The organism is Streptomyces sp. AK010 (assembly GCF_014207295.1).
Lineage (GTDB): Bacteria > Actinomycetota > Actinomycetes > Streptomycetales > Streptomycetaceae > Streptomyces > Streptomyces massasporeus.
Window position 1 is genome coordinate 1 of the sequence record NZ_JACHCX010000001.1, and the last position, 55,105, is coordinate 55,105.

A 55,105-nucleotide genomic window follows, 5' to 3' on the forward strand; every position below is an offset into this window, starting at 1 on the left:
GCGCAGACGCCACCAGGCAACAGCCCGACGCAGCCACTACCAACGACGGTCCACCGACGAACCCGCTGGATAGATCACGAAACCGCACTGGAGTACTAAGCCGATTCCGCCTGCGGCGACACGGATGCTCAACCCGACCGGGTGTCCTTTTACCACCCCGTGCAGGACGTACTCGTCGACCACCATCTCTCTGTCTACTGAACCCTCTCTGTCTACTGAACCCCGACCGACCGCGCGCTGATCGCTCTGTCGAGGGCTAGGCCGATACCTCCGTTCCTTCCGGGGTGGAGACGACCGATCCTGGTCTGAGCCCCAAGGCCACCCAAGTCCTCGGGCGTAGTCACCGTGCGATGGTCCACAGCGGGTTAGCGCGGACCTGCACCTGCGCTGTCCGGTACAGGTCCGCCCGGCGCAGCTTGCCAACATCCAGGATGCCTGGTCACGATGCGACAACAAACTCGACTAGGCAACGAAGCGGATCGAACCCGGCCGAGGGCCGACGCGTCGCAGGAACGGCGAGACCTCCGCTGCTCCACTACGTAGCTTGCCCCCTCAGCCCTTGGGAGACCCATGCGTACGAACTCCATGCGTACCGCCCCTTTCATCGCCGCACTCGCTCTGTGCGCCGTGGGAGCCACTGCCATCGTCGGCTGTGACAACGAGCAGGCCGACAGCCGCAGTGCGCAGGCACGCGTCACGGAATCGGCGCCGCAGATGGGGGCACGCGCCCGCCAGGTCGCAGACGCCTGGGACGGCTCCGAGGCCGCCGAGAAGTGGCATAGGGGCTACTACCCGATGGGGGAAGTGGTCCAACTGCCGGAGAACGGCCTCCGCAACGAAACCGACAAGCGAGCCTACGAAACCGGGAACTTCGACCTGCATGGAGATCTTCCCGCCGCCCCACACAAGGACGGCAAGGTGACGTGGGAGAGCGGCGGCTCGCTCACCATGCACCTCATGGAAGCCCAGAAGGCGTACAAGGCTCTGGACCGCGACAGCAGCCCCGGACCGCGCCTGACGGTGACCGGAGCGAGGCTGGGAGAAATGACCGTGCTCACCAGCCGCGGCCCGGCGACGGTACCGGCCTGGTTGTTCGCCCTGGAGGGCTACGACACACCGCTCAAGCGGGCCGCCGTCAGCCCGTCAAAGCTCCCCCAGCCGCCGATCAAGCCGGTGGGGCAGGAGGTACCCACCGACGTGCTCACGCAGCTTGGCGGGCTGGTCAAGGTGGCGGAGGATGGCCGCTCCGTTACCGTCGTAGCCACCCACGGGTCCTGCGACGACGGCCCCGCCGTGAACGCGCTCGAGTCGAGCGGGAGCGTGGTGCTGTCCGCATCCGCCGCCGGAGCCAAGGACAGTAACTGCACTGGCGAGATGCGCGGAGAAAGGGTGACGGTGAAGCTGAACCGGGCGGTCGGCAACCGCATTCTCCTGGACGCGTTCACGGGCCGCCCGGTGCCTTACAGCCAGTGGCCCAGGATCTCACAGAGCTGGAGCTGAATCGTCCGTTCCGGAAGGCGACGCCCTCCAAGCATCAGGAAGCCAGGGCCACCGACCAAGTCGCATGGCCCCGCAGCTTGCCCGGCACGAGGGGCCGCCACGCGGGCCCGGTATTTGACCTCGGTAACGTAGCGCACGAGGCCAGTGGACGCTGCTGCTGGCGGACAGCAAATGAAACTCCTCATGCACGAGCGGTTCGCTTCCTGAACCGGTCGGCGACCCCGTGCGGCCCCGTCTCACTCACGTCAATCGTCGGTGATTCTGCAACGGAGGATTTCGGGTGACAGCCCACGTGAGGCGCCGGTGAGCCTGTCGGTGCCGACGATGACGACGGTTCCGCGGAGGTTGAACGGGACGCTGTACTCGCGGGCGACCAGTGTGGCTGTCTGATGGAGGGGCTGGGGTAGCCGAGGAGCCCTGCCCCAGCCAGACGGTCCACCGGTCGGCGGTGGCAATGCCTTCGACGCAGTCGGCGCCGATTGCGCCCCAGGGAGTCCAAGAACCGAGGGCCGTGGTCGTCGTCCAGGTCCACCACCGTGGCCGGACCGTTCACGGGGATGCGCAGCGCCCGCACCGGTGTCACTGTCCGTCTGCGAGCTGGCGGCGCAGGACGAGGAGCTCGCCGTGGGCGGTCTCCAGCGCGGTTCGCAGCTCGGCGATCTGCTCGCGGTGTTCCTTGCGGACCTGGGCCAGTGGCTGGGTGAGGCGTCGGATGAGAGTGCTCTCGGCCGCGTCGGCATCGGCCGGTTGATCGGGGGCCGCGGCTGTACCTGCTCGTGACCGGCGCAGGGCCTCGATCTGGGGGCGGACTACGGTGTGTTTGTGGATGAAGTCGGTGGATACGCCTGCGTCGGCGGCGATCCCGGCGATGGTCACCGGCCCCGTGGTGGAACGTGCGCGGCGAAGGGCTTGCTCAACTGCCTTCTCCGCTCGCTCTCTTCGGTTCCGGGTCGCGGCGGCGAGGGCCTGGACGCGGCGGTCAGGCATCATCGTCTCCTTCTCGCTGCTGCGGGGCGCCGGCGCCGCGAACGGGGGTGAACGTGCCGTCGTTGTGGCGGACGTGGTCGATGGCCAGCAGGACTGCGTCGAGGGCGGCGGCCTCTTCGCAGCGGCCGCGCAGCCATACGTTGTCGTCGCCCATCGGCTCGCCGTAGCGGGCGAGGTGGGCCTGCTGCCGACGTTCGATGAGCTCGCGGGTCTCCTGGCGCTGCTGAACCAGCGTCGCCTCATGAGACTCATCGGTGACGAACTTCGTGCAGGTCAGGCAGGCGTTTCCCTTCTGGCAGTGCTGGCGGGGCGGCAACAGGCACCAGCCGTGGGGAAGAACCGGGTCGGTGCGTTTGTCCAGGGCGATCGACTCGAACATCTCGCGCGGGTCCTGGGTGTGGTCGCGTCCATCGGCGGTGATCTTCCTGTAGCGCAGGAACTCGCGCTCCGCGGTCTGGGCGAGGGTTCGTGCGTAGTGGAGGAACATCTGCGGGGACTTGTGTCCCATGTAACGCATGGCGACGTGGAGCGGGACGCCCGCGTTGAGCAGGTTGGTCGCCTTGGTGTGACGGAAGGTATGGGTGCGGGAGATGACGACCGGTTTGCCCCCCTCGTCGCGCAGGTCGATCGTCCTCGCGAACTTGGTCAACCGCGGCCGGCCGGTTCGGTCGCTGTAGGGGCGGTCCCCGTTGCGGTTCTGCTTCTTGGCGAGGAACAGGTACTTCGGTTCGACGCCCGTGCGGCCCTGCTCGACCATGAACTTCCGTGCGTACTCCTGCTGTTGACGGATCAGGTCGACGACCTCCTGGTCGACGAGAATCGTCGCGTCCCCGGTGTCGATCTTTGTCTGCTGGTAGCGGAGCCGGGCGACGTGCCCGTCGGGGTCGGCGAACGGGATGGCGATGAGGGGATCGAAGTCGAGCATGGCGACCTCGTTGAGCCGTCGGCCGGTGCGGATGAGCAGGCCGAGGATGCGCAGGAGTTGCTCGTCTCCGATCCCTCCTTCGTCGACCGGGGCGGGCGATCAGCTCGCTGTGCTCGGCGATGCGGCTGATCACGGCATCGCTGAGGATCAGCTCGGGCGCCGGGGCCTTGGGACCCACCGGCTTCTCGCCGTAGCGGAAGAGCACGGCGTGCTGCGGGCCGAGCCGCCGCTTGAAGCCGTCGATCCAGTCGTAGACGCTCTCCGGCCGCAGGGCCGCCCGACTTCGCCGCGGTAGAGGTTGATGAAGACCGGGTCATCATCGCCGAACTCGATGCCCTGCTCGGCCAGTTGGAAGAGATACTCGCCGTAGAGGCCGTCGAGTTGATCGCTGACGTAGAGTCGTCGGTACTGCTGGTTCTTCACCCGCAGCCGCCGGCGCTGATCCTCACGGGGCTGAACCTCGACGAAGGCGGTGGTGCCGGTGCCCGGCTGCCAGTCGCGGTGCCAGAGCAGAAGGGCCTCGGCAAGCCGCAGGCCGGTTTCCTCCAGCAGGGTCCACAGAAGCCGGAAGCGTACGTCACCGCACCAGATGCCGTCGTCGAGCCGGGCCGCGTCGTTCTTGATGACGGTGATCTGCCGTGGGGTCAGGAACGGCGGCGGTGTGTGCGGGCCCCGGCGGCGGCCGACCACCCGCCGCTCGTGGCCTCCACCGAGGTGGCCGAGGAAGGACGCGTACTGGCCGCGGGCCTCCATCGTGCCGCCCTTGACGTGCACGTAGAACGAGCGGGCCGCCGGGACATCGCTGACGATCGCGTGGTAGCGGTAGAAGCTCATCACCGCCGTCAGGACGGTGCCGACAGTACTGGCCGGCACCGGCTTGTCCGGCCTGAGCGCGACGACCGTCGGATCGGTACCCCGATTACGCAGACGCTGCACCAAGCGCACCAGGTCATCGACGCCGACCTGCCGCCAGTCCTGGCTGCGAGCCTCCAACAGCGTCCACCACACCGCCAGACCACCGGCGTAGCTGCGGACCGTGTGTGGCGAATACCGCTCCTGCCGCAGGTACTCCAGAAACTGTTCGACCGGCTCGATCACCCGCCAGTGCTGGTCGAGGACGATGTGAGTGATTTCCTCACCTGCCACCACCCGTTGCCGTGCTGCCATACCGGGACCATTGGCGCATTCATCGCTCATTGAACATCACCGTCAGCGACGTCACCGGCATGAGCGAACTACACCGGAAACGGGACCGTTCTGACCCCCGCCGTCGTGTATGCAGGCATCGTCAACAACGTCAGCGACATGCTGAGGCGTACCCCAGATGTCATCTCGACGGCGTCCTGTACCGGGACCGCTCCCAGCCGCGTTCCCTGTCGTCCAATCTGGCGATGGCGGAGCGCTGGACCCAGCCGACACCGCAGGAGGCGGCGCGGGCGCTCGGCTTCGGGCTGCCGTAGCGAGCGGAGCCGCCCCGCCGAAATTCGGAGGCGCCCGCGGCGGCGCGTCCGTTACCGTGACCGCATGTCTACGCCCCGAATTTCCTAGCCGAGGACCCACTCCCACGCCACCCGTGCGTCCTCCACCCGGCCGCCGTCGCGGCGTGTCCTGCCGACGGCTACCGGGAACTGGTGGCGCCCGCGCACCGGTGATCCCGGCCGGGGCCGTGCGGCGCGGGGCGCCGGACGAGCCTCGGGTCAGGCGTCGCGGTAGGCCTCCAGCAGCCGCAGCCACACCTCGCTGATCGTGGGGTACGAGGGGACGGCGTGCCACAGACGGCTGATCGGGACCTGGCCGGCCACCGCGATGGTCGCGGAGTGGATGAGTTCGCCGACTCCGGGCCCGACGAGGGTGACACCGCGCAGGATCTCGGCCTCGAGGTCGACGATCATGCGGGCGCGGCCCTGGTAGCCGTCGGCGTACAGCCCGGCCCCGGAGACGGTGGACAGGTCCACGTCGACGGCCTTCACCCGGTGCCCCGCGTGTTCCGCCTCGGCCAGGGACAGGCCCACGGCCGCGGCTTCCGGGTCGGTGAAGACGACCTGCGGGACGGCGGCGTGGTCGGCGGTCGCGGCGTGGGCGCCCCAGGGCTCGGACACGAGGTTCTCCCCGTTGGCGCGGGCGGCGATGGCGGCTCCCGCGATGCGGGCCTGGTACTTGCCCTGGTGGGTGAGGAGGGCACGGTGGTTGACGTCGCCGACCGCGTACAGCCAGTCGTGGCCGTCCACTCGGAGGCTGTCGTCGACCGGCAGCCAGGAGCCGGGGTCGAGGCCGATCGTCTCCAGCCCGATGTCGTCGGTGCGCGGGGCGCGGCCGGTGGCGAAGAGGATCTCGTCGGCCTCGATGCGGTCGCCCGCGCCGGTGACGGCCACGACCGTCCCGTTCTGGCGGGTCACCGATCCCACCGAGGTGCCCGTACGGACGTCCGCGCCGGCCTCCGTGAGCGCCTCGGCGATCAGTTCCCCGGCGAACGGCTCCATGCGGGGCAGCAGGCCCTTGCCGCGGACGAGCAGGGTGACCTGCGAGCCGAGGGCCTGCCAGACCGTTGCCATCTCGGTGGCGACCACTCCGCCGCCGATCACGATCAGCCGGCCGGGCACGGTCTTGGAGCTGGTGGCCTCCCGGCTGGTCCACGGCTTGACGGCGTCGAGCCCGGGCAGGCCGGGCAGGGCGGCGCGGCTGCCGGTGCAGACGGCGACCGCCTGGCGAGCGGTCAGAACGCGTTCGCCGCCGTCCGGACCGGTGACCGTCACGGTGCGGGGGCCGGTGAGGCGCCCGTGGCCGCGGTACAGGTCGGCGCCGATGGAGTCGAGCCAGCCGACCTGACCGTCGTCCTTCCAGTCCGAGGTGTAGTAGTCCCGGTGGGCGAGGACCGCCGAGGCGTCGAGGGGGCCCTGCACGGACTGGCGCAGGCCGGGGACGCGGCGGGCGTCCGCGCGGGCGATGACCGGCCGCAGCAGGGCCTTGCTGGGCATGCACGCCCAGTAGGAGCACTCGCCTCCGACCAGTTCGCTCTCCACGACCGCGGTGGTCAGTCCGGCGGCGCGGGTGCGGTCGGCGACGTTCTCCCCCACGGGCCCGGCACCGAGCACCACGACGTCGTACGTGTTGGTTTCCGTTTCCGTCATGGGGTCAGTCTGGTGGGTGGTGTGCGCCCTGGCCACATGGGTAGGGGCGCGGAATACGTGTCCGGTCGGCCGTGTTGTGCCGACGGCTCGACCCCACACCAGGAAGAGGGATTTACGCCATGAGCAGCACCGTGGAGCTCACCAAGGAGAACTTCGACCAGACGGTCACGGACAACGAGTTCGTCCTGATCGACTTCTGGGCCGACTGGTGCGGGCCGTGCAAGCAGTTCGCCCCGGTGTACGAGAAGGCGGCCGGGGAGAACCCGGACCTGGTGTTCGGCAAGGTGGACACCGAGGCGCAGCCCGAGCTGGCCGCGGCCTTCGGTATCCAGTCCATTCCCACGCTGATGATCGTCCGTGACCAGGTCGCCGTGTTCGCCCAGCCCGGCGCCCTGCCCGAGGCCGCCCTGACGGACGTCATCGGGCAGGCCCGCAACCTCGACATGGACGAGGTGCGCAAGTCGATCGCCGAGCAGCAGGCCCAGCAGCCGACCGAGTGACGGGTCCCGGGACCCCGGGCCCGTCGGGCCGGGTCCTAGAAGGGGTACGGAGCGACGTCTCCGCGTACCGTCGTCCAGCGCAGCTCGGTGAAGGCCTCCAGATTGGCCTCACCGCCGAAGCGGGCGCCGGTGCCGGAGGCGGCGACTCCGCCGAAGGGTGCCACGGCCTCGTCGTTGACCGTCTGGTCGTTGATGTGGACGATGCCGGTCGGGATGCGGTCGGCGAGGTCCAGACCGCGCGCCGGGTCCCTGGTGACGATGCCCAGGGAGAGGCCGTACGGGCTCTGTGCGGCCAGCGCCGCCGCCTCGTCGGTGGTGGTGAAGGGGCGGACGGGCGCCACCGGGCCGAAGACCTCCTCCGTGTACGCGGGGGTGCGGTCGTCCACGTGGGCGAGGACCGTCGGCCGGTAGAAGAGCCGGTCATGAGTGCCGCCGGCGGCGAGCTTGGCACCCGCGGCCGTGCTGGCCTCGACCAGACCGCTGATCTTGCCGAGTTGGCCCGAGTCGATGATGGGGCCCAGGTGGACCTGGTCGCGGTGCGGGTCGCCGACGGCGAGTGAGTCCGCCTTGGCGGCCAGCCGCTCGACGTACTCGTCGTAGAGGGACGCGTGCACGAGATGGCGTCCGGTGGTCATGCAGATCTGGCCCTGGTGGAAGAACGAGCCCCAGGCGGCCGTGGAGATGACCGCGTCGAGGTCGGCGTCCTCCAGCACGATCATGGCCGAGTTGCCGCCCAGTTCCAGGTGGGCGCGCTTGAGGTGACGGCCCGCGGCCTCGCCCACGGCCCGTCCGGCGGCAGTGGAGCCGGTGAAGGAGATGACGGGCACGCGCGGGTCGGCGACCAGGGCCTGTCCGGCGTCGGCGCCGCCGGGGAGCACGTGCAGCAGGTCCTCCGGCAGGCCCGCGGCGGCGAAGACCGCGGCTAGGGACAGCCCTCCGCAGACGGCCGTGCGCGGATCCGGCTTGAGCAGGACCGCGTTGCCCAGCGCCAGCGCCGGAGCGACGGAGCGGATCGACAGGATCAGCGGGGCGTTGAACGGCGCGATCACGCCGACCACACCGGCCGGGACGCGGCGCGTGTACGACAGGCGCGGCGCCTCGCTGGGCAGGACCTGGCCGGCCGGGCGGGAGGCGAGCGCGGCGGCCTCGTAGCACTCCTGGGCGGCGACGTGCAGTTCGAAGTCGGCCTTGCCGGGGACGGAGCCCGATTCACGGACGAGCCATTCGCGCAGTTCGGCGGCGTGCTCGGTGAACAGGTCGCCGGCCTTGCGGAGCACTGCGGCTCGGGCGAAGTGCGGGGTGCGTGCCCAGTCGCGCTGGGCGGCGGCGGCCCGCCCCGAGGCGGCGCCGACATCCTCGGGGGTGGCGAGGGCGAGGGTGCCGAGTTGCTGGCCGGTGGCGGGCTCGGTGACGGTGTACCCGGCCCCCGCGAGGCGGCGGGGCTGCCAGGTCCTGGTGTCGAGCAACGGCATGACGGCTCTCCGATCGATCGGTCACCGGCTGACGGGTTGGGCACAATTGCCGTACGTGCGCGGCCGGTTCGGCGGTCACATGGCGGGACCCGCCGCGCGGGCGCGGCGGTGCGCCGCGGCCCGCGCGAGACGCGTCCCCGTTTTGTTGAGCATGCAACATCCTAGCCATGCCTCGGCACGAAAGCGGGGCCGCCGGGCTGCCTGTCGGCCCGGTCGTGCCGACCGATCGTGCGCGGCCGGACGTTCCGACCGATCATGCGTGGCCGGTGGTGCGCTGCCGGTCGTGCCGCGCCGGGTCAGCTCGATTCGCGGTGCAGCACCGTCGCCCCCAGCACCTTGTGCGTCTCGGGCTCGGAGGCGGGCTTGCGCACCGCGCGGTCGACCAGTTCGGCGAGTTCACGGCCGCAGGGCAGCTCCAGGTGGACCGTGCTCAGCCGGGGCCGCAGCAGCCGCCCGAGCATCAGGTCGTCGGCGCCGACCACGGCGGTCTCCTCGGGGATGCGGATGCCCTCGTCCAGCAGCGCCCGCATCAACAGCATCGCGTACTCGTCGTTGTAGGTGAACACGGCGTCCAGGCCGAGGGTGCGCCAGCGGGCGGCCAGGCGCGCCGCGGCCTGCTCGTCGTAGGCGAGGGGCAGTTCGGTCACCGTGGCGTCCGTGCCGCGCACCGACTGGCACACACCGTCGAGGCGGGGTGCGGAGAACGCCTCGAGGCCGGGTTCCTGCGGGACGACGACACCGATCCGGCGCCGGCCGCGGTCGTAGAGGTGGGCGCCCGCGCTGTGGCCGACGACGTCATGGTCCATGAGCAGCGCGTGCGCGCCCTCGATGGTCTCGGGGCCGAGGGTGACCACGGCCCGGGCTCCCGAGCGCTTGAGCACCGCCACTCCGCGCGGGCCGAGACCGGAGCCGGGCACGAGCACGGCCACGGGCCTCAACTCGGCCCAGGCGCGAGCCGCTTCGTCGCCGTGCGGGCCGCCGGTGCCGTACTGCACGACCGTGTAGTCCAGGCTGCCGAGCGATCCCTGGAGGTCATTGAGGAACCGGTTGTAGAGCGGGCCGACGGGGAAGGTCGGCGCCGGGATGAGGACCATCCGGCTGTGCCCGGCGCGCAGACTGCGGGCCGCGGCGTGCGGTACGTATCCGAGTTCCCTCGCGGCCTCGTGCACACGGCGGCGGGTGGGTTCGCTGATGCGTACGGCGCTGGTGTTGTTGAGGACGTAGGAGACGGTCGCGCGCGAGACGCCGGCCAGGCGGGCCACATCGGCGCTCGTGGGCACGGAGCGCGACGGTGCGGGGGACGGGGGCGCGGGCGTTTTCGGTATCTGCACCATGACGTACGGCATCTTGGCAGAAGCCCCAATGCGCCCTTGCGGCGGGGGAGTTGTGACGAACCCATGAGCGCTCACGAGGTGCAGGGGGAATCTTTCAGCGGGCGGCGCTCGCGCCCGCCACCCGGTCGACCAGGTCGGTCCACGCGACCTCGAGGCGGGACAGCGGTATGCCGCACTGCCTGGTCAGGTGGTGCACGAGGGCGGGGTCGAGCTGTCCCATCAGGGCGTGGGAGAGGAGCTCGCAGTCCGCTTCGGGGACCGCCTGCCGCAACAGCATCTCGATGTGGTGCCGCAGCACACGCCGGGCGGGGGTGACGTAGCGGCGGCTCGCGCCGGGCTCGGCGGCCAGCTGCAGCTCGAGTTCGTCGGTCGAGCGGCGCAGCATCGCGCAGCCGAACGCCCGCAGCCGCTCAACGGGCGGCGCTCCAGGTCCGAGCGGCGGCGGGCCGCCGAGGAACGCGGCCTGGAACTTCTTCTCGGAGTGGTCGAGCAGCGCCGTCAGCAGGCCGGTGCGGTCACCGAACCTGCGGAAGACCGTGCCCTTGCCGACACAGGCCTCGGCGGCCACCGCCTCCATCGTGACGGCCTCCGCGCCGCGCTCCGCCACCAGCCGCCCGGCGGCCTCCAGCAGCCGGGCACGATTGCGCGCGGCGTCGGCCCGCAGGCACGGCTCGTCCTCCTCCAGCAAGGTGCCGAGCTGGAGCAGCTCAGGGTGGTCGACGGGCTCCTGGGGCGTCGGGACGGGGGGCGGGGCGGCGGACATGAAGCCAGCGTAAAGCATCGGGAACAAAACTGGACCGCGGTCCGGTTATGGTGCTAGAACGTTAAACGGACCCCGGTCCGTATCGTCACCACTGTTATCAGAGCAGTGCCTCAGATGTGGGAGTCAGCATGTCCGTTCGTATCCTCGCCCTCGTCGGCAGCCTTCGCGCCGGTTCGCACAACCGCCAGCTCGCCGAGGCGGCCGTCAAGCTCGCCCCAGAAGGGGCCGAGGTGGACCTGTTCGAGGGTCTGGCCGAGATTCCCTTCTACAACGAGGACATCGACGTGGAGGGCAGCCTCCCGGCCGCCGCCGCCCGGCTGCGTGAGGCCGCGAACGCCGCCGACGGCCTGATCCTCTTCACCCCCGAGTACAACGGCACCATTCCGGCCGTCCTGAAGAACGCCATCGACTGGCTGTCCCGCCCGTACGGCGCCGGTGCCCTCAACGGCAAGCCGGTCGCCGTGGTCGGCACCGCGTTCGGCCAGTACGGCGGTGTCTGGGCGCACGACGAGACCCGCAAGTCCGTGGGTGTGGCCGGCGGCAAGGTCCTGGAGGACGTCAAGCTGTCCATCCCCGGCTCGATGACCCGCTTCGCCGAGACGCACCCGGCCGACGACGCCGAGGTCGCCGAGCAGCTGACCGAGGTCATCGCCCGCCTGCACGGCCACGCGTCGGAGCCCGCCGCGGCCTGACCGCGTCATTTCGTACCCGTGGAGGGGCCGGGGCCGATGGCGCGATGGCGGCCCCGGCCTCTTCGGCATTCCGGCGGAGGTCTCCGCCGACCGGGCCGAGAGCCGGGTCGGCGCTTGCCCGGGGCGACCTGCGGCGGCCCCGGCAAGCGCCGGACGGGCTGAGTCAGGCGGGCGGCAACGCGCCGGGCACTGGCCGGCCTCAAGGATCGAGCAACCCCCCGCGCCAGACCGGCACCGGCCCCGAGGCGGACACGCGGCTCTCCACCCGGCACCCGACCGCCCCCAGGCGTCCGGGCAGCACCCCGGGAAAGCACCCGACCGGCTCGGGACGGTCGTCAGGCCGGTTGCGGATGCGCCTGTCGGGCGGCCCTGTGGATCGGTGTGGCCGAACCCGTGAGCGGCGCCCCCGTGCCGCCGTGCCGGGCTGCGATGATCTCCGCCGCGATCGAAACGGCCGTCTCCTCGGGCGTACGGGCTCCCAGGTCGAGGCCGATCGGCGATCTCAGCCTGGCCAGGTCGCGCTCGCTCACGCCCGCTTCCCGCAGCCGTCGGTTGCGGTCCTCGTGGGTGCGGCGGGAGCCCATCGCGCCGATGTAGGCGACGGGCAGCCGCAGCGCCTCCGTCAGCAGAGGGATGTCGAACTTCGCGTCGTGGGTGAGCACGCACAGCACCGTGCGCCCGTCGGTCTCCGTGCGCCGGAGGTAGCGGTCGGGCCAGTCGACGACGATCTCGTCGGCCTGCGGGAAACGGGCCCGGGTCGCGAAGACGGGGCGCGCGTCGCACACGGTGACGTGGTAGCCGAGGAACGCACCCGCCCGTACCAGGGCCGCCGCGAAGTCGATCGCACCGAAGACGATCATGCGGGGCGGCGGCACGGCCGATTCGACGAGCAGGGTGAGGCCGCCCGGGCAGTGCGACCCGTCCTCGGAGAGCTCCACCGTGCCGGTGCGGCCGGTGTCCAGCAGGGCCCCGGCCCGGTCGAGCGCCGCGCGGTCCAGCTGCGGGCCGCCGCCGAGGCCACCGTCGGACGAGCCGTCGGGGCGGACCAGCAGGGCCTGCCCCAGGAGGCCGGACGGGCCCCGCACCACCCGGGCCAGCGCCACCGGCTCGGCCCGGGCGGCGGCCGCCAGCGCCGCCCTCTCGGCCGGGCGCCCGCCCGCGAACGGGGTGATCATGACGTCGATCGTCCCGCCGCAGGTCAGCCCCACCGCGAAGGCGTCCTCGTCGCTGTAGCCGAACCGCTCGACGACCGTCTCGCCGTCCTGGAGGGCCTGAAGACAGAGGTCGTACACCGCTCCCTCCACACAGCCGCCGGAGACCGAGCCGACGGCCGTGCCGTCCGCGGAGACGGCGAGCGCGGCGCCGGGAGGACGCGGGGCGCTGCCGCCCACGGCGACGACCGTGGCGACGGCGAAGTCCCGGCCCCCCTCGATCCACTCGTGCAGAGGTCCTGCGAGATCAAGCATCGCCGCCCGCCAGCAGCACACGGTCGGGGCGGATCGGCAGGTCCCGGTGGCGCACGCCGGTCGCGTGCCACACCGCGTTGGCGACCGCCGCGGCCGCGCCCACGATGCCGACCTCGCCGATGCCCTTGATGCCGACCGGGTCGTCCGGGTCGGGGTCGTCGACCCAGTCGGCCTCGATGTGCGGGATGTCGGCGTGCGCGGCGACGTGGTAGCCGGCGAGGTCGGCGCCGTAGATGCCGCCGCTCGCCCGGTCCCGGACGGCTTCCTCGTGCAGGGCCATGGAGATGCCCCAGATCATGGCGCCGACGAACTGGTTGCGGGCGGTGAGCGGGTTGACGATCCGGCCCGCCGCGAAGATGCCCAGCATGCGGCGCACCCGGACCTCTCCGGTGGCAGGGTCGACGGCGACCTCGGCGAACTGCGCGCCGAAGGCGTGCCGCTCCTTCTGGGCGAGGGCGCCGAGTGCTTCGGCCGTGTCCGACCGTACGGTGACGCCCTCCGGCGGGATGTCCGCGCCCGGCGGGAGGCTCCGGCGCAGTTGCTGGGCGGCGGCCGTGACGGCCCAGCCCCAGGAGCGGGTGCCGGCCGAGCCGCCGGCGATCGACGCGGCGCCGAGGTCGCTGTCACCGATCCGCACCCGGACACGGTCCGCGGGCACCTTGAGGACGTCGGCGGCGATCAGCGTGAGCGCGGTGCGGGCGCCGGTGCCGATGTCCGCGGCGTTGATCCGCACGGTGAAGGTGCCGTCGGCCTCCGCGGTCAGGGCCGCCGTGGACGGCATGGCCAGGGTGGGGAAAGAGGCGGCGGCGGTGCCCGTGCCGAGGAGCCAGCGGCCGTCCCGGCGCACGCCGGGCCGCGGGTCCCGCCCGTCCCAGCCGAACCTGCGGGCGCCTTCCCGGAAGCAGGGGATGAGGTTGCGGCTGCCGAACGGCAGCCCGGACACGGGGCCCACCTCGGGTTCGTTGCGGACCCGCAGCTCGATCGGGTCGATGCCGCACCGCTCCGCGAGCTCGTCGAGTGCCGACTCCAGCGCGAACGAGCCCGACGCCTCGCCCGGGGCGCGCATCCAGGTCGGGGTGGGGACGTCGAGTTTCACGAGCCGGCTGGCCGTGTGATGGGCGTCGGCGGCGTACATCGACCGGCTCGACGCCGCGCTCGGCTCGACGAAGTCGTGGACGGTCGAGGTCTGGTTCAGTGACCGGTGCTCCAGCGCGAGCAGCCGTCCGTCCGCGTCGGCGCCGAGCCTGACCCGCTGGGCGGTGGGGCTGCGGTGACCGGCGAGGGAGAACATCTGCCGGCGGGTCATGACGACCCGGACCGGGCGCTGCAGCACGGTCGCCGCCATCACCGCGGCCACCTGGTGCACGCGAACGCCCTTGCTGCCGAAGCCGCCGCCCACGTGCTCGGACCGGACCCGCACCGAAGCCGGGTCGAGGGAGAACAGGCTCGCGAGCTCGCCGGCGACCCAGCCGGTGCCCTGGTTGGAGTCGACGACCTCCAGGCGGCCGCCGTCCCACCGGGCCGCCGCCGCGTGCGGCTCCATCGGGTTGTGGTGCTCCTCCGGGGTGGTGTACTCGGCGTCCACCACCACGGCGGACGCGGCGAGTCCGGCCTCCAGGTCGCCCTTCTCCACCACGGCCGGCATGTGCCCGTCGAGCGCGTACGCCTCGGCCTCGCGCCCGGCGGAGAACGCGACGTCGTGCGGCTCCCGGTCGTAGTGCACCACGAGGGCTTCGGCGGCCTCCCTGGCCTGCTCGGAGGTCTCGGCGACGACCAGGGCCACCGGCCAGCCCATGTGGGGCACGCGGTCGTGCTGGAAGAGGCCGACGGTGGGGTCCGGTGGGGTGCCCATCATGCCGGTGTAATCGGTGTCGACACGCGGGGCGTTGTGGTGGTGGAGCACGGTGAGCACTCCGGGCATGGCGAGCACGGCGTCGGTGTCCAGGGCGCGGATGCGTCCGCGGGCGACGGTGGACAGCACCAGCCAGCCGTGGGCGAGTTCCGCGAAGGGGATCTCGCCGGCGTAGCGGGCCGCTCCGGTGACCTTGTCGCGGCCTTCCACGCGCGGGTGCGCGGTGCCGACGGCTCCCCTGGTGGCGGTGGTCATCGGGCGGCCTCCTCGGCGAGTTCGCTCAGCACGGCCACGACGAGGTTGCGCATCAGGGTCACCTTGTATCCGTTGTGGGGCAGGGGCCTGGCGGCCGCCAGTTCGGCGTCCGCGGCGGCCGCGAAGTGTTCGGCGTCGGCCGGGCCGCCGGTCAGGGCGCCTTCGGCCGCGCGGGCGCGCCAGGGGCGGGAGGCGACCGCGCCGAAGGCGAGGCGCACGTCGTGGACGAGGCCGTCCCGGACGTCGAGCGCGGCGGCGACGGAGCCGATGGCGAAGGCGTACGAGGCCCGCTCGCGCACCTTGCGGTAGCGGGAGTTGGCCGCTGTGGCGGTGGGCGGCAGGGTGACGCCGGTGATGAGCGCACCCGGCGGCAGGGCGGTCTCCAGATGCGGGGTCTCCCCCACCGGCAGGTAGAAGTCGGCGAGCGGCAGCTCCCCCGCCCCGTCGGCCGTTTCGTACGACACGCTCGCGTCGAAGGCGGCCAGTGCCACGCCCATGTCGGAGGGATGGGTGGCCACGCAGTGGTCGGAGGCGCCCAGGACGGCGTGGTTGTGGTGCTCTCCGGTGATGGCGGGGCAGCCGCTGCCGGGATCACGCTTGTTGCAGGGGGAGGTGACGTCGGCGAAGTAGCCGCAGCGGGTGCGCTGGAGGAGGTTGCCGCCGACGGTGGCCATGTTGCGCAGTTGCCCGGAGGCTCCGGCCAGCACGGCCTGCGCGAGTGCCGGGTAGCGGCGCCGGACCTCGGGGTGAGCGGCCAGGTCGCTGTTGGTGACGGTGGCGCCGATGCGCAGCCCGCCGTCCTCGGCCGGCTCGACGCGGTTCAGGGGCAGTTCGCGTACGTCGACGAGCCGGGCGGGCCGTTCGACGCCGGTCTTCATCAGGTCGACGAGGTTCGTGCCGCCGCACAGGAAGCGGGCTTCGCCGTCGCCGTCGAGCAGTGCCACGGCGCCGGAGACGTCGTACGCCCGCTGGTAGCCGAACTCCCTCATGCCGCAGCTCCCTTGTTGCTCTCCTCGGCGGCCCGGGCCACGGCCTGGACGATCGACACGTACGCGCCGCAGCGGCACAGGTTGCCGCTCATGCGCTCGCGGATCTCCTCCGGGGTCAGCGGTGGTGGTCCCGCCTCGGGCCGGACGTCGCCGGTGACGGCGCTCGGCCAGCCGGCCGCGTGCTCCTCGATCACGGCGATGGCCGAACAGATCTGGCCCGGCGTGCAGTAGCCGCACTGGAAGCCGTCCAGGTCGAGGAACGCCTGCTGCACGGGGTGCAGTCGCTCGCCCTCGGCCACGCCTTCGATGGTGGTGATCTCGCGCCCTTCCGCGGCCACGGCGAGCTGGAGGCAGGCCACGCTCCGGCGGCCGTCGAGCAGGACCGTGCAGGCACCGCACTGGCCCTGGTCGCAGCCCTTCTTGGTGCCCGTCATGTCGAGTCGTTCACGCAGGGCGTCGAGCAGGGTGGTGCGGTGGTCGACGGTCAGCGTGTACTTCTCGCCGTTGACGGACAGGGTGAGGTCGCTGGACGTCGATGGGGGCATGGAAGCCTTCTCTCTCACATCGCGAGGTCGGGGGTGGGCAGGGTCACTGCGGGCGGCGATGCCGGTTCGCGACCGTGCGGGACGCGGGGCGGGCGGGCCCGGGGCACGGCAGCCGCGGGCTGTCCGCACACGCGGCACGCCGATACGATGGGCAAGCGGACAGTTGTCCGTTACTCGGAAAACTTAACGGACAACTGTCCGCTTAACAAGGGGCTGGTTTCGGCCACGGCCCGGGAGGAGGGCGGGTGCGGCAGAATAAGGACGCTCCCCTGCGCTCGGACGCGCAGCGCAACCGCGAGCGCATCCTGGAAGTCGCGCTGGAGGAACTGACGCGCTCGGCGGGCGTCCCGCTGAGCGCGATCGCCAAGAAGGCGGGCGTCGGGCAGGGCACCTTCTACCGCCACTTCCCCACCCGGGAGGCGCTCGTCCTGGAGATCTACCGGCACGAGATGCAGCAGGTCGCCGACACCGCCCCGGCGCTGCTGGAGAGCCGGGAGCCCGACCGGGCGCTGCGCGAGTGGATGGACCGGCTGGCACGGTTCGCCATGACCAAGGCGGGCCTGGCCGACGCCATCCGCCAGGCCACCAGCGCACCCGGCCAGCCGGAGAAGCCGGGCCACGCCCCCGTGACCGACGCGGCCGAACTCCTCCTCCGGGCCGCGGAGGAGGCCGGCACCATCCGTCCCGGGGTCACCGCGAGCGACCTCTTCCTCGTCATCGGCGGACTGTGGACGATGGACCCCCACACCGACTGGCAGCCGCGCGCCACCCGCCTGCTGGACTTCGTGATGGACGGGCTGCGGGTGGGGGCGGCCGGGGGGTGACGCGGGAGGCTTCGAGGCGGCAGGGCCCGGGGGACGGGCCGCGTCGCGGAGCCGGACGGAAACGGGCGGGGCGGGGCGGGGTCATCGAGCCCGGCCGCCGCGCAGACGGGCAGAGGCGGGCAGACGCCGGCAGACGCGGGCGGGGTCATCGAGCCGGTCGTTGCGGAGGCGGCCAGGATCATCGGGCCGGTCGTCGCGGGCACAGGCAGAAGCGGGCGGGGTCACCGGGTCGGCCGCAACGGGGAGCCGGATGCGGTCTCCACGGCCGCGTGCCGCGGTGCCGCGGTGCCGCCGCGCCACCCGCCTCGGCTGGGCCGCCGGGCCGTCGGACGGCCGGCGGTGGGGCGGTCGGGCCGTCGGGCCCGGGTGCTGTCCCGGCACGTCACCGCGACGGGCCACACGCGGTGGACGCGCTGCGGATGCGGTTCGCTGCAGGTCCGGGTCACCGGCGCCGGCGGGACGCGCGTCGTCTCGCGCAGTGGGCCCGCCGCCCCGGGTGCCGCGAGCAGTTCAGTGCGGCACCGGGAGTTTCCTCGGCGCGGTGACCCGTCAGGAGCCGCGGTGACCCGTCAGGGCATCGAGGCCCGCGGATGGGCAGCCGTGAGCCGGCAGCGGCAGTCGTACGCGGAAGTCGGTGGTGGCGGTGCGCGGAGTCCCGGAGGGGATGCGCGGTTCGGCCTGTGGCGCGCGGCGCACGGTGCCCTGGAAGGTCCAGCGCAGGTGAAGGCGTGTCTGCCGACGGCCCCGCGCCCAGCACTTCCGTCAGCACGCCCGAGGCGTTGCCGTCGCTGCGGATCCAGCGGTAGGACAGCGCTCTCGGGCGGCCCTGGGCGGCGACGAGGCCGACGAGGTCCGCGGTGCCGTCACAGCCCAGGGCCGCCGGGCCGGGCCGTGACCGTCACGGTCCTCACGGTCAGGGGCGGCCCGAGGCCCTGGCCGGCGAGGAACGCGAGGACGCAGACCAGGACCGCCCGTCATCCGCGGCGGAAGTGCCGGTCAGGCCCAGGTCCCGTTCCCGTGAGGGCCGGGGACGCCGAGCAGAAGCAGCGTCACGTCGTCGTCAGAGGCGTCCGCGTCCGCGATCAAGGTCCTGAGCAGGCAGTCCGCCGCCCGGTCGAGGGCGCCGGGGTCGTCGACCGCGGCACCCTTCAGCGCGACGCCGACGGTGTGGGTCAGGACGTCGATCTGGGCCTCGATGTCGGTGCCGGGCCTCTCGACCAGCCCGTCCGTGTAGAGCACGAGAGCACTGCCCGGCGGCAGCGGCAGGGTCACTTCCTCGAAGGGCACCGCGTACACCGCGTCGTTGACGCCCAACGGCACGCCGACCGGTGCCTTGAGCCGGTAGGCGGGCCCGTCGGGCGGCAGGGCGATGACGGGCAGGTGTCCCGCCGAACACAGGGTGACTTCGTGTCTGTCCTGGTCCAGAACCAGGAAGACAGTGGTGACCAGCTGGCCCGCCAGGTCGCCGACGAACCGGTCGAGGGCCTTCATCAGTGCGCTGGGGGTGGCCCCCGCGCGGGCCAGGGCGTGGGAAGCGGAGCGCAACTGCCCCATGACGGCTGCGGCCTCCAGGCCCCGGCCCATGACGTCGCCGATGAGGACGCCCGTGCGGTGCTCGTCGAGCGGGATGACGTCGAACCAGTCGCCGCCGACCCCGGGGTCCTGGACGGACGCCAGGTACCGGTAGGCACAGGGCAGGTATGCCAGGCGGGGCGGCTCTCCCATGAGGCTGTGCTGAAGGGTGTAGGCGATCCGCCGCTGCTGCTCGTAGCGCTCGGCTCGATCGGCCTCCAGCCGTCTGCGCTCGGTGATGTCCCGGACGGTCAGCACCACGAGGGTCTCCTGCTCGGCCTGCAGGCTGCTGACGCTCACCTCGACGGGGAACTCGGAGCCGTCGTCGCGCATCCCGTACAGGTCCTTGTCCAGAACCGTCGGCTTCGGATCACGCAGGCGGAGGTAGGCACGGAGGAGCGCACAGTGCCGCCGGCGCCGGACAGCGGGCACCAGGCCGACCACCTCGGTGCCGAGGAGATCACCCGGCTCGCGTCCGAAAAGGCGTTTCACCTGCGGGTTGGCCATGACGACGATGCCGTCGCCGTCGGTGATCAGGGTGGCGTCGGGAGCGGACTCCAGCAGCGCGACGAACCGCCGGTGCGCCCGCTGGACCTCGCGTTCGGCCGCGACGCGGTCGGTGATGTCGATGTACACGCCGCCCAGGGCGTACGGCGCGCCGGATGTGTCGTTGAGCAGGAACCGGGTGGACAGGAACTCCCGCCGGCCTCCCGGCAGGGCGAATGTCTTCTGCCGCTGAATCGGCCGGCCCTCCGCCAGTACGGCGAGGTCGGAGGCCCGCGCCTGACGGGCGAAGTCGGGCGGCAGGACGTCCCGGTCGAGACGGCCCAGGACCTGCTCCCGGGACAGGCGCAGGGTCTGTTCGAACCGTGTGTTGACCGCCAGGAGACGGCCCTCGAGGTCCTTGATGAACACCATCGCGGGCGTGTACTCGATGAAGGCCTGCAGCAGTTCGTTCTGACGCACCCGCCACGCGAGACGGCCGTGGGCCACCTCGACGCGGCGGCCCACGGCCAGGGTCGTGAAGATCACCGCCGTGAACACGGTCACGTGCCCGAAGACGAGCAGCCCGGTTCCCAGCCGCTCCCCGAACAGCCCGGCGTCCTCGGCGGCCAGAACGGCCCAGCCCAGCAGCGGCGGCACGATCACGACGGTGACGAACAGCCATCGTCCGAGCGCGCCCGTCGTGCCCGCGTTCAGCATCAGCCCCGCGCTGCCCTCGCCCGGACGGGCCAGGAAGAGCGCCGTGCCGAACAGAATCAACGCCACCGCGGTGTGCAGGGCCATACCCGAGTAGGGACCGAACTGCTCCAGCTGGGTCACTCCGTAGGCGGCCCCGTACAGCCTCAGCATGCCGAGAGCGCCGACGCCCAGGCCCAGGATCTGACTCACCCAGGCGGGGATCCGGGGCACACTCGCGCACAGGGCACCCACTCCCCCGGCGATCAGCGCCGCAGTCGTGTTCGGCGCCATCCGCCCCGGCGGCCCCGTCCCCTGGTGGACGGTGTCGTCCTTGAAGAGCAACTCGTCGATGCCCAGGTCCGCACCGATCACGTACGCCACGAGGGTGAGCGTGCCGATCAGAGTGACGAGGACCGCCGCCGCACGGGACAGGACGAGCGCGACCGGGCTGATCCGGCGGAGGGAGATCACGTACAGGGAAAGCCCGAGCGCCACGACAGCCACGGCGGTGTTGGCCTTCATGGACACCGAGACCCCGGGCAGCACTCCCTTCAGCGCGTCGGCCCCGCAAATCCAGCCGACCAGAGTCACCAGGCCCAGCAGACCGGCTGCCAGGGCCGCGATCCCGGCCACCCGACGCGCCGTGGCGAGAACGCGTGGGATGAACGGCAGTCCGTCGACCTGCTCCGGGCTGCCCACACCGGGCGACCCCGACGTCGTCTGCTGCTCCCTCGTCACCTACTCATCCCTACCGGATGAACACCGATTCGCATCAATCAGCCCAATTAGGGGTCCTTTCACTATGAGTGTCCGATCAGGGCGCGTGGTCTGGTGCCGTGCGTCGCAAGGCGCCGGGAAGCCCTCGTAGCGGAGCTACTAGGGCTTTTCGGCAACGCGGCGAGGTGCGGCACCAGACCACGCGACCCGGACGGGCACAGTGAAAGGACCCCTTAATGAAAAGGGTATAGCCGCCACGGGTAGCGGGCCCTGCAGGGCGGCTCCGCCCCCGGGCGGCGGAAGGGGAGCCGCGACGCCCGGCGCCCGGGGCGGAAGATGGCGGCAACCCGGCCGAGCGGGGGTGTCAGGCCACAGGCCGCTACGCTGACCGCTCGGCTCTCGGCGGTCGGGCGTCCTTCGGCGCCGCGCCCAGCGCGGTGCACTCGCCCTGCCCCGCGGCCCCACCCGCCGAACGGCGGGCAGCTTCCGCCACCCGGCGGCGCCCCTGTCGGGGCCCTGCGACCGACCGTCCCCGAAAGCGGCCGCATACCGCACCCTGGGGCCCATGAAAGAGCTGGCCGGGCGGCTGACCGCCGTCGACCCGGACGCCGGTGCCGCTGTCCGGGTCATCGCCTCCTTCGACCGCCTGGCCGAGTCCAGGGCCGGGCTGAAGGCGCTGGTGCGCGGGGCAGCCGTCCTGGCCGGCTGCCCGGCCCGGCTGGTGGATCCGGAGCGGCGGGTCCGTCAGGGTGGGGACCACGGCACCCGGCGCGACACCGGCCCCCCTCCCGACCCGGCATGGCCCGCCGTCCGGCTGAGCCCGGACGGTACGGCGATGCTGTGGCTGGAGCGTGGCGGGGACGGTGCGGGTCCGGCCGGGGGCGTGCCCGGGCCGGACGCGGCCGCCCGAGGTGGTGGGGGCGCCGCCGACACGGGCGGCCCGGCGGCGACGGCGCTCGATCCGCGGCCCGCTCAGACCGCCGCACCGGGGCAGGTGCCGACGCCAAGCACCCTCAGCGTGGTCGACGCCGTGATCCTCGAACGGGCCGCCGGTGCCGTACGGCTGGTCCTCGACCGCACTCGCGGCACTTTGTGCACCCGGCCGTGTCCCCCCGGCCCCCCGGCCGTGACCCGCGCCCCACCGGCCCGACAGCCCGCGAAACCACCCGTCGGCGTGATCCGGATCGCGTCGGTGGCCCGCCCCCGCGCCCTCCCCCCTGCGGCACACTGTCCCCACGCCCCCGTACACGATTCAGGAGCTTGAGGTATGAGCCTGTGGCGGTATCCCCTGGCCGGGGTCACGGTGGTCAGTCTGGAGCAGGCCGTGGCCGCGCCCTACGCCACGCGACAGCTCGCCGACCTCGGTGCCCGGGTGATCAAGGTGGAGCGGCCGGGCGGCGGTGACTTCGCGCGCCGGTACGACACGACCGTGCACGGCCACTCCAGCTATTTCGTGTGGCTCAACCGCTCCAAGGAGTCCCTCACGCTCGACCTGAAGGACCCCCGCGGCCACGAGATCCTGCACGACCTCCTCGACGGCGCCGACGTGTTCGTGCAGAACCTCGCCCCGGGCGCCGCCGCCCGGCTCGGGCTGGACGCCGCCACCGTCACCGGCCGCCGCCCGAACCTGATCCCTTGCACGATCTCCGGCTACGGCACGACCGGCCCCTGGTCCGACCGCAAGGCCTACGACCTGCTCGTGCAGTGCCAGACCGGGCTGGTGTCGCTGACCGGGACGCCCGAAGGGACCGCACGGACCGGGATCTCCGTCGCCGACATCGCCGCCGGGATGTACGCCTACAGCGGCGTCCTCACCGCGCTGTACACCCGTGCCACCACCGGCGAGGCCCACCCCGTGGAGGTGTCCCTGTTCGAGGCGCTCGCGGAGTGGATGGGCCAGCCCGCCTACTACACCCGGTTCGGCGGCGCCCAGCCCCCGCGTCTGGGCACGCAGCACGCCACCATCGCGCCGTACGGGACGTACACGGCCGCCGACGCCAAGGAGGTGCTGTTCTCCATCCAGAACGAGCGGGAGTGGATGGCTCTGTGCGCCGAGTTCCTCGGCCGTCCGGAGCTGGTCGACGATCCGCGTTTCGCCACCGGCTCCGACCGTGTCGCGCACCGCGAGGAGCTCAACGCCGTCGTCGCCGAGCGGTTCGCCCGCTCCGGCTCCGACGAGATCCTCAAGGACCTGGAGCGCATCGGCATCGCCTGCGCCGGGGTCAACGACGTCGCCGCGTTCCTGGACCACCCCGTGCTGGCCGCCCGCGGCCGCTGGAGCGAGGTCGAGGTGCCGGGCGCCACCGTGGAGGCGCTGCTCCCGCCCGCCGACCTCGCGGGTCTGCCCGCGCGCATGGACCCCGTGCCGGCCGTGGGCGAGCACACCGAGGCCGTCCTCACCGAACTGGGCCGCACCGCCGAGGAGGTGGCGGCCCTCCGCGCGGACGGCGTCGTCTGACGGCGTCGCCCGTCGGCGAGCCACTCCCGGAGGTCTAGCTGGACTCAGCGGACGGCTGCGCCGTCTCCGCTTCGGCCTCTTGCTTCTTCGACGCACGCAGGCTCGTGACCGTCGTGACCGCCAGGACCAGCACGATGAAGCCCAGCGAGAACGGAATGCCGATCTCGGGGACGTGCACGCCCGACTCGTGCAGGGCGTGCAGCACCAGCTTCACGCCGATGAAGCCCAGGATGATCGACAGGCCGTGGGAGAGGTGAACCAGCTTCTTCAGCAGGCCGCCGATGAGGAAGTACAGCCGGCGCAGGCCCATCAGGGCGAAGGCGTTCGCGGTGAAGACGATGTACGGGTCCTGGGTGAGGCCGTAGACGGCCGGGATGGAGTCGAGAGCGAACAGCACGCACAGGGCGGCCACGGTCAGCAGCCACACGGACAGCGAGACGTCCACTTGTTGCTCCTGATGCAGGTGCGGGGAAGGGACATCGTGATCCGCAGCGGCCGATTTCCGCCACTTTTGTCAGGTGAAGATGGGGTCAAAGCTGCACGTGCAGCGCCTCCAGGACGTCCTGGTCCGTCAGTTGGTCGAAGTTCTCGTACCAGAGGCCCACCGCCATGAACGCGGCCGGCCGGTGCAGGCAGACGACCTCGTCGGCCTCGGCGCGCATCAGATCGGCGCCCTCGGGGGAGCACACGGGGGCGGCCAGCAGCACCTTCCCGGGGGCCTGACGGCGTACGAAGCGCAGCGCGGCGCGGGCCGTGGAGCCGGTCGCCAGGCCGTCGTCGACGACGATCACGGTCCGTCCGCGCAGGTCCGGGGCGGGTCGGCCCTGCCGGTACAGCCGCTCACGGCGCCGCAGTTCGGCGCGCTCGCGCTCGATGACGGCGGCGAGCGCGGCCTCGCCGATACCGAGGTGGCGCAGGGCGTCCTCGTCGAGGAGCGGCACCTCGTCCCCGGCCATCGCGCCGACGCCGAGCTCCTCCTGGTGGGGCGCCCCGATCTTCCGTACGACGAGCACGTCGAGGGGGGCGTCCAGCGCGGCGGCGACCTCGCGGGCCACGGCGACTCCGCCGCGGGGCAGGGCGAGGACGAGGGGATCGGGCAGGTGCCCCTCGCGCTGCCGGGTGCGCAGTGTTTCGGCCAGTTCCTCACCGGCCTGCCGGCGATCACGGAACCGCATGACGGTCACCTCCGCTTCCCGCACGTGAGAGGGCCACGGGAGGTCCGGCTCCCGCGCACCCCCGCCCCGGCCGGTCCGGCTCCCGCGCACCCCCGCCCCGGCCGGTCCGGCTCCCGCGCACCCCCGCCCCGGCCGGTCCGGCTCCCGCGTACCCCCCGGCCCACCGGACGATGCGCGCCGACCGGTCACCGTCCTGTGGCGGCCCGTATCCGCTCGTCGCACCACTGCCGGGCCGCCTCGGTGACCTGATCGAGCGCGCCCGGTTCCTCGAACAGGTGGGTGGCGCCGGGCACCACGTGGAGGGTGTGCGGGCCGGGCAGTCGCCGTGCCGCCTCCTCGTTGAGCCGCAGCACGTGCGTGTCCCGGCCGCCCACGATCAGCAGCACCGGGGCCCGTACCGCGCCCAGGGCGTCGCCGGCCAGGTCGGGCCGCCCACCGCGCGAGACGACCGCCCGTACCCGGTCGGGGCGTTGCGCGGCGGCGACCAGGGCCGCGCCCGCGCCGGTGCTGGCGCCGAACAGGACGACGGGCAGGTCCGAGGTGCCGGGCTCCAGCGCCAGCCAGTCGAGGGCGGCGACCAGTCGGCGACCCAGCAGGGGGATGTCGAAGCGGAGTTCGGCGGTGACGATGTCCTGGTGTTCCTCCTCCTGGGTGAGCAGGTCGATCAGCAGGGTGCCGAGCCCCGCGGTGCGCAGACCGGCGGCGACCTCGCGGTTGCGGGGGCTGTGCCGGGAGCTGCCGCTGCCGTGCGCGAACAGCACGATCGCGCGGGCGTCCGGGGGCACGGCCAGGTCGCCGGTGAGGTCCGCGCCGTCGGCGGGCAGGGTGACCGTCCGGGAGTTCATCGTCAGCCTCCTCTCCCCCGGTTCCCGAGGTACCCACACCGCGACGGACGTCCCATGGCGCGATCTGTGGGGTGCGTGTCGTTGACGCCGTACCGCGCGCCGGTGGAGCGTGAGGGGCGTGATCGATCGCCGTGTCGTCTTCGTCGTCTTCGACGGCTTCCAGCCGCTCGACCTCACCGGCCCGCACGAGGTGTTCCACAGCGCGGGCGGGTACGCCTGCGCGGTCGTGGCGACCCGGGCGGGGCCGGTCCGGTCGGTGAGCGGGCTGGTCATGCACGCCGCCCACGGCGTGACGGACCTCGACCCGGCCGGGACGGACACCGTCGTGGTGGTCGGCGGCCGGGGCGTCGACCGGGCCAGTGAGGACGAGGCCCTCGTCGCCTGGGTCGCCGCCGCGGCCGCGTGTGCCCGGCGGGTGGCCTCGGTGTGCAGCGGGGTGTTCCTGCTGGCGGCCGCCGGCCTGCTACGGGCGGCGGGTCACCACGCACTGGGCGCGGGGGGAGCAGCTGGCCCGGGAGCATCCCGAGGTGCGCGTGGACTGCGACCCGATCTTCGTCCGGGACGGGCGGGTGTGGACGTCGGCCGGGGTGACCGCCGGGATGGATCTGGCGCTCGCCCTCGTGGAGGACGACCTCGGCCGGGACGTCGCGCACGAGGTGGCCCGCCGGCTGGTGCTGTTCCTGCGCCGCCCGGGCGGGCAGTCGCAGTTCAGCGTGGCGCTGTGGTCGCGGCAGCCGGCGACGGACCCGGTGCGGGCCGCCGTCGGCGCGATCCACGCCGATCCCGGTGCCCGGCACGACATCGCGGGTCTCGCCGCGCACGCCGGGCTGAGCCCGCGTCATCTCCAGCGGCGCTTCACCGCCGAACTCGGCGTGCCGCCGGCGGCGTACGTCGAGCGGGTGCGTGTCGAGGCGGCCCGGCGGGCGCTGACGGACGGGGACGAACCGGTCGAGGCCATCGCCCGGCGCTGCGGCTTCGTCACCGCCGAGACCCTGCGCCGCACGTTCCACCGACGGCTCGGTGTCGCGCCGTCGGACTACCGCGCCAGGTTCCGCTCCACCAGCGCAGCCCTGGCCGATCCCGCAGATCTCTCAGCAGATCTCTCAGAGGAAGGAAGAAGGGCATGACGACCTACGGCCTGCTGGTCTTCGAGGATGCCGAGGAGCTGGACTTCGTGGGGCCCTGGGAGGTATTCACCGTCTCCGCGCGGCTGCGGGACAGCGGCGACACGGCCGTACTCGTCTCCGAGCACCCCGGCGCCGTGCGCTGCAACAAGGGCCTGCGCGTGCTGCCCGACCACACCTTCGACGATCATCCGCCGCTGGACGTGCTGCACGTGCCGGGCGGGCTGGGCGCCCGCGAGACCCAGCTGCACAATCCGGCGGTCACCGGCTGGATCGCCAAGACGGCGGAGCAGGCCGCCTGGGTGCACGGCGTGTGCACCGGCACGTTCCTGCTGCATGCCGCCGGGCCCGCCCGGGGGCGCCGGGTGGCCACGCACTGGAGTCAGGAGGACACCCTGGAGGCGCGCGGGGACGTGACGGTGGTCCGGGACGCCCGCTACGTGGTCGACGGCGGCCTGGTCACCAGCCAGGGCGTCTCGGCCGGGATCGACAGCGCGTTGTGGCTGGTCGGGAGGCTGCACGGCCGGGATCACGCGCGGGCCGTACGGCGCTACATCCAGTACGACCCGGCGCCGCCGTACCTCGCGGACGAGCCCGTCTGAGCCACCCGTCGACGCCGGGCCGCATGGGTGGGCGCGCCTCGGGCAGGCGATGTTCATGGGCGGTGACACGGGCGACGGCGGACAAGGGCGGCAGCCGGGCGAGAGCGGGCACCGGGCGGTGCCGCATCCCGGCGACATCCGGATCGAGGCGTGGGCGGCGTGCAGAGAGCACTGCCTGGCGGAGGCCGTCCTGGCGATGGTCGAGTGTTTCGCGGACGTCTCCGGGGTGCGGCCCACCGCCGTGGACCGGGTGCGGCTGCCCGAGGCGAGCAGTGCCGACCTGCTCGCCTCGCTGCTGGACGAGATCATCTTCCGGCTGGAGGCGTACGGGCAGGTGCCCGTGGACGTGGAGGCGGACGAGGCCGACGGCGGCCTGGACGTACGGCTGGCCGTCACCGGCATCACCGACGTGGAGATCACGGGGGCGGTGCCGACGGCGGTGGCGTGGGACGATCTGCGGATCGGGCCGGATCCGTACGGGTGGTCGTGTGCGGTGACGGTCGACGCCTGACCCCGGCGGCCCGGATAGGGCTCCCGGTGACGGTCGGCGCCCGACCCCGGCGGCCCCGCGCCAGCCGCACCTCGTCCTCGGCGGTGAGCAGGGGGGTCGCGGAGATCTGCGCGAGGTACTGGCCGAGGAGGTCCGGTTCCTCGTCCGGCTCGGGGATGCGGTTGCGCAGCCGGGCGGTGCGGGCAGGGGCCCGCCGGTCCTCCCGGACGTCCGCCGCGGGGTCTTCTGCCGGGGGAGACATCGTCGGGTTCCTCCCTCTGCCGCCTCGTTCCGGCTCGCCCCGGCGGGTACCCGGGAATCGGTCCCGAACCGTGTGCCCCGGTGCCCTCGGGGGTACCCCGGGCCACATGACCGGCATCGAACTCAGCAGCAACGCGTTCAACGACCACTCGTTCATCGCGCGCCGGTACGCGTACGAGGGACCCAACGTCTCTCCGCCGCTGACCTGGAGCGGTGTACCGGACGACGCGGCCGAACTGGTCCTGCTGTGCGAGGACCCCGACGCCCCGTCGGGCACGTTCGCGCACTGGGTCGTGGTCGGCATCGACCCGCACAGCGACGGTGTGGAGGCCGGGCAGAGCCCACCGGGCGGCACGGAACTCGTCAACGGCTACGGGCAGCACGGCTGGGGCGGCCCCCACCCCCCGCCGGGTGACGACGCCCACCACTACTTCTTCCGGCTCTACGCCCTGTCCGAACCGTGTGTCCTGCCCGACGCGCCGCGTGCGGACCAGGTGCACGCGGAGGTCGAGAAGCGCCGCCTCGCGGACGGGACGCTGGTCGGGCTGTACCAGCGCTGACCTTCCACCCCGGCTCCCCACATGCCACAACGGTTGGTTGTGAGGTGGGGGCGGATGGTTGTTTGCCCGCCCCGACCGCTTCTCGCTTGGATGACTCCCGGACAACGCGGGGTTGTCCAAGACAGCGGGGAGTGCGCCGGATATGGCGGGCAGGCGGTCGCTGGGGCGGCGGTTCGGGTGGCTGTGGGGCGCGTACGCGGTCAGCACGGCCGGCACATGGCTCGCGTTCGACGCGTTCGCCCTGATCGCGGTCCTGGCGCTGGACGCCGGGCCGACGCAGGTGTCGCTGCTCGCGGCGGTGGGGCCGGCGGTCGGCGCGGCGGTGTCGGTGCCCCTCGGGCCGTGGGTGGAGATCCGCCGCAAGCGGCCGGTGATGATGGCGGCGGACCTGGTCCGGTGCGTGGTGCTGCTGAGCGTCCCCGTGGCGTTCGCGCTCGGCCGGCTGGGCTTCGGCCAGTTGCTGCTGGTGTCGGTGGCCGTCGCGGCGGCCGACATCACCTTCAACGCGGCGGCCGGGGCGTTCCTGAAGGACCTGCTGCCGCGGCAGGACCTGCTCGTGGCGAACGGCCGTTTCGAGGCGACGACCTGGACCGCCAGCATGGTCGGCCCGCCGCTGGGCGGGGCCGCGATCGGCCTGTTCGGTCCGGTGACGACGGTCGTGGCCGACGCGGTGAGCTACCTGGTCTCGGCGTTCGGCATCCGGGCGATCGGGGACGCCGAGAAGCACGCTCCACGACCGGGCCCCGCGGTGCCCCGGGCCGGCGACCTGCTGGAAGGCTGGCGCCACATCCTGGCCGACCCGGTCCTGCGCCCGCTGTTCTTCAACTCGCTCCTGGTGAACTCCCTGATCATGGCGGCCTCTCCCCCGCTCCTGATCCTGATGGTGGACGACCTGCACTTCGCGCCCTGGCAGTACGCCCTGGCGTTCGCGGTGCCCTGCACCGGCGGTCTGCTCGGCTCCCGGCTGGCCCCACGCCTCGTCGCGCGCCATGGCCGGCACCGGGTCCTGCTCGCGACGGGGGCGCTGCGGGCCTGCTGGCCGGTCGGCCTGGCCTTCACCGGCCCCGGGGCGCCCGGCCTGGCCTGGGTCATGCTGGTCGAGTTCGGCCTGATCACCTGCTGCGGCGTGTTCAACCCGGTCCTCGCCACACACCGTCTCGACCGCACCCCCACGGGCCGGGTCACCCGCACCCTGTCCGCCTGGTCGGCCAGCGGCAGGGCCACCACCGCGGCGGTCACGGCTCTCTGGGGCGTACTGGCCGCCTGGACGACTCCGCGCACGGCGATCGCGGTGGCCGGCGCCCTGCTCCTGGTCACGCCGTTGCTGCTGCCCCGCCGGGACCACGCCACGGGGGCCGGTCATGAACCGGCCCCCGTGGTGGTCGAGTCGGACGGCGGCTGACCCGGCCGGGCCGGCTCAGACCGCCCCGGGCACGTCCTCCGTGACGCCGTTCAACTCGGAGGCCGGGTCCGTTCCGTACGGGCGCGTGAGGATCTCCAGACCGTGGCCGGCCGGGTCGAGGAAGTAGACGCCCCGGCCGCCGTCGTTGCGGTTGATGCGGCGGGGGTGGTTGCCGTGCGGGTCGGCCTGGATGGGGACCCTGGCTTCGACGAGACGGGCCAGGGCCTCGTCGAACTCCTCCTCGGAGACCAGGAACGCGTAGTGCTGCATGGGGATGTCGGCGTCGATGGTGAGGAAGTCCAGCGTGACGCCGTTGGCGGTCGTCACGGGCAGGAACACTCCGGTCGGTGCCCCGACCTCGAGTCCCAGGATATCTGCGAGGAAATGAGCGGACTTCTGCCGGTCCTTGGACAGGACGATGGTGTGGTTGAACTCGACTGACACGGTTGAATGCCTCCACGGGCATCTCGGCGGCGCCTCCATGCCTCACCCGGCCGGTGACCGGCACGCGATGCCGCGCGGTGGATCGTAGACAGCGGCCGTGGAGGTCGTCGAGCGGTTTTCGGCCGTGTTCGGGACGGCAGACCGAGGCGGTCCGCCCCGGCTGCTCCGGCCTGATCCTGACAATTGTCAGGACCGTGTGGTTCCGGGTCTCCCTACAGTTCTGAACGTCGGCAAGCAGCCCGTCCCGGGGCGCTGCGGACCCGGAACAGGACCGCTTCCGGCCACACCATCCTCATCTTCGTCCTTCGGGGGACACACATGCAGCGACTGATCAGCCGTACCGCCATGGGCCTCGCGGTGACCGCTCTCGCCGTCGGCGGCCTCGCCACCACGGCCCAGGCGGCCCCGGCCGCCGCGGCCGACAACGGCGACCCGACCCTCACCGACGTCTACATCTGGGCCACCGACGTCAACCTGCGCCAGCAGCCGACCACCGACTCCCCGCGGCTCGCGGTCCGTTCGCAGTGGTGGGGCGACGCCCTGTGCCAGACGCAGGGCCAGACCGTGCACGACCCGGCCGTCGGCACCAACAACTGGTGGACCGCCGTCATGGAGTTCTCGGGCAGCGACATCGCCTGGGTGAACAACCTGTACATCCGGGGCGGCGAGAAGATCGCCGGCGTCCCGGACTGCTGACGCGAGCACCCTCCACACGTCTGCGGCGGGCCACCGGGAAACCGGTGGCCCGCCGCAGACGTGTGCGCGCCGAAGGGGCGGCCGGACTACCGGCCGCCCCCGTACGGCGAGTCGGGCGGCTCAGTACCAGCCGGTGTTCACCAGGTCGTGGCCGTCGCACGAGAGCAGGGCGCGCGAGACACGGCCGTTGAGGTTGTTGCCCATCTTCGTGTAGGCGTAGGTGATGCCGGAGTCGACGGTCTCGGAGACCCAGCCGTCGTTGCGGCCCGCGCTGGTGTCGGAGCGCTGCAGTACGGCCGCGCAGCCTGGCCGGGAGTTCTCGATCCGGGCGAACGAACCGCACTTGTCGGAGTAGAAGTACTTCAGGGCCATGCCCTCGAAGTACTTGGTGGCTCCGATCTGCCGGAAGGAACCCGAGCAGAACGAGGTGGTGGGGTACTGACCCTCCTGCCCGTAGATCCCGTAGTTGCCGCCTGAGAACGGCTGGGCCTGGGCGGTGGTCGGGAGGAGCGCCATCACCGCGGCGGCGCCCCCCGCGGCCAGCAGTGTCGTGAGTGATCGGCGGCTCATGAGCCCTCTTTCGTGTGTCGGCGGGTGATGCGGTCGTGCGCGCGGCGACCGGCCCCCGGCCGGCCGTCGCTCGCTGGTCGTGACCGTACGGGGCGTCACCGCACCGCCGACACCTGACACTTATCAGGGTCGAAGCCGCAGGTCGCCCCGCTCGGGCGGGGCCCTGACATACGTCAGGACCGTCCGTCGCACCCGGGCTCCTATCGTGGCGCCGCGGGCCGAGGCCCCGTAGGACCACCCGGGCGATCCAGGAAGGGCAACCATGCGCATGCTCCTGCGCGGCGCGGCCGCGCTCGCGGCCGTCGTCACGGTGGCGTCACTCACGAGCGGTGCGGCGGCACACCCCCGGACGGGCCAGGCCGCCGCGGCCGCCCAGATCCCGCCCGGTGTCACCGCCGGCGTGGCCGTCTACGACCGTGAGGCCGGCAGGTTCACCGAACAGGTCAACGACAGCGCGCAGTTCCGGTCCGCGTCGGTCGTCAAGCTCCTGCTGACCCTGGACTTCCTGTGGGACCGCGGGCCGCACTACACCATCCCCCCGGCCGACCGTGCCCGGCTGGAGCCGATGCTGCGCGGCAGCGACGACGACGCCGCCGACCACTACTGGTCGACGTACGGCGGCTCGGCGATCATCAAGCGGATGACCGACCGGACCGAACTCGGTCTGCGCGACACGGCGCCACCGCCCGCCGACTACCCGGGCTTCTGGGGCTACACCGCCATCTCCGCTCGGGACATCGTGGCGATCTACCGGTACATCCTGGAGAAGGCGCCCGCCCCCGTCCGTGACTTCATCATGGACAACCTGCGCCGCTCCACCCGCTGCTCGGCCACCGACCACTTCGACCAGCACTTCGGCATCGCCGGGGCGTTCGACAAGCCCTGGGCGGTGAAGCAGGGCTGGTCCGGGAAGTACGCGAAGGGCACGTGCGGCTCTCAGGCCACGTCCTCGGACGCTCAGGCGGAGTCGGCCGCCCCGGCTGGCCGGGCCGCCGCGGCCGTGGACCTCTCCCGTCCCGCGCTGCACTCCACCGGCACGGTGGGTGCGAACGACCGCTCGATCGTGGCCGTGCTGACGCTGCACCAGGCCGGCACGTCGTACGGCAAGGCGTACACCGACATCGGCCGGCTGACCCGCTCGCTGAACGTGCCGGGGGCGAAGCGGCCCGCCGGGACCTGGTTCGGCACCTGGGGCGAGTTCGTGAACGTCCGCAGGGGGCCTGCCACGGGCGGTGACCGGATGACGCAGTTGCCCGCCGGGGTCGAGGTGCTGGTGGGCTGCCAGGTCCGGGGCGAGGTGGTCACCGTGCCGCCCTACACCAACGAGTGGTGGGCCTATCTGCCCCAGTACGGCGGCTACATCTCCAACATCTACATCAGCTCGCCGGACAACCGGCTGCCGAACGTCCCGGAGTGCACCGCGTAGCGGCCGTGCCGGGAACGGGGGACGAGCGGTGGGCAGGGCTGCGGCCCCGCCCACCGCTCGCGGTCGTACGGGTCAGCGCTCGTACTCGGCGAGGTAGCGCATCACCTTGTCCACGTGCGGTTTCACCCGCTCCGGTACGCCGCGTTCCTCGATGACCGTACGGTCGCTGGTGCGGTAGCCGGCCGCCACGAGCGCGGGCAGGTCCTTCTTCGGCAGCCCGGCCTGTTTGAAGCGCTGGTCGAGCCAGCACACGTACAGGCTCATGGTGGAAATGGCGTCCGGCGGCGACATGTGGTCCTTGTCGCCGTCACCGTCCCCGTCGATCGCCCAGGCCCGGAACACCGACGGCGTCCACATGGCGATGCCGTACTCCTCGCTCTGCGGTCGGGAGGCCTTCGGGTCGAAGTTGCTCTCCGCCTTGATGAGCGCGGCCAGCAGGGCGGGCGTGATCTCCTCGTCGGTGCAGCGGTGGGCCGCTCGGGCGATGACGGGGCGCAGCGCCTCGGGTACGTCGGAGTCCTCGGGGATCTCCCCGGCCGGCGGGGTGGACGTGCCGGTGACGGCGGGGGTGGGGGTGGCGCGGTCGCGTTCGTCGTCCTGGGTGCCGCCGCCTCCGCCGAGGAGCGCCGCCCCGGCGACGGCCCCTGCGGTGAGGACGACGGCCGCGACGGCGGGCACCAGACGTCTACGGCGGCGGCGCGGGCCGGCGGTGACGGCGTCGACCCGGGCGGCGACGCCCTCGGCCGTGTGCGGGAGCCGGGCGGCGTGGTCCGGGGCCAGACAGTCGGCGATCAGCCGGCGCATGTCCTCGTCGAGGCCGGCGTCGAGCCGCAGGGGCGCGGTACCGCGGGCGTAGGTCTGGGCGGCGAATGAGCGGGCCCGGGCCGTCGCGCCCGGAAAGGGATGGAGCCCGCCCGTGAGGACCTGGTGGGCGAGGACGCCGAAGGCCCAGATGTCGGCGGTGGGCCGGACGACGGCGCCCTGGGTTCCGGTGCGCTGGGACCACCACTCGGGCGGCAGATGGTCGAGGGTGCCGAGCGGCGGCAAGTGGGCGTGGGTGCCGTCGAGTTCGGCGGCCAGGCCGAAGTCCGCCAGCCATACCTCACCTCCCGCGCCCAGCAGGACATTGGCGGGTTTGAGGTCGCCGTGCACCCACCCGGCGTCGTGCATGTGGGCGAGTCCGGCGGCGACCCCGCGCAGGACACGGTCGGCGTCGGCGATCGGCCCGCCCGTGTCGGCGGCGTCCAGTACGTCCTTCAGGCTGGCCTCGGCCCGGTCCATGACCAGCGCGATCGCGCCGTCCAGGGCGGGCAGTTCCGGTGCCTCGACGGTGCACACGGCGTGGGTGCGGACGAGGTGGGGGTGGTCGGCCTCCGCGCTGAACCGGACTTCACGCGCCACGAGTTCACCGAGCGCGGCGCGCTGCCCGGGTCCGAGGGAGCCGGTCGGGAGCACCTTCACCGCTGCGGGTGTGCCGTCGGCGACCGCACGGGCTTCGTACACGGTTCCCCAGCCGCCGGAGCCGATGACCGTGCCGACCTCCCAGCCCTCGATACGGAAGCCCTCCGGGAGGCCGGGCGGGCGGGGCGCCTCCAGCTCGTCGTCCCGCTCCTCGGACGCCGTCATGCGCCGGCCTCCTGCGGGTCGGTGAGGCGTGCGGCGCCGCGGGGCGGCAGCAGGCCGAGGTGTTCCTCGCGGACCAGGCCGAAGCGCAGGGCGACGGAGGCGAGCCGGGTGCGTTTGGCGCCGGTGCGGCCACCGTCGGTCGCGGTCGTGGCCTCCTCACCGAGGTCCAGGCGCAACTTGGCGAAGGCGAGGTAGTCGATGTGGTAGTTGACCGCGGAGCGCGTCAGGTCCCGGCAGGACTGCAAAGGCCGCAGCCGCTCCACGATCTGCCCGACACCCGGCAGCGCCGAGTCGGAGGGGTCGCGCAACCGCGGTTCGCACAGGGCCACCAGGACGAGGAAGTACTTGGACGTCGGGTCCAGGGCGAAGGGGTGGACGGTCTGTTCGCCGCCGCCCGGCACGGACTGCTCGCCGACATAGGCGTGCTGGGGTGCGAACACCTTGAACGTGGCGGTGCCGGACAGGGCGGGCAGCACCACGCGGGAGAACTCGAAGGGCACCGGCGCCCCGAGCCGCCCGGGTGCGACGGTGAGGTACTCGCCGGCTCCCTCCAGGTTCTCCACCACGTACGACACGCTGCGGCTGAAATTGGACAGCCGCCAGTAGTCCCCCGCGGCTTCCAGCTGCCCGGCCCGACGGGAGATCCCCGGGTCGGGCAGGACGATGCGGACCCCCGCCCCCCCACGCCCGAAGTCCGCGATGTCCCCCGGCCCCAGATGGATCAGTTCGGGACTGCCCGTCTCGTCCACGCCCCACTGGGCGGTACCGGGCAACTGCACGATGATCGTTTCCACGCGGACTCCCCCGCTGATGTCGCCCCCGATTTGGTCGCGAGGATTGTACGGTCGGCCTCCCTGTGCCGCGGAGTCGGCGGGGCCGCCTCAGCGGGCGGTTTCCGGGCGCCGCGCGACGAACACGAACTCCCGGCCCGGCCGGTCCGGTGCGTCACGTACGTCCTCCACCACATAGCCCGTCGCTGCGAGTGCCGCCTCGACCTCGTGGCGCTCGCGAAAGCGCAGCGTCGAGTCGGACGTCAGCGTCTGCCCGTCCGCGGCGAACACATAGGTCCACCGGAACGTCACCAGCGGTCCGCTCACGTCGAGCAGGTCGACCCAGGACTCGACGGCGCCGACACCGGCAATCTCTGTCACGCCGTACGTGGCCTCGCGGTTCCACTCCTCCCAGGCGCGACGGGCCGGTATCCGCGTCTCGAACACCAACCCCCCGCCGGGCCGCAGCGCCGCCCACGTTCCGTGCAGGGTCCGCTGCCAGTCCTCCGCGCCGGTGATCTCCTGGGCGGCGTTGCCCGTCATCGTCGCGAGGTCTGCGGAGAGCGCCGGCAGGGTCGTCGCGTCGCCGTGGAGCCACCGCACCCGCTCGCCACCCGGCTTGCCGCGCGCCACGTCCAAGGAGGCCCGGGCGGGATCGACGCCGGTGACTTCGATACCGCGTCCGGCCAGGAGCAGCGCGAACACCCCTGTCCCGCAGCCGATGTCGAGGACATGCCGCGCCCCGGTCTCCTCCGCCGTGCGCAGGTACGGAGCGAGGTCGCGGCGGTCGGGATCGAGCCGGTCGTACACCGCGGCGAGCCGCGGATGCCGGAAGCACTCGTCAGCCATTCCCCGACGGTACGGAGGGCGGCTGCGCGCGGCCACCGGTTTGCGGCGGCCGCGTGGGCGCCTCGCGTCGGTGGCCGCGTCGGTGGCCGCGTTCGCTCGGCCCTGGGAGATGCCCGTCAGCCGAGGCAGATGACGAGCAGGCAGAGTTCCTTCGGCTTCGAGTCGGCGGGAGACGTCTCGGGTGGGGGTGTCGCCGCGGGCGGGGGTGTCGAGGGGGACGTCGGCTGCGGGGCGTCGGAGCCGGACCCGGCGGCCGGCGGTGTCGTCGGCCCGGTGGCCTTCGACGCGGACGAAACGGCGGTGCCGGTGGCCGTGTCGACGGTCTCGGTGACGGTCTTGCGGGGCGCGGTCGTCAACGGCAGTTCGCGGGGCGCGGCGGCGGCGTCCGTGTGGGCGTCCGTCGGCGTGGTGCGGGGATCGGCGGCCCGGGACCGCTCGTGGCGCGAGGCGCGGTCGGCGTGTGACGGAGTCGTGGGGGTGGCCGCCGAGCGCGGGGTGTCCTGCTGGCTCGACGTCGGTTCGCCGTACGTCGGTGCCTCTCCCGCGGCGCCGCCCATGGTCGTGTCCTCCGGCGTCGCGGCCGCCTGCACGCCGGGCTTCGCGTTGCCGTTCATCGCGGCGACGGTCAGACCGCCTCCCACGAGCGCGACCGCCGTCGCCACCACGGCCCGGCGCTGGTTCTTCTTCCAGCGCGCCATCTGGCGGCGCCGGGCCGCCCGGCCCTGCGGCCGGGCTTCGTAGCCCTCGGCCGTGTCGGTGTCCGGGGCCTCGTACGCGTCCAACGAGCCGGAGCCGGGGCCCTCCGGCGTGCGCGCGGGGGTCTCGTCCCACAAGGTCCCGTCGTGCCAGGTGCCGGTGGCGGCCGGGACCTCCCAGGCGGCCGGTCCGCCGGGGGCCATGGCGGGCGCGGGGGCCGGACCCGTACTACGGGCGATGGCGGAGGGGGCGTTGTCCGGGGCGTAGGCGCCGCACCCCGGGCAGACCAAGGCGCCGTTGAGGTGCCGACGGCACGAGGAGCAGTAGTCCATGTGTGGTTTTCCCGATCTGGCTGTTCCGGCGGCTCGCCGGCCGCGCCTGGTCACGTTCGCACGTGGGATCGAGCCGTAACGCTAACGAGACTTTGAAAGGACGGTGTGCAGCCTGTGTGACACCCCTGCACAGATCCTCTGGATCTCACGTGTGCCATGAGTGACCCATGAGTAAAGGAACCGGAGCCTGGGAACGATCGGGCCCCCGCGGCCACCACACCACCGGGGCCCGGGCGCGTCCTCACCCTCAACTCCCCCGATTTTCCTGCGAAATGACGCACAACCCTTTGGATGACCCGCGGGTCACACCATGCAGGAGCAACCACCTCGAAGAGTTGCAAGGGGGAAATATGCGATTCACGCGTTCCGTCCTGGCCGCGTCCGCCGTGGCGGCACTGTCCGTGGGGACTATGACCGCCCTGGCGTCGCCGGCGTCGGCCGCGCCCAACACCACTCCGCAGAAGGTCTGCGGCAGTGGCTACAAGACGGTCAACTCGGCGACCGTCGGCTCGCTGGGGACCGTCTACCTGACCTACAACGCCTCCAACGGCCAGAACTGCGTCACGACCATCCGCAACAACCCGGGCAAGGCCGTCAACATGTCCGCCTGGATCTACGTCCCGGACACCGAGGAGAGCCACTACGACGAGGGCCTGTTCTCGTCCTACGCCGGACCGACGTACGTCTACGGCAAGGGCCACTGCGTGGACTGGGGCGGCAGCATCGCCAACACGTACGTGCAGGTGTACGGCTCCAACTGCGGCTCCCTGAAGGAGCACCGGGTCACCTTCACCCGGTGACCCCCTCCGGCCGGGCTCCACGGGCGACCGTGGGGCCCGGCTTCTCCGTGGCGGCCCTACGCCCAGGCCGTCCCCGGCACGAACGAGCTGTCCTGCCGGAACAGATCCGTCCCGTCGGAGCGCTCCACGCGGAGCTGGTAGGCGTAGTGGCGCAGGTAGTACCCCGGGTAGTTGTACGACTCGAAGCGGACGGAGCCCGAGGACGCGCCGGCGCGGAGGAAGAACGTGGCGTCCTTGGCGAAGGTGCTCGTGCCGTTGTCGGCGTCGAAGCGGCCGCGGAAATCCCAGTGGCGCAGGTAGCTGCCGGCCGTGTCCCGGAAGGAGTAGCCGCTGCCGTCGGCGAGGCCGGCGACGACCGTGAAGGTGGCGGCCTGCTTCTCGGCGGTGGTGCTGGAGGTGCCGACCACGGGCAGGTTGAGCAGCGAGGACTGCTGCTGCCAGTAGCGGGTGGTGTAGTTGGCGGAACGGAAGGAGCGGGTGATGTTCTGGGCCAGGCCGGGGCCGCCCGTGACCGTCTCCTTGACCACCGTGAAGTGCCGGGCCGTGCCGGAGATCGCGGGCAGTGCGGCCGGTGCCGTCCAGGTCGCGAAGGTGTCGTGGCTGTCGCTGTAGTAGTAGTTCCCGTCGCCGTAGCCGTCGAAGAACATCCGCCAGCCGCCGTTGTCGAGCTGGACCAGCGCCGGGCCTTCGCGGTAACTGCCCCAGCCGGCCCAGTTGCCCGTCCGGCGGATCGTGTAGGGGCCCGCGAGGTTGGAGGCGGTGGCGTACTCGATGTACTTCGTCGTCTCGTTCTTCGGGAAGGCATGGTACGTCGAGCCGATCTTCACGATGAACGTGTCGATGTGGTTGGCACCGATACCCGAGAGGGCGACCGGTGAACTCCACGCCGTCAGGGCCGAGTTCGTGGCCCTCAGCAGGTACGGCGTGAAGATCCACTCGTCGTTCGTGGTGGAGCAGGACACGATGATGTTCACGCTGCCGTCGCTGTCGACGAACCACTCCGGCGCCCAGGCGCGGGAGAGGCCCGCGATCGGGACCGTGTAGTCGTACAGGAATGTCCAGTTGGCGCGGTCGGCGCTGCGGGCGAAGCCGATGGTGGTGCTGGGGTCCTGCCAGGTGTGCGTGGTGTAGGTGACGTAGTAGTAGCCGTCGGTGTGCCGGATGACGCTGGCGTCGCGGATCCGGTTCGCGGGCGGTGTGTACGCGGAGGAGCGCAGCAGTCTGAAGTCGGTGGCGTCGTCCGACTGGTAGACGTTGACCGTGCCGTCGGTGCTGTTGAGGAAGGGCACGATGGTGTAGCGGGTGGCCGAGCCGTTCGGGGGTGCGGCGGCCACGGCCCTGCCGAGCAGACCGGAGGTTTCGCCGAGCAGAACCGCCGAGGCGGGCACGGCGGCCAGGGCGCGCAGCAGGGTGCGGCGGGACGGGGCGGCGGGGTATGAGGTCACGGCGGCTCTCCCTGGAAGACCATAATTCGATATACCGAACAGAGTTCGGCGACTCGATCAGGAGGGTGGGGCTCGAAAGGTAAGGGCGTGGCAGAGGTGCGTCAATGGTTTGAGCAGGTGCCGATGTGCCCAGCGAGGAGGATGCGGCCGATGGTGAACTTCCACTCCTGCCGTCGCCATTCCGCCACCGGCCACCGGACGTTACCGTTCGGTAGATAAGCCGCTTCCGGAGGTGTCCGTATGACGCTCGAACGTTCCGAAGGCCTGGCGGAGACCGCCCGTGCGCTGGCCGCGGGGGAGGTGACGTCGCGGGCGCTGGTGGAGCGGACGCTGGCACGGATCGAGGCGACGCAGGGCAGCCTCAACGCCTTCCGGATCGTCCGGGCCGAGGCCGCGCTCGCCGAGGCCGACGCCGCGGACCGGGAGCTGGCAGCGGCCTTTGGCCGGGACCTGCCCTCCGAGCGCGCACACCGGCCGCTGCTCGGCGTTCCCGTCGCGGTGAAGGACGACATGGACGTCGCCGGTGAGCCGACCGCGTTCGGCTGCTGCGGGGAGTTCCCGCCGGTCGCGGAGGACGGCGAGGCGGTGCGGCGGCTGCGCGCGGCCGGGGCCGTGATCATCGGGAAGACGAACACCTGCGAGTTCGGGCAGTGGCCCTTCACCGAGGGGCCCGCCTTCGGCGCCACCCGCAACCCGTGGAGCACGGAGCACACGCCCGGCGGTTCCTCTGGAGGGTCGGCCGCCGCGGTCGCCGCCGGTCTGGTCCCCGCCGCGCTCGGCTCGGACGGTGCCGGTTCGGTGCGGATCCCGGCCGCGTGGACGCATCTGGTCGGCATCAAGCCGCAGCGCGGCCGTGTCTCGACCTGGCCGCGCGGCGAGTCCTTCCAGGGCATCACCGTCAACGGCACCCTGGCCCGCACGGTCGCCGACGCGGCCCTGCTGCTGGACGCGGCGAGCGGCAACCACGCACAGGACCCGCACCAGCCCCCGCACCTCGACGTGTCCGGGGCAGTCGGCCGCGATCCGGGTCGGCTGCGCATCGCGCTCTCCCTCAAGCCGCCGTTCACGGCGGTGCCCGCACGGCTCCTGCCCGAGGTGCGGACCCGGGTCGTCGAACTGGCCGAGCGGCTCGCCGCATTGGGGCACATCGTCGAGGAGGCGGACCCGCCGTACGGGCAGATCGGACTGACCTTCGTGCCGCGCGCCACGGCCGGGATCGCCGAGCGCGTGGGCGAGGCGCCCTTCCCGGCACTGCTCGACCGGCGCACCCGGGACGCGGCCCGGCTGGGCCGGCTCCTCGGCGGTGCCCCGCTGCGGGCCGCCCGGCGCGCGGAAACGGCGCTCCACCGGCGCATCGGCGGGTTCTTCACCTCCTACGACGTCGTCCTCGCGCCCACGACCGCCGCTCCCCCGCCGCGCATCGGTGCCCTGCTCGAACTCAGCGGGTTCGCCACCGACCGGGCGATGATCGCGGCCTGCCCCTACGCCTGGCCGTGGAACGTGCTGGGCTGGCCCGGCGTCAACGTACCCGCCGGATTCACGCCGGACGGACTGCCGGTCGGCGCGCAGCTGCTGGGCCCGGCTAACAGCGAGCCGCTTCTCGTGCAGGTGGCCGCGCAGTTGGAGGCGGAGCTGCGCTGGGCCGAGAAGTGGCCGTCGCCGCCGGTCACGGCACGTTCCGCCGTCGCCGAGCGACCGTAGCCAAGCACCGCACGGAGGGCCTCGGGGAGGGCATGGGGTTCCGCATCGTCACCGGTCGCGGCACGCTCGTGATGCCCGGGGTGCAGGCGGTGCGCAAGCTCTCGCCCGACCTGAACGAGACGGAACTCCAGGTGGACTGCGTGACCCACCAGGGCATCCCGCTGAAGGTGCGGGGGGTGGTCATCTTCAAGGTGGGCGACGACTTCGTGCCGATCGCGAACGCGGCCCGCCGGTTCCTCGACCAGCAGAAGCCGATGTCGGAGCGGGTGCACAACGTCTTCGCCGGTCATCTGCGCTCGATCGTGGGCGGGTTGACGGTCGAGGACATGATGCCCGGGAGTGGGTGCCGATCGGCAGCGGGCCGTGGGACCGCACGGGGCGGGACTCGTGGGTCGACGTGGACCGGGTGCTGCGGCTGCACGAGGACGGCATGCGCCGGGAGGCCTGCGCCCTGGACCGCATGCGGTTCGACCTGGTCAGGCGCCGCCTGCAGGAGCACTACGGCTGGAGCTGAACGTCTCCTCGAAGGCACCCAGCACCTGACGGTCCCGCGTCCGGTCCAGGACCCCGAACACCACGTGCTCGAAGGCCTGCGCGAACCGGCCGCCGGGCTCCACCAGCGCCCGGAACGCCTCCGCCACCCGCGCGGGGTCGTTGCGGAACACCCCGCGGCCCCAGGCCCCCAGGACGCGTCGGCGGTAGCCGTGGGCCGCGGCGGTCTCCAGGACGTCTCGCCCGTGACCTCGATCAGCGTCTCCCGTGCCCCCGTCACCCGATCGGCGGGTACCGGCACCGGTTGCGGCCCGTGCAGGCGCGTTCCCTCGCGCGCCGCCCGCAGTTCCGCCGCGATCGAGACCTCGCGCCCGTCCGGGGCGCGACAGGCGCCCGCCGCGACGATCTGCTCGGTCTGCTGCGCGATGCCGCGCAGGCGCGCGCTCACGGCGCCACCCCCGTGCGCGCCGTGACCGCGCGCCGGGCGGCCGTTCATGTCGTGCTCACGCAGGCATCCTGAGTGATGCCGGATCCCCGGTGCAACAGAGTTTTCGCCGTGGGAGAACGCCCCGGAAAGTGCCTGGAAACACCGGGTCGGGCCGCATGACCGCCCGGGAACGCCCCGCTTCGCCCCCTTGTGCCGAGCGGCGTGAGCGTCTTGGGTGGGACAGATGATCCCGGCCCGGGCCGCCGAAGAGCCCGGACCGGTGGCATGGTGGAATCTCAGGAGGATCCCGACATGTCCGATTCGGTAAGTGGCTGTACCCGGCCACGCACCTCACTGTCCGAAGCCGAGGTCGAGGCTCTCGTCCGCGGCATCTGCTTCAAGACCGGCCCGCCACGGCGCCTCGGTGTCGAGGTGGAATGGCTCGTCCACGAGCTGCGCGAACCGCAGCTCCCCGTCACGCCCGAACGACTCGAAGCGGCCTACGCCGCGCTGCGGACCGTGCCTCTGAGGTCGGCGCTCACCGTGGAACCCGGCGGCCAGCTGGAGCTGAGCTCGCCCCCCGCCGCCTCGCTGACGGAAGTCATCACCACCGTCTCCGCCGACCTCGACGCCGTCCGCGCGGTTCTGCGCGAAGGCGGCCTCGCCCTCGTCGGCCTCGGCCAGGACCCCTGGCACGAACCCCGCCGGTTCCTGCGCCAACCGCGCTACGACGCCATGGAGGCGTGCCTGGACCGCACGGGCCCCGCCGGCCGCGCCATGATGTGCACCTCCGCCTCCGTGCAGGTGTGCCTGGACGCCGGCCACGAGGAGCCCGGACCGCTCGGCCTGGTGCGGCGCTGGTGGCTCGCCCACCACATGGGCGCGGTCCTGGTGGCCGCGTTCGCCAACTCCCCGCTCGCCGCACACCGGCCGACCGGCTGGCTGTCCACCCGGCAGCTGACGTGGACCCGGATCGGCGCGGGCCGGGCGGGCGGACCGCGGCTGGACGCCGACCCGCGCGGCGCCTGGGCCCGGCACGTGCTGGACTCCCCCGTGATGTGCGTACGGCGGGACGGCGGGCCCTGGGACGTCCCCGAGGGCCTCACCTTCCGGGACTGGATCCGCACGGGCACGCCCAGGCCGCCCACCCGGGAGGATCTCGACTACCACGTCACGACGCTGTTCCCGCCGGTCAGGCCGCGCGGCCATCTTGAACTGCGCATGATCGACGCGCAGCCCGGCGACGACGGCTGGATCGTGCCGCTCGCCGTGACGGCCGCGCTGTTCGACGACCCGGAGGCCACCGAGACCGCCTACCGGGCAGTGAAGCCACTGGCCGAGCGGACGCTGGGCCTGCCCGCGCCGCACAACCCGCTGTGGCTCGACGCGGCCCGCGGCGGCCTGGCCGACGCGGAACTGCGCGAGGTGGCCATCACGTGCTTCACGACCGCGCTGGACGCCCTGCCCCGGCTCGGCGCCGCCCCCGGGGTCATCGAGGCCGTCACGGCCTATCTGGACCGCTACGTCGTCCTGGGCCGCTGCCCCGCCGACGACCTGCTCGACCGACAGCGCGGCACGGACGGCCGCGCCCACGGGAAGGACTTCCGCCCATGACCGACACCGATCCCGCCGTCGACGCCCAGGCCGTCGACCCCGAGGTCCTCCGTGAGCGGGCGGTCGCCTCACTCGTCGTGGCCCGCGACCGCACCACCCTGCTGACGAGTTGCGTGGAGGATCCCGACCTGACCGCGCAGCACTCGCCGCTGATGTCGCCGCTGGTGTGGGACCTCGCGCACATCGGCAACCAGGAGGAGCAGTGGCTGCTGCGGGCCGTCGCCGGGCACGAGGCGATACGGCCCGAGATAGACGGCCTCTACGACGCCTTCGAGCACCCGCGCGCCGAGCGGCCGAAACTGCCCCTGCTGTCGCCCGCCGAGGCCCGCACCTACGCGGCCGACGTCCGCGGAAGGGCACTGGACGTGCTGGAGCGGCACGCGTTCCACGGCACGCGGCTGACGGAGGCCGGATTCGCCTTCGGGATGATCGCGCAGCACGAACAGCAGCACGACGAGACGATGCTGATCACCCATCAGCTGCGTACGGGCCCACCGGCCCTGACGGCACCCGACCCGGAGCCGGCGCCGCTGTCCACGGGCCCGTCCGAAGTCCTCGTCCCGGGCGGCTCGTTCACGATGGGCACCTCCGGCGAGCCCTGGGCCCTGGACAACGAACGCCCCGCGCACCGGCGCGAGGTCGCGGCCTTCCACATCGACACCATCCCGGTGACCAACGGCGCCTACCGGGCGTTCATCGAGGACGGCGGCTACGACAACCCGCGGTGGTGGACGGCCGACGGCTGGGCGCACATCCGGAAGCACGGCATCGACACCCCGCTGTACTGGCGGCGCGACGGACAGCAGTTCCTCAGGCGGCGCTTCGGCGTCACCGAGGTCGTCCCGCCGGACGAGCCCGTGCTGCACGTGAGCTGGTACGAGGCCGACGCCTACGCCCGCTGGGCGGGGCGCCGGCTGCCCACGGAGGCCGAGTGGGAGAAGGCGGCCCGGCACGACCCGGCCGGCGACCGCTCGATGCGCTACCCGTGGGGCGACGCCGACCCGGGGCCCGAGCACGCCAACCTCGGCCAGCGGCACCTGCGCCCGGCACCCGCCGGGAGCTACCCGGCCGGCGAGTCGCCGCTCGGCGTACGGCAGTTGATCGGCGACGTGTGGGAGTGGACGGCGAGCGACTTCCTGCCGTACCCGGGGTTCAGGGCGTTCCCGTACAAGGAGTACTCGGAGGTCTTCTTCGGGCCCGAGTACAAGGTGCTGCGCGGCGGTTCGTTCGCGGTGGACGCGGTGGCCTGCCGGGGCACCTTCCGCAACTGGGACTACCCGATCCGGCGGCAGATCTTCTCCGGGTTCCGCACGGCCCGGTCGGAGGACGTCTGATGTGCCGGCATGTGGCGTACGTGGGGCCCAAGGAGCCGCTGGGCCGGATCGTCGTGGACCCCCCGCACGGGTTGTACCGGCAGTCGTGGGCGCCCCGGCACCAGCGGTACGGGACGGTCAACGCCGACGGGTTCGGCGTGGGCTGGTACGCCGAGGGCGACCCGGTGCCGGCCCGCTACCGCCGGGCCGGGCCGATCTGGGCGGACCTGTCGTTCGCCGACCTGGCCCGGGTCGTCCGCTCCCCCGCGCTGCTCGCGGCGGTGCGGGACGCGACTTTGTCGGGGGCGGACGCGGAGGCCGCGGCGGCCCCGTTCGCCGCGGGAACCTGGCTGTTCAGCCACAACGGGGCGGTGAAGGGCTGGCCCGGTTCGCTGGCCTCGCTGTCCCGGACGCTGCCGCACGAGGACCTGCTGTCGCTGGAGGCCCGCAACGACTCGGCGCTCGTGTGGGCGCTGGTGCTGGCGCGGCTGCGGGGCGGCGACGAGGAGGGCCAGGCGATGGCCGACACCGTCCTGGAGGTCGCAGCGGCGGCCCCCGGTTCCCGGCTCAACCTGCTGCTCACCAACGGCGACACCATCACCGCGACCGCCTGGGGCGACGCCCTGTGGTACCTCACCCGGCCCGGCGGCGGCACCGTCGTGGCCTCCGAGCCCTACGACGACGATCCGCACTGGCAGGAGGTCCCCGACCGGACCCTGCTCGCGGCGAGCCGCACCGACGTGCTGCTGACGCCGCTGAAGGAGCCGACCGACGCCGCCGTGCCCGCACCCTCCAAGGAGAGCCGTACGTGAGCCCGTTCCGCCTCACCCGCACCCTGCCCGAGGACACCACGGGCGCCGCGCTGCGCGCCGACGTCCACCGGGGTCTGACCGGCCGTCCCAAGACCCTGCCGCCGAAGTGGTTCTACGACGCGCACGGCAGCGACCTGTTCGAGAAGATCACGGAACTCCCCGAGTACTACCCCACGCGCGCGGAGCGGGAGATCCTTTTGGCGCGCTCCGGGGACATCGCCGCGGCGACCGGGGCACGCACCCTGGTCGAGCTCGGCTCCGGGTCCTCGGAGAAGACCCGGCATCTGCTCGACGCCCTCACCGACCTGCACACCTACGTTCCGGTCGACGTCAGTGGGAGCGCCCTCACCCAGGCCGGGCAGGCGCTCGCCGCCGAACGGCCGGGGCTGGACGTGCACGCGCTGATCGCCGACTTCACGGCGGAACTGACCCTGCCGGACACACCGGGGCCACGGCTGGTGGCGTTCCTGGGCGGCACGATCGGCAATCTGCTGCCCGCCGAACGCGCCGCGTTCCTCACCTCGGTGCGTGCCCTGCTCACCCCGGGCGATGCCCTGCTGCTGGGCACGGACCTGGTCAAGGACGAGGAGGTGCTGGTCCGGGCGTACGACGACGCGGCCGGGGTGACGGCCGCGTTCAACAAGAACGTCCTGACCGTGATCAACCGTGAACTGGGCGCCGACTTCCAGCCTGACGCGTTCGGGCATGTGGCGCTGTGGAACGCGGAGCAGGAGTGGATCGAGATGCGGCTGCGCTCCCGTACGGCGCAGACGGTGAAGGTGCCGGCGCTCGATCTCGCCGTCGACTTCACAGCGGGTGAGGAGATGCGGACCGAGGTGTCGGCGAAGTTCCGGCAGGAGGGCGTGCGCGCCGAACTGTCCGCGGCGGGGCTGGAGCTGGCCCACTGGTGGACGGACGGCCCGGGCCGGTTCGCGCTGTCGCTGAGCGTGGCGCGCTGACATCGGGGAACTCGGGGGCGGCGGCGACGGCGGGAGACGACGTCTCGCGCTTCGCCGCCGCTTGGGGCACCGTGGAATGACGCGTGACACTCGCGTCACAGGGAACGTGGGAAGAGGAGCAGCGGCATGTCGAACCACACCTACCGGGTCACGGAGATCGTCGGCACCTCACCGGACGGCGTCGACCAGGCCGTCCGCAACGGCATCGACCGGGCCTCTCAGACGCTGCACAACCTGGACTGGTTCGAGGTGACGCAGGTGCGCGGCCAGCTCGAGGACGGCCAGATCGCCCACTGGCAGGTGGGGCTCAAGGTGGGCTTCCGTCTCGACGAGTCGGAGTAGTCCTCAGGTCCGCCCCTCGCGCTGCTGCGCGGCCTTCATCTCGGCGGACCGGGTCACCCAGTCGGCCCTGACGACGGTGAAGCCCGCACGCCGGGCGTCCGCGCAGACCAGTTCGTCGTCGTCCACGAGGACGCGGACCTCGCGGGTGCGGGCGAGCCGCCGCAGGATCTCCAGCTTGGTGAACCGGGCGGGCCGCCGGTCGGCGTCCCGCCGCATGTACACGCGCCCCTCGGGCAGCCCCTGGGCGGCGAGCCACTCCAGCGTGTCGCGCCGGCAGCGCTCGGGCCGCCCGGTGAGGTAGACGATCTCGCACTCCTGCGCGCGCTCCCGGACCAGCGCGATGCCCGCCGGGGCGGGCGGGTCCTGCGGCGCCGCCGAGAAGAATCCGTTCCAGTCCTTCGGCGTGCGCTGGAGGAACCCCTGCCGGTGCGTGGTGTCGGCGAGGGTGTTGTCCAGGTCGAACACGGCCAGCGGGGCCTTGCTGCGGTCGTCACTCACGCCGCCCACCCTAAGGGGTCCTTTCACTATGCCCGTCCGGGTCGCGCGGCCTGGCACCGCACCTCGCCGCGTTGCCGAAAAGCCCTAGTAGCTCCGCTACGAGGGCTTCCCGGCGCCTTGCGACGCACGGCACCAGACCACGCGCCCTGATCGGACACTCATAGTGAAAGGACCCCTAAGCGCAATTGAGACAGCGCGCGTGAACAAGCCATGTACGCGGGTCAATTCACCTTCACAGTTGATGGCTCAAGCACGGCACTGACATACTCCGCTCTCAGCCTCGCCACCACCCGTGGCCGGGGCTCGTCGGGGGTCCCCACGAAGAACCCCGAGGCCGTCCTCGTGAATCCGGACAGCTGGGTATCCGGATTCACGAGCCCCCACAGAGCCCGCACCCCCACCGCGCGTCCGGCACCCCTTCCCCCTGCCCGAAAACCGGACGCGTCCACCGACCCGACGGGGTCGAGTGCGGGGCACGATGCAGCGAAGAAGGTGCGCCTGTGCCCGAATATTCACCGCGGCGGGAAGACACTCCCACATTCCCGCTGCCGCACATCGAACAGACTCCGCCGTCTCGTATATCCGACCATCCCGAATTTCACTCTCTGCGTCGCGCGCAGCGCCGGTTCGGCATCCGGGCGACAATCCTGTCCGTCGGTGGATTCCTGCTGTATGTAGTGCTGTCGAGTTTTGTGCCCGCGGTGATGAACCAGCCGCTGTTCGGCCGCCTCACGCTCGGACTGACCCTCGGTCTCGGGCAGTTCGTCGTCATGGGCGTGACCGCGTGGTGCTACGTCCGGCACATGCGCAGCCGGGTCGATCCGCTCGCCCGCGGCCTGAGGTCCCGGCTGTACGAGACCGAGAGCCGCCGTGCCCGGGCGGCGGCTCCCGCACAGGGGGCCGGGCAGCCGCTCCGGCACGGGACGAGGGGGTTTCGCACGTGGTGAGCGCCGCCGCCATCGACGACAGCAGCCTGCGGCTGACGTTCGTCCTGTTCCTGACCGTGGTTGTGATCACCCTGTTCACGGCACTGCTGACGGCTCCTCAGCGCGACGAGATCAGCGAGTTCTACCTCGGCAACCGCGCCATGTCGCCGCTGCGCAACGGCCTCGCCATGTGCGGCGACTACCTGTCGGCCGCCACCCTGCTGGGCAGCACCGGGCTGGTCGCGCTGACCGGTTACGACGGGCTGATGTATCTCGGCGGCACCACCGTCGCCTGGATGATGGTGCTGCTGCTGATCGCCGAACCCCTGCACCGCACGGGCGAGTTCACGCTGGGCGACACGGTGGCGCTGCGGCTGCCCCGGCAGCAGCGGCCGGTGCGGGTCGCGCTGGCGGTCTGCGTCCTGGCCATCGCCACGCTGTACCTGGTGGCCCAACTCGTGGGCAGTGTGGCCCTGCTGACCCAGTTCACCGGTGTGCCGAGCGGCACCACCCGCACCCTGTGCGTGGTCGTGATCGGCGCCTTCGTCATCTTGTACGCCTCTCTCGGCGGCATGCCCGGAGCGACGGTCATCCAGATCATCAAGGCCGTGATGCTGGTGGTGGGCGTGCTGTTCACCGCGGGCTGGGTGCTGCACCACTTCGACTGGAACCCCGACCTGCTGCTGGAGAGGGCCTCCGAACGCAGCGGTTCCGGCTTGAGCTTCCTCCAGCCCGGGCTGCGCTACGGCGGCACCGTCAGCAACAAACTGGACTTCCTCAGCCTCGAACTGGCCATCGTCCTCGGCCTCGCCGCCCTCCCGCACGTGCTGATGCGGTTGCTCACCCCACGCAACAGCGGTGTTCTGCGCTCGTCGGTGCTGTGGGCCGTCGGCCTGGTCGGCGCGGTCTGTTTCGGGGCCGGCATCATGGGGCTCGGCGCCACCGCGCTGCTCGGCCGGGACACCATCGAGAGCACCGACCGCACCGGCAACGCCTCCGTGCTGCTGCTCGCCCACGAGCTGGGCGGCAGCGTCCTGACCGCGCTGCTGACCTGTCTGGCGTATCTGACGCTGCTCGCCGTGGCGGTCGGTCTCACCCTGGCCGCGGCTTCCTCCCTCGCGCACGACCTGTACAGCGAGGTGATCCGCAAGGGCCGGGCGAGCGAGACGGAGGAGCTGACCGTCGCCCGGCTGTCCGGGGCCGTCATCGGCGTCCTCGGCATCCTGCTGGCCCTGATCGCCTGGGGCGCGAACACCGCGACGCTCGCGTTCCTGGCCTTCGCCATCGCGGCGTCCGCGATCCTGCCGACGATCACCTACACCCTGTTCTGGCGGCGCTTCAGCGCGAAGGGCGCCCTGCTCAGCCTCTACGGCGGGCTGCTCTGCTCCGTCCTGCTGGCGGCCTTCTCGCCGGTCGTCTCCTCCACCCCGGGCTCGTTCTACCCGGAGGTCGACTTCGCCTGGTTCCCGCTCCAGAACCCCGGCATCGTCTCCATCCCCGCGGGTTTCCTGCTGGGCTGGCTCGGGACGGTGCTGGACAAGGGCCCGGCCGAAGAGCCTGCCGCCCACGAGGAGTTCGAGGTGCGGATGCTGGTGGGAGCCGAGGACTGAGACGCCTTCGAGGGATCGCGACGGCCGGGCACCGGGACGCCCATTGTTAATGGGATCCATTTTCATGTAGCGTCCTCGGTGCCCGACCACCGAGGAGGAGTCCCATGGCTGTCCCGAAGCGGAAGATGTCCCGCAGCAACACCCGCCACCGCCGCGCCCAGTGGAAGGCGGTCACCCCGACGCTGGTCCCCGTCACCGTCGACGGCGTCACCCACCTCGTCCCGCAGAACCTGGTCAGGGCCTACGAGCGCGGCCTGCTACGCCCCGGCGGCTGAGTTGGCCGCCCCGGCGAGGAAGTGCGCCCGGACCCGGCGCAGCCAGGCCTCGACCGGCGCCTCGTCGGGTTCGTCCGGCAGCACCGTGGGGCCCTCGTCGAAGGCGGCCTCGTAGTGCCTGAGCAGGGGCAGGGCGACCGACGGATCGGCGGCGACGCGCTCGCCGAAGGCGTGGTACTCGTCCGGGTCCTCGACGCGGATCGTCAACCGCCCGGTGGTGTACAGCTCCAGGCCCTGCCCGCACAGCCGTTTGAGATGCCGGGCGTGCTTCGCGGTCCGCTTGCGGGTGTCGGCGGAGAACGAACCGTCGCCGCGTGCCTCCAGTCGCCGGAACTGCCGGGTCGCGTACCCGAGGTAGGCGTCCCTGACCCGCTTGGCGCACAGGAACGCCGTACGGATGCCGATGAGCTCGTCGCCGAGCGGGGTGCGCACCTCGTACAGGTCGTCCGGGAGCCACACCAGTTCCATCGCGGTCGGGTTGCCGCCCAGGGCCAGCCGGCACCACTTGGCCGCCTCGTGGAGCGTGCGGTCCGGCGCCGTGCTGACGTGGGACTCCTTCGGGTGGCGCAGACCGTGCAGTTCCGCGGTGGGCACGGCGAACAGGCCGAGGCGGTCGATGTCCGAGCCCGGGCGGGCGAGACCGTAGGCGGTCGATCCGACGATGCCGGAGAGCAGGATGCCGGGGACGGTCACGGTCGGCCGCCTTTCGCTTGTGGAGACCGGACCATTGTCCTGACGTGCAGGGACGCGGTCACCCGGATTTCCGGCGGCGGTCCCGCCGCGGCCGCGGCGGAATACCGGCGGCCCCGTCCGGCGTAGAACCAGGTATGGATTCCGTGCTCCTGTCCGTCCTCGACCGCTCCCGCACCCGCGAGGGGCACACCCACCCCGAGGCGCTGCGCGACACCGTGCGGCTGGCGCGGGAGCTGGAGGGGCTCGGCTACCACCGCGTCTGGGTCTCCGAGCACCACGGCGTGCCCGGGGTCGCCGGTTCCGCGCCGACGGTGCTGGCGGCCGCCGTCGCGGGCGCGACCAGGACGATCCGGGTCGGGACCGGCGGGGTGATGCTGCCCAACCACCGGCCGCTGGTCGTGGCCGAGCAGTTCGGCGTCCTGGAGTCGCTGTTCCCCGGGCGGATCGACATGGGTCTGGGCCGGTCCGTCGGCTTCACGGACGGGGTGCGCCGTGCCCTGGGCCGCGACAAGGGCGACGCGGCGGACTTCGAGGACCGGCTCGCGGAGCTGCTCGGCTGGTTCCGGGGCACCTCCCCCACCGGCGTGCACGCCCGCCCCGCCGAGGGCCTGACCGTGCCGCCGTTCGTCCTGGCCATGGGCGAGGGCGCCGGCATCGCCGCCCGCGCGGGCCTGCCCATGGTGATCGGCGACCTCAGGAACCGCGAGAAGATGCGGCGCGGCATCGACCACTACCGCGACCGGTTCCGCCCCTCCGTCTGGGCCGCGGAGCCCTACGTCGTCATCTCGGGCACCATCGCGGTGGCCGGCACCCCCGAGGAGGCCCGGCGGCTGCTGATCCCCGAGGCCTGGTCCATGGCGCACTCCCGCACCCGCGGCACCTTCCCGCCGCTGTCGCCCGCCGAGCGCGTGGAGGCGCTCACCCTGACCGGGAAGGAGCGCGACTTCTACGAGTCCGGCCTGACCGGCCACATCGCCGGCACCGAGGAGCAGGTCGCGCACGAGCTGGAGACGGTGCTGAAGGAGACGGGCGCCCAGGAGGTCCTCGTCACGACCAGCACGTACGACCGCGAGGCCCTGCTGGACTCCTACCGGCGACTGGCCGCGATCACCTCCGGTTAGATCCGGTTAGAGTCGTCTTCCATGCACGACCGCGACCCCCATGACCCGTACGTCCGTGTCCGCGGAGCCCGTGAGCACAACCTCCGGGGCGTCGACGTCGACATCCCCCGGGACGTGCTGGCCGTGTTCACCGGTGTGTCCGGCTCGGGGAAGTCGTCGCTGGCGTTCGGCACGATCTACGCGGAGGCGCAGCGGCGCTACTTCGAGTCGGTCGCGCCGTACGCGCGGCGGCTGATCCACCAGGTCGGCGCGCCGAAGGTCGGGGAGATCACCGGTCTGCCCCCGGCCGTCTCGCTCCAGCAGCGCCGGGCGGCGCCCACCTCCCGCTCCTCCGTCGGCACCGTCACCCACCTCTCGAACTCCCTGCGGATGCTGTTCTCCCGGGCCGGCACCTACCCGCCCGGCGCCGAGCGGCTCGACTCCGACGCCTTCTCGCCGAACACGGCGGTGGGGGCGTGCCCGGAGTGCCACGGGCTGGGGCAGGTGCACCGTACGAGCGAGGAGCTCATGGTCCCCGACCCGTCGCTGTCGATCCGCGACGGGGCGATCGCGGCGTGGCCGGGAGCCTGGCAGGGCAAAAACCTGCGGGACATCCTCGACGCGCTCGGCCACGACGTGGACCGGCCGTGGCGGGACCTGCCCGCCGGCGAGCGGGAGTGGATCCTGTTCACGGACGAGCAGCCGGTGGTGACGGTGCACCCGGTGCGGGACGCCGACCGCATCCAACGGCCCTACCAGGGCACGTACATGAGCGCCCACCGGTACGTGATGAAGACGTTCTCGGATTCCAGGAGCCCGACCCTGCGGGCGAAGGCCGAGCGGTTCCTCACCAGTGCGCCCTGCCCGGCGTGCGGCGGCAGCCGGCTGCGCCCCGAGGCCATGGCGGTGACGTTCGGCGGCCGGACCATCGCCGAGCTGGCGGCACTGCCGCTGGTGGAGCTGGCCGCCGGTCTCGACGGGACCTCGGAGGCCGCCCGGGTCCTCACCGACGACCTGCGGTCCCGTATCGCGCCGGTCCTGGAGCTGGGGCTCGGCTACCTCAGTCTCGACCGGCCCGCCCCCACCCTCTCCGCGGGCGAACTGCAGCGCCTGCGCCTCGCCACCCAGCTGCGCTCCGGCCTCTTCGGTGTCGTCTACGTCCTCGACGAGCCGTCGGCAGGACTGCACCCGGCGGACACCGAGGCGCTGCTCACGGTGCTGGAGCGGCTGAAGACGTCCGGCAACTCGGTGTTCGTGGTGGAACACCACCTCGACGTCATGCGGGGCGCCGACTGGCTGGTCGACGTGGGTCCGGACGCCGGCGAGCACGGCGGGCGGGTGCTGCACAGCGGCCCGGTGGCCGAGCTGGCCGGTGTCGAGAGGTCGGCGACGGCCCGCTACCTGTTCGACCGCTCCCCCTCCCCGGCCCGGGATGTGCGCGAGGCGACCGGGTGGCTCCGGACCGGCCCGATCTCGCGGCACAACCTGCGGGGGGTGACGGCCAAGTTCCCGCTCGGCGTGTTCACCGCGGTGACCGGCGTGTCGGGATCCGGCAAGTCCACGCTCATCGGCGAGATCACCGAGGACTCGGCGGGGGTGGGCCGGCTGGTCTCGGTCGACCAGAGGCCGATCGGCCGCACTCCGCGCTCCAACCTCGCCACCTACACGGGCCTCTTCGACGTCGTGCGCAAGGTGTTCGCGGCCACCGACGGGGCGCGCGAACGCGCTTTCGGCGTCGGGCGGTTCTCCTTCAACGTGGCGGGCGGGCGCTGCGAGACCTGCCAGGGCGAGGGATTCGTCAGCGTGGAGCTGCTGTTCCTGCCGAGCACGTACGCGCCCTGCCCGGACTGCGGCGGGGCCCGCTACAACCCGGAGACGCTGGAGGTGACGTACCGGGGGCGGAACATCGCGCAGGTGCTGGATCTGACGGTGGAGAGCGCGGCGGAGTTCTTCGCGGACACCCCGGCCGTGGCCCGCAGCCTCTTTACCCTGCTCGAGGTCGGTCTGGGCTATCTGCGCCTCGGCCAGCCCGCGACGGAGCTGTCCGGCGGCGAGGCCCAGCGCATCAAGCTGGCGAGCGAACTGCAACGCGGCCGGCGCGGCCACACGCTGTACCTCCTCGACGAGCCCACGACCGGTCTCCACCCGGCCGACGTGGACGTCCTGTTGCGCCAGTTGCACGGCCTCGTCGACGCCGGGCACACCGTGATCGTCGTCGAGCACGACATGTCCGTCGTCGCCCGCGCGGACTGGGTGATCGACCTGGGCCCGGGCGGCGGCGACGCGGGCGGACGCATCGTGGCGGCGGGACCTCCGGGGGACGTCGCGCGCTCGGCGGAGAGCCGGACGGCGCCGTATCTGGCGCGCACCCTCACCGGCTCCCGCTGAGCCCCTACGCGACGAGCACCGTGTGCGTCCAGGCCGGCGCGGCCGTCTCCGGCTGCTGTGCCGCGCGGGCGAGAGCGCGGCGGTCGGGGCTGCCGCCCGGGGGAACGGGGTCGCGGACCTCGACCTCCGCGATCAGGCCGCGGGTCGTCGCCACCCGCCACAGGGAGGCGAGCAGCGTGTCCTCGCCGACGTACGCGGGGGCCGTGGTGACCGTGCCGTCGCTGAGCCGGTAGCCGATGCGCACCGGCTGGACCGGCACCCCCGCGTCCAGCGCGGCCTGGAAGACGGCCCGGCGGAAGGTGCCCTGCGCCCGGCCGCACCAGGTGCTGCCCTCGGGGAAGGCCGCGACCGCGGCGCCCGCACGCAGCGCACCGGCGATCCGGGCCACCGTCTCCGGGAGAGCCCGCAGCCGGTCCCGGTCGATGAACAGGGTGCCGCCGCGCGCGGCCAGCGCACCCGCGACCGGCCAGTGCCGTACCTCCGTCTTGGCCAGCATCCGGGCGGGGCGGACGGCGGCGAGCAGCGGGACGTCCAGCCAGGAGATGTGGTTGGCGACCAGCAGCAGTCCGCCGGTGGGAGCGGCGGCCCCGGTGATACGGACGCGGACACCGGCGGCCCGCACGATCCACCGGCACCAACGCCGGATGAGGGACGGCGGGATCCGGGCGCCGAAGGGTGTCA

At 72.5% G+C, this 55,105-nt stretch carries 49 protein-coding genes and 7 pseudogenes (1 of these 56 cut by a window edge); 29 read left to right on the plus strand and 27 right to left on the minus strand.

What is annotated here, in order from left to right:
- The first annotated feature begins 570 nt into the window (after positions 1-570).
- Positions 571-1,500: a hypothetical protein gene (locus HDC93_RS00005; RefSeq protein WP_185005897.1), complete on the plus strand. Its 930-nt coding sequence runs from the start codon at positions 571-573 to the stop codon at positions 1,498-1,500.
- A 579-nt stretch (positions 1,501-2,079) separates the two neighbouring features.
- Here the strand turns inward: HDC93_RS00005 and HDC93_RS00010 are convergent.
- The 3 genes from HDC93_RS00010 to HDC93_RS00020 form a co-directional block, all read right to left on the minus strand.
- Complete coding sequence (locus HDC93_RS00010; RefSeq protein ID WP_185005899.1) at positions 2,080-2,376, minus strand: hypothetical protein; 297 nt, start codon at positions 2,374-2,376, stop codon at positions 2,080-2,082.
- A 103-nt stretch (positions 2,377-2,479) separates the two neighbouring features.
- Positions 2,480-3,484 (minus strand): site-specific integrase, encoded by a 1,005-nt coding sequence (locus HDC93_RS00015; protein ID WP_185006884.1) that lies wholly within the window; start codon positions 3,482-3,484, stop codon positions 2,480-2,482.
- Between the two features lie 75 nt (positions 3,485-3,559).
- Positions 3,560-4,609, minus strand: a complete 1,050-nt coding sequence (locus HDC93_RS00020; protein WP_185005901.1) for a site-specific integrase — start codon at positions 4,607-4,609, stop codon at positions 3,560-3,562.
- Between the two features lie 131 nt (positions 4,610-4,740).
- On the opposite strand from HDC93_RS00020, the pseudogene HDC93_RS37950 reads away from it, so the two are divergent.
- A pseudogene (locus tag HDC93_RS37950) lies at positions 4,741-4,872 on the plus strand (peptide deformylase); the annotation flags it as partial.
- A gap of 237 nt (positions 4,873-5,109) precedes the next feature.
- On the opposite strand, the gene HDC93_RS00025 reads toward HDC93_RS37950, so the two are convergent.
- Entirely contained in the window at positions 5,110-6,540 is a 1,431-nt protein-coding gene (locus HDC93_RS00025) for an NAD(P)/FAD-dependent oxidoreductase (RefSeq protein ID WP_185005903.1), read from the minus strand.
- 119 nt (positions 6,541-6,659) lie between these two features.
- Between HDC93_RS00025 and trxA the strand changes: the two genes are divergently transcribed.
- Entirely contained in the window at positions 6,660-7,040 is a 381-nt protein-coding gene (trxA, locus tag HDC93_RS00030) for a thioredoxin (RefSeq protein WP_031103862.1), read from the plus strand.
- Positions 7,041-7,075: 35 nt separating this feature from the next.
- Here trxA and HDC93_RS00035 read toward each other — a convergent pair whose 3' ends face one another.
- From HDC93_RS00035 to HDC93_RS00045, 3 genes are all read right to left on the minus strand, one after another.
- Entirely contained in the window at positions 7,076-8,512 is a 1,437-nt protein-coding gene (locus HDC93_RS00035) for a benzaldehyde dehydrogenase (protein ID WP_185005905.1), read from the minus strand.
- A gap of 296 nt (positions 8,513-8,808) precedes the next feature.
- The gene (locus HDC93_RS00040) at positions 8,809-9,858 is read right to left on the minus strand and encodes a LacI family DNA-binding transcriptional regulator (protein WP_398983226.1); all 1,050 of its coding nucleotides are present in this window, start codon (positions 9,856-9,858) and stop codon (positions 8,809-8,811) included.
- 82 nt (positions 9,859-9,940) lie between these two features.
- Positions 9,941-10,609, minus strand: coding sequence for a TetR/AcrR family transcriptional regulator (locus HDC93_RS00045; protein ID WP_185005909.1), 669 nt, complete (start codon positions 10,607-10,609; stop codon positions 9,941-9,943).
- A gap of 128 nt (positions 10,610-10,737) precedes the next feature.
- Between HDC93_RS00045 and HDC93_RS00050 the strand changes: the two genes are divergently transcribed.
- Positions 10,738-11,301, plus strand: a complete 564-nt coding sequence (locus tag HDC93_RS00050) for an NAD(P)H-dependent oxidoreductase (RefSeq protein WP_185005911.1) — start codon at positions 10,738-10,740, stop codon at positions 11,299-11,301.
- Positions 11,302-11,636: 335 nt separating this feature from the next.
- Here the strand turns inward: HDC93_RS00050 and HDC93_RS00055 are convergent, their stop codons facing one another.
- The 4 genes from HDC93_RS00055 to HDC93_RS00070 are packed head-to-tail and all read right to left on the minus strand — an operon-like array spanning position 11,637 to position 16,408.
- Positions 11,637-12,767 carry an XdhC family protein gene (locus tag HDC93_RS00055; RefSeq protein WP_185005913.1) on the minus strand — a complete coding sequence of 377 codons (1,131 nt, stop codon included), beginning with the start codon at positions 12,765-12,767 and terminating at the stop codon, positions 11,637-11,639.
- On the minus strand, positions 12,760-14,874 hold the full coding sequence (locus tag HDC93_RS00060) for a xanthine dehydrogenase family protein molybdopterin-binding subunit (RefSeq protein ID WP_185005915.1): 2,115 nt from the start codon (positions 14,872-14,874) through the stop codon (positions 12,760-12,762). Before HDC93_RS00060 ends, HDC93_RS00055 begins: the two co-directional genes overlap by 8 nt.
- Entirely contained in the window at positions 14,871-15,863 is a 993-nt protein-coding gene (locus HDC93_RS00065; protein WP_185005917.1) for a xanthine dehydrogenase family protein subunit M, read from the minus strand. Before HDC93_RS00065 ends, HDC93_RS00060 begins: the two co-directional genes overlap by 4 nt.
- The gene (locus HDC93_RS00070) at positions 15,860-16,408 is read right to left on the minus strand and encodes a (2Fe-2S)-binding protein (RefSeq protein WP_185005919.1); all 549 of its coding nucleotides are present in this window, start codon (positions 16,406-16,408) and stop codon (positions 15,860-15,862) included. The genes HDC93_RS00065 and HDC93_RS00070 overlap by 4 nt, the downstream gene beginning before the upstream one ends.
- Before the next feature lie 245 nt (positions 16,409-16,653).
- On the opposite strand from HDC93_RS00070, the gene HDC93_RS00075 reads away from it, so the two are divergent.
- Positions 16,654-17,232 carry a TetR/AcrR family transcriptional regulator gene (locus tag HDC93_RS00075; RefSeq protein ID WP_185005921.1) on the plus strand — a complete coding sequence of 193 codons (579 nt, stop codon included), beginning with the start codon at positions 16,654-16,656 and terminating at the stop codon, positions 17,230-17,232.
- Between the two features lie 996 nt (positions 17,233-18,228).
- Here HDC93_RS00075 and HDC93_RS00080 read toward each other — a convergent pair.
- Positions 18,229-20,724: a SpoIIE family protein phosphatase gene (locus HDC93_RS00080; protein ID WP_185005923.1), complete on the minus strand. Its 2,496-nt coding sequence runs from the start codon at positions 20,722-20,724 to the stop codon at positions 18,229-18,231.
- A 544-nt stretch (positions 20,725-21,268) separates the two neighbouring features.
- On the opposite strand from HDC93_RS00080, the pseudogene HDC93_RS00085 reads away from it, so the two are divergent.
- Positions 21,269-21,790 (plus strand): annotated as a pseudogene (locus tag HDC93_RS00085) (hypothetical protein); the annotation flags it as partial.
- Positions 21,791-21,970: 180 nt separating this feature from the next.
- Positions 21,971-23,161, plus strand: coding sequence for a CaiB/BaiF CoA-transferase family protein (locus HDC93_RS00090; protein ID WP_185005925.1), 1,191 nt, complete (start codon positions 21,971-21,973; stop codon positions 23,159-23,161).
- 34 nt (positions 23,162-23,195) lie between these two features.
- Here HDC93_RS00090 and HDC93_RS00095 read toward each other — a convergent pair.
- The 3 genes and pseudogenes from HDC93_RS00095 to HDC93_RS00105 all read right to left on the minus strand — a co-directional run.
- Positions 23,196-23,561 (minus strand): annotated as a pseudogene (locus tag HDC93_RS00095) (TerC family protein); the annotation flags it as partial.
- A gap of 130 nt (positions 23,562-23,691) precedes the next feature.
- Complete coding sequence (locus HDC93_RS00100) at positions 23,692-24,336, minus strand: phosphoribosyltransferase (protein WP_185005927.1); 645 nt, start codon at positions 24,334-24,336, stop codon at positions 23,692-23,694.
- 185 nt (positions 24,337-24,521) lie between these two features.
- Positions 24,522-25,181, minus strand: a complete 660-nt coding sequence (locus tag HDC93_RS00105; RefSeq protein WP_185005929.1) for a dienelactone hydrolase family protein — start codon at positions 25,179-25,181, stop codon at positions 24,522-24,524.
- A 118-nt stretch (positions 25,182-25,299) separates the two neighbouring features.
- Between HDC93_RS00105 and HDC93_RS00110 the strand changes: the two are divergent.
- The 3 genes and pseudogenes from HDC93_RS00110 to HDC93_RS00120 all read left to right on the plus strand — a co-directional run bounded on the left by HDC93_RS00110 (position 25,300) and on the right by HDC93_RS00120 (position 27,418).
- Positions 25,300-26,308: pseudogene (locus HDC93_RS00110) on the plus strand (GlxA family transcriptional regulator).
- Positions 26,305-26,907 (plus strand): DJ-1/PfpI family protein, encoded by a 603-nt coding sequence (locus HDC93_RS00115; protein ID WP_185005931.1) that lies wholly within the window; start codon positions 26,305-26,307, stop codon positions 26,905-26,907. Before HDC93_RS00110 ends, HDC93_RS00115 begins: the two are co-directional and overlap by 4 nt.
- Before the next feature lie 55 nt (positions 26,908-26,962).
- Positions 26,963-27,418, plus strand: coding sequence for an archease (locus HDC93_RS00120; protein WP_185005933.1), 456 nt, complete (start codon positions 26,963-26,965; stop codon positions 27,416-27,418).
- On the opposite strand, the gene HDC93_RS39545 is transcribed toward HDC93_RS00120, so the two are convergent.
- On the minus strand, positions 27,324-27,815 hold the full coding sequence (locus HDC93_RS39545; RefSeq protein WP_398983238.1) for a sigma-70 factor domain-containing protein: 492 nt from the start codon (positions 27,813-27,815) through the stop codon (positions 27,324-27,326). The genes HDC93_RS00120 and HDC93_RS39545 overlap by 95 nt on opposite strands.
- Between HDC93_RS39545 and HDC93_RS00130 the strand changes: the two genes are divergently transcribed.
- Positions 27,766-28,218: a YbhB/YbcL family Raf kinase inhibitor-like protein gene (locus HDC93_RS00130; protein WP_185005935.1), complete on the plus strand. Its 453-nt coding sequence runs from the start codon at positions 27,766-27,768 to the stop codon at positions 28,216-28,218. The two genes, HDC93_RS39545 and HDC93_RS00130, sit on opposite strands and share 50 nt — an antisense overlap.
- Before the next feature lie 142 nt (positions 28,219-28,360).
- Complete coding sequence (locus tag HDC93_RS00135) at positions 28,361-29,620, plus strand: MFS transporter (protein WP_185005937.1); 1,260 nt, start codon at positions 28,361-28,363, stop codon at positions 29,618-29,620.
- Positions 29,621-29,635: 15 nt separating this feature from the next.
- Here the strand turns inward: HDC93_RS00135 and HDC93_RS00140 are convergent, their stop codons facing one another.
- Positions 29,636-30,064 (minus strand): VOC family protein, encoded by a 429-nt coding sequence (locus HDC93_RS00140; RefSeq protein ID WP_185005939.1) that lies wholly within the window; start codon positions 30,062-30,064, stop codon positions 29,636-29,638.
- Positions 30,065-30,382: 318 nt separating this feature from the next.
- Between HDC93_RS00140 and HDC93_RS00145 the strand changes: the two genes are divergently transcribed.
- Positions 30,383-30,760 (plus strand): peptidase M23, encoded by a 378-nt coding sequence (locus HDC93_RS00145; RefSeq protein ID WP_185005941.1) that lies wholly within the window; start codon positions 30,383-30,385, stop codon positions 30,758-30,760.
- Between the two features lie 120 nt (positions 30,761-30,880).
- Here the strand turns inward: HDC93_RS00145 and HDC93_RS00150 are convergent, their stop codons facing one another.
- The gene (locus HDC93_RS00150; protein ID WP_185005943.1) at positions 30,881-31,330 is read right to left on the minus strand and encodes a hypothetical protein; all 450 of its coding nucleotides are present in this window, start codon (positions 31,328-31,330) and stop codon (positions 30,881-30,883) included.
- Positions 31,331-31,592: 262 nt separating this feature from the next.
- Here HDC93_RS00150 and HDC93_RS00155 point away from each other — a divergent pair, with 262 nt between their 5' ends.
- Positions 31,593-32,756, plus strand: a complete 1,164-nt coding sequence (locus tag HDC93_RS00155) for an SH3 domain-containing protein (RefSeq protein WP_185005945.1) — start codon at positions 31,593-31,595, stop codon at positions 32,754-32,756.
- Between the two features lie 72 nt (positions 32,757-32,828).
- Here the strand turns inward: HDC93_RS00155 and HDC93_RS00160 are convergent, their stop codons facing one another.
- From HDC93_RS00160 to HDC93_RS00175, 4 genes are all read right to left on the minus strand, one after another.
- A complete protein-coding gene (locus tag HDC93_RS00160; RefSeq protein ID WP_185005947.1) occupies positions 32,829-34,382 on the minus strand; it encodes a serine/threonine-protein kinase in 1,554 nt (517 codons plus the stop codon).
- Positions 34,379-35,176 (minus strand): FHA domain-containing protein, encoded by a 798-nt coding sequence (locus HDC93_RS00165; protein ID WP_185005949.1) that lies wholly within the window; start codon positions 35,174-35,176, stop codon positions 34,379-34,381. Before HDC93_RS00165 ends, HDC93_RS00160 begins: the two co-directional genes overlap by 4 nt.
- A gap of 87 nt (positions 35,177-35,263) precedes the next feature.
- Entirely contained in the window at positions 35,264-36,001 is a 738-nt protein-coding gene (locus tag HDC93_RS00170; protein ID WP_185005951.1) for a bifunctional 2-polyprenyl-6-hydroxyphenol methylase/3-demethylubiquinol 3-O-methyltransferase UbiG, read from the minus strand.
- A gap of 116 nt (positions 36,002-36,117) precedes the next feature.
- Positions 36,118-36,900: a hypothetical protein gene (locus HDC93_RS00175; RefSeq protein ID WP_260419335.1), complete on the minus strand. Its 783-nt coding sequence runs from the start codon at positions 36,898-36,900 to the stop codon at positions 36,118-36,120.
- Positions 36,901-37,379: 479 nt separating this feature from the next.
- Between HDC93_RS00175 and HDC93_RS00180 the strand changes: the two genes are divergently transcribed.
- Positions 37,380-37,829: a spore-associated protein gene (locus HDC93_RS00180; protein WP_185005955.1), complete on the plus strand. Its 450-nt coding sequence runs from the start codon at positions 37,380-37,382 to the stop codon at positions 37,827-37,829.
- A gap of 56 nt (positions 37,830-37,885) precedes the next feature.
- Here HDC93_RS00180 and HDC93_RS00185 read toward each other — a convergent pair whose 3' ends face one another.
- Positions 37,886-39,274, minus strand: coding sequence for a glycoside hydrolase family 43 protein (locus tag HDC93_RS00185; RefSeq protein WP_185005957.1), 1,389 nt, complete (start codon positions 39,272-39,274; stop codon positions 37,886-37,888).
- 240 nt (positions 39,275-39,514) lie between these two features.
- Here HDC93_RS00185 and HDC93_RS00190 point away from each other — a divergent pair, with 240 nt between their 5' ends.
- The 3 genes and pseudogenes from HDC93_RS00190 to HDC93_RS00200 form a co-directional block, all read left to right on the plus strand.
- On the plus strand, positions 39,515-40,975 hold the full coding sequence (locus HDC93_RS00190) for an amidase (RefSeq protein ID WP_185005959.1): 1,461 nt from the start codon (positions 39,515-39,517) through the stop codon (positions 40,973-40,975).
- A pseudogene (locus HDC93_RS00195) lies at positions 40,924-41,307 on the plus strand (flotillin family protein); the annotation flags it as partial. The gene HDC93_RS00190 and the pseudogene HDC93_RS00195, both read left to right, overlap by 52 nt.
- Positions 41,301-41,489 (plus strand): annotated as a pseudogene (locus HDC93_RS00200) (type II toxin-antitoxin system PemK/MazF family toxin); the annotation flags it as partial. The pseudogenes HDC93_RS00195 and HDC93_RS00200, both read left to right, overlap by 7 nt.
- On the opposite strand, the pseudogene HDC93_RS00205 reads toward HDC93_RS00200, so the two are convergent.
- A pseudogene (locus tag HDC93_RS00205) lies at positions 41,452-41,873 on the minus strand (TIGR02452 family protein). The pseudogenes HDC93_RS00200 and HDC93_RS00205 sit on opposite strands and share 38 nt — an antisense overlap.
- Between HDC93_RS00205 and HDC93_RS39190 the strand changes: the two are divergent.
- The 6 genes from HDC93_RS39190 (at position 41,781) to HDC93_RS00230 (ending at position 46,934) form a co-directional block, all read left to right on the plus strand.
- Entirely contained in the window at positions 41,781-41,987 is a 207-nt protein-coding gene (locus tag HDC93_RS39190) for a hypothetical protein (protein ID WP_311774480.1), read from the plus strand. The pseudogene HDC93_RS00205 and the gene HDC93_RS39190 overlap by 93 nt on opposite strands.
- A gap of 219 nt (positions 41,988-42,206) precedes the next feature.
- Positions 42,207-43,508, plus strand: coding sequence for an ergothioneine biosynthesis glutamate--cysteine ligase EgtA (gene egtA, locus HDC93_RS00210; protein WP_185005961.1), 1,302 nt, complete (start codon positions 42,207-42,209; stop codon positions 43,506-43,508).
- Positions 43,505-44,842 (plus strand): ergothioneine biosynthesis protein EgtB, encoded by a 1,338-nt coding sequence (egtB, locus tag HDC93_RS00215; RefSeq protein ID WP_185005963.1) that lies wholly within the window; start codon positions 43,505-43,507, stop codon positions 44,840-44,842. The genes egtA and egtB overlap by 4 nt, the downstream gene beginning before the upstream one ends.
- Positions 44,842-45,633: an ergothioneine biosynthesis protein EgtC gene (gene egtC, locus HDC93_RS00220; protein WP_185005965.1), complete on the plus strand. Its 792-nt coding sequence runs from the start codon at positions 44,842-44,844 to the stop codon at positions 45,631-45,633. Before egtB ends, egtC begins: the two co-directional genes overlap by 1 nt.
- Complete coding sequence (gene egtD / locus HDC93_RS00225) at positions 45,630-46,592, plus strand: L-histidine N(alpha)-methyltransferase (protein WP_185005967.1); 963 nt, start codon at positions 45,630-45,632, stop codon at positions 46,590-46,592. The genes egtC and egtD overlap by 4 nt, the downstream gene beginning before the upstream one ends.
- 126 nt (positions 46,593-46,718) lie before the next feature.
- Positions 46,719-46,934 carry a dodecin gene (locus tag HDC93_RS00230; RefSeq protein ID WP_185005970.1) on the plus strand — a complete coding sequence of 72 codons (216 nt, stop codon included), beginning with the start codon at positions 46,719-46,721 and terminating at the stop codon, positions 46,932-46,934.
- A gap of 3 nt (positions 46,935-46,937) precedes the next feature.
- Here the strand turns inward: HDC93_RS00230 and HDC93_RS00235 are convergent, their stop codons facing one another.
- Positions 46,938-47,432, minus strand: coding sequence for a hypothetical protein (locus HDC93_RS00235; protein WP_311774452.1), 495 nt, complete (start codon positions 47,430-47,432; stop codon positions 46,938-46,940).
- A gap of 500 nt (positions 47,433-47,932) precedes the next feature.
- Between HDC93_RS00235 and HDC93_RS00240 the strand changes: the two genes are divergently transcribed.
- The 3 genes from HDC93_RS00240 (at position 47,933) to rpmF (ending at position 50,243) form a co-directional block, all read left to right on the plus strand.
- Positions 47,933-48,379: a DUF485 domain-containing protein gene (locus tag HDC93_RS00240; RefSeq protein ID WP_185005974.1), complete on the plus strand. Its 447-nt coding sequence runs from the start codon at positions 47,933-47,935 to the stop codon at positions 48,377-48,379.
- Positions 48,373-49,968: a cation acetate symporter gene (locus HDC93_RS00245; RefSeq protein WP_185005976.1), complete on the plus strand. Its 1,596-nt coding sequence runs from the start codon at positions 48,373-48,375 to the stop codon at positions 49,966-49,968. Before HDC93_RS00240 ends, HDC93_RS00245 begins: the two co-directional genes overlap by 7 nt.
- Positions 49,969-50,072: 104 nt before the next feature.
- Positions 50,073-50,243 carry a 50S ribosomal protein L32 gene (gene rpmF, locus HDC93_RS00250; protein WP_185005978.1) on the plus strand — a complete coding sequence of 57 codons (171 nt, stop codon included), beginning with the start codon at positions 50,073-50,075 and terminating at the stop codon, positions 50,241-50,243.
- On the opposite strand, the gene HDC93_RS00255 is transcribed toward rpmF, so the two are convergent.
- The gene (locus tag HDC93_RS00255; RefSeq protein WP_398769216.1) at positions 50,226-50,936 is read right to left on the minus strand and encodes a DNA polymerase beta superfamily protein; all 711 of its coding nucleotides are present in this window, start codon (positions 50,934-50,936) and stop codon (positions 50,226-50,228) included. The two genes, rpmF and HDC93_RS00255, sit on opposite strands and share 18 nt — an antisense overlap.
- 134 nt (positions 50,937-51,070) lie before the next feature.
- On the opposite strand from HDC93_RS00255, the gene HDC93_RS00260 reads away from it, so the two are divergent.
- Both HDC93_RS00260 and HDC93_RS00265 read left to right on the plus strand, forming a co-directional pair.
- On the plus strand, positions 51,071-52,057 hold the full coding sequence (locus tag HDC93_RS00260; RefSeq protein WP_185005980.1) for an LLM class flavin-dependent oxidoreductase: 987 nt from the start codon (positions 51,071-51,073) through the stop codon (positions 52,055-52,057).
- A gap of 21 nt (positions 52,058-52,078) precedes the next feature.
- A complete protein-coding gene (locus tag HDC93_RS00265) occupies positions 52,079-54,424 on the plus strand; it encodes an excinuclease ABC subunit UvrA (protein WP_185005981.1) in 2,346 nt (781 codons plus the stop codon).
- A 4-nt stretch (positions 54,425-54,428) separates the two neighbouring features.
- Here HDC93_RS00265 and HDC93_RS00270 read toward each other — a convergent pair whose 3' ends face one another.
- Positions 54,429-55,105 carry the 3' portion of a 1-acyl-sn-glycerol-3-phosphate acyltransferase gene (locus tag HDC93_RS00270; RefSeq protein ID WP_185005984.1) on the minus strand. Its footprint extends 139 nt past the window's final position, so only the last 677 of its 816 coding nucleotides appear in the window; the start codon falls outside the window, past its right edge; the stop codon is at positions 54,429-54,431.

Excerpts from the sequence above, each read along its gene's own strand:
- HDC93_RS00005 (WP_185005897.1), top strand. The coding sequence starts at position 571 with ATGCGTACGAACTCCATGCGTACCGCCCCTTTCATCGCCGCACTCGCT.
- HDC93_RS00020 (WP_185005901.1), bottom strand. The coding sequence starts at position 4,609 with ATGAGCGATGAATGCGCCAATGGTCCCGGTATGGCAGCACGGCAACGG.
- HDC93_RS00025 (WP_185005903.1), bottom strand. The coding sequence starts at position 6,540 with ATGACGGAAACGGAAACCAACACGTACGACGTCGTGGTGCTCGGTGCC.
- trxA (WP_031103862.1), top strand. The coding sequence starts at position 6,660 with ATGAGCAGCACCGTGGAGCTCACCAAGGAGAACTTCGACCAGACGGTC.
- HDC93_RS00035 (WP_185005905.1), bottom strand. The coding sequence starts at position 8,512 with ATGCCGTTGCTCGACACCAGGACCTGGCAGCCCCGCCGCCTCGCGGGG.
- HDC93_RS00040 (WP_398983226.1), bottom strand. The coding sequence starts at position 9,858 with ATGCCGTACGTCATGGTGCAGATACCGAAAACGCCCGCGCCCCCGTCC.
- HDC93_RS00045 (WP_185005909.1), bottom strand. The coding sequence starts at position 10,609 with ATGTCCGCCGCCCCGCCCCCCGTCCCGACGCCCCAGGAGCCCGTCGAC.
- HDC93_RS00050 (WP_185005911.1), top strand. The coding sequence starts at position 10,738 with ATGTCCGTTCGTATCCTCGCCCTCGTCGGCAGCCTTCGCGCCGGTTCG.
- HDC93_RS00055 (WP_185005913.1), bottom strand. The coding sequence starts at position 12,767 with ATGCTTGATCTCGCAGGACCTCTGCACGAGTGGATCGAGGGGGGCCGG.
- HDC93_RS00060 (WP_185005915.1), bottom strand. The coding sequence starts at position 14,874 with ATGACCACCGCCACCAGGGGAGCCGTCGGCACCGCGCACCCGCGCGTG.
- HDC93_RS00065 (WP_185005917.1), bottom strand. The coding sequence starts at position 15,863 with ATGAGGGAGTTCGGCTACCAGCGGGCGTACGACGTCTCCGGCGCCGTG.
- HDC93_RS00070 (WP_185005919.1), bottom strand. The coding sequence starts at position 16,408 with ATGCCCCCATCGACGTCCAGCGACCTCACCCTGTCCGTCAACGGCGAG.
- HDC93_RS00090 (WP_185005925.1), top strand. The coding sequence starts at position 21,971 with ATGAGCCTGTGGCGGTATCCCCTGGCCGGGGTCACGGTGGTCAGTCTG.
- HDC93_RS00100 (WP_185005927.1), bottom strand. The coding sequence starts at position 24,336 with ATGCGGTTCCGTGATCGCCGGCAGGCCGGTGAGGAACTGGCCGAAACA.
- HDC93_RS00105 (WP_185005929.1), bottom strand. The coding sequence starts at position 25,181 with ATGAACTCCCGGACGGTCACCCTGCCCGCCGACGGCGCGGACCTCACC.
- HDC93_RS00115 (WP_185005931.1), top strand. The coding sequence starts at position 26,305 with ATGACGACCTACGGCCTGCTGGTCTTCGAGGATGCCGAGGAGCTGGAC.
- HDC93_RS00120 (WP_185005933.1), top strand. The coding sequence starts at position 26,963 with ATGGGCGGTGACACGGGCGACGGCGGACAAGGGCGGCAGCCGGGCGAG.
- HDC93_RS00130 (WP_185005935.1), top strand. The coding sequence starts at position 27,766 with ATGACCGGCATCGAACTCAGCAGCAACGCGTTCAACGACCACTCGTTC.
- HDC93_RS39545 (WP_398983238.1), bottom strand. The coding sequence starts at position 27,815 with ATGAACGAGTGGTCGTTGAACGCGTTGCTGCTGAGTTCGATGCCGGTC.
- HDC93_RS00135 (WP_185005937.1), top strand. The coding sequence starts at position 28,361 with ATGGCGGGCAGGCGGTCGCTGGGGCGGCGGTTCGGGTGGCTGTGGGGC.
- HDC93_RS00145 (WP_185005941.1), top strand. The coding sequence starts at position 30,383 with ATGCAGCGACTGATCAGCCGTACCGCCATGGGCCTCGCGGTGACCGCT.
- HDC93_RS00150 (WP_185005943.1), bottom strand. The coding sequence starts at position 31,330 with ATGAGCCGCCGATCACTCACGACACTGCTGGCCGCGGGGGGCGCCGCC.
- HDC93_RS00155 (WP_185005945.1), top strand. The coding sequence starts at position 31,593 with ATGCGCATGCTCCTGCGCGGCGCGGCCGCGCTCGCGGCCGTCGTCACG.
- HDC93_RS00160 (WP_185005947.1), bottom strand. The coding sequence starts at position 34,382 with ATGACGGCGTCCGAGGAGCGGGACGACGAGCTGGAGGCGCCCCGCCCG.
- HDC93_RS00170 (WP_185005951.1), bottom strand. The coding sequence starts at position 36,001 with ATGGCTGACGAGTGCTTCCGGCATCCGCGGCTCGCCGCGGTGTACGAC.
- HDC93_RS00175 (WP_260419335.1), bottom strand. The coding sequence starts at position 36,900 with ATGGCCCCCGGCGGACCGGCCGCCTGGGAGGTCCCGGCCGCCACCGGC.
- HDC93_RS00180 (WP_185005955.1), top strand. The coding sequence starts at position 37,380 with ATGCGATTCACGCGTTCCGTCCTGGCCGCGTCCGCCGTGGCGGCACTG.
- HDC93_RS00190 (WP_185005959.1), top strand. The coding sequence starts at position 39,515 with ATGACGCTCGAACGTTCCGAAGGCCTGGCGGAGACCGCCCGTGCGCTG.
- egtA (WP_185005961.1), top strand. The coding sequence starts at position 42,207 with ATGTCCGATTCGGTAAGTGGCTGTACCCGGCCACGCACCTCACTGTCC.
- egtB (WP_185005963.1), top strand. The coding sequence starts at position 43,505 with ATGACCGACACCGATCCCGCCGTCGACGCCCAGGCCGTCGACCCCGAG.
- egtC (WP_185005965.1), top strand. The coding sequence starts at position 44,842 with ATGTGCCGGCATGTGGCGTACGTGGGGCCCAAGGAGCCGCTGGGCCGG.
- HDC93_RS00230 (WP_185005970.1), top strand. The coding sequence starts at position 46,719 with ATGTCGAACCACACCTACCGGGTCACGGAGATCGTCGGCACCTCACCG.
- rpmF (WP_185005978.1), top strand. The coding sequence starts at position 50,073 with ATGGCTGTCCCGAAGCGGAAGATGTCCCGCAGCAACACCCGCCACCGC.
- HDC93_RS00260 (WP_185005980.1), top strand. The coding sequence starts at position 51,071 with ATGGATTCCGTGCTCCTGTCCGTCCTCGACCGCTCCCGCACCCGCGAG.
- HDC93_RS00265 (WP_185005981.1), top strand. The coding sequence starts at position 52,079 with ATGCACGACCGCGACCCCCATGACCCGTACGTCCGTGTCCGCGGAGCC.